This is a genomic window from Acinetobacter sp. NIPH1876 (genome assembly GCF_022808535.1).
In the GTDB taxonomy this organism is placed as follows: domain Bacteria; phylum Pseudomonadota; class Gammaproteobacteria; order Pseudomonadales; family Moraxellaceae; genus Acinetobacter; species Acinetobacter higginsii.
Genome location: NZ_JALGBR010000021.1, coordinates 1 through 56,217, shown reverse-complemented (window position 1 = coordinate 56,217; position 56,217 = coordinate 1). Strand labels below are relative to the sequence as shown.

Below are 56,217 nucleotides of genomic sequence, written 5' to 3'. Positions count from 1 at the left end.
TACCATTCAATCAATGAAATATTTTCGATTGATCAACCAGTAAAAATCCACACAAGTTGTTCTTCTATTCTCTTAATGATCTTTTTACCACCTCGTCAGTGGCAAATCAACGCAATAAACATTCAACAACTTAACCAGCAAAGCTAAGTTATTTTTGCTTCATCGCGTCGGGATGAGTGCATTATAGGAGATTTTTTTTAGTGTGCAAGTCTTTTTAAACCCTTGTTTTATCAAGTGTTCTTTTTTTACACACTAATATGTATAACAAAGCAGCGCAATTCCCGTAAGCATATAAAATTAAAGCAGAAATATTTTATAAATATTTCTGCTTTGTTTTTTACTTAGTGTTCTTTATCTGTACACTGATAATTTTAATGGGTTGTTTCGGTACATTTTGATGCATTCCGTAGTTTGCCGTTGGTACATTTACGATCTTATCGACAATATCCATACCTTTAGTTACTTTACCAAATACGGCGTAACCAGCATCCATCGGTGACTTATTTAAGAAGTTATTATCTGCGACATTAATAAAGAATTGGCTGCTTGCAGAATTCGGGTTACTGGTACGTGCCATTGCTAAAGTACCGCGTACGTTCTTCAAACCATTCCCAGACTCATTCACGATTGGTGCTTTAGTTGTCTTCTCAATCATATTGGCATCTAAACCACCGCCCTGCACCATAAAGCCAGGAATCACACGATGAAAGATCGTACCTGTATAGAAGTTGCTTTTTACATAGCTTTCAAAGTTTTTTGCCGACACAGGTGCTTTATCATCAAAAAGTTCAATTTCGATGTTGCCCATACTGGTTTTCATATCAACCATGGTATTTGCAAATAAATGGCTGCTTGCCAAAATTAAACCTGTTGTCATGAACAACTTTTTCATCATTGCTTTTCTCGGCTTGATCATTGATTTGTTGTGAACGCTCATCTTAGTTTTGCTGATTCTATTTTGCTATTTCTATTTGTTATCTTTAAAACAAAAAACCGATGTTTCACGTGAAACATCGGCTCGGACTTTATTAACTATGTTTATCCCAAAATTTTCTAAAGTTCTTGGCAACTTCAATGGTATTGCGTTTGGCCTTACTTGAGACTGGCGTGAGGTTAATAAAGCCATGTGTCTGATCTGGGTAATCAACATATTGGACTTTAACCCCATTTTGTCTCAGCTTATGGCTATAGATTGCACCCTCATCATGAAGTAGGTCATGACCAGCAGTAATCACATAAGCAGGTGCTAACTTTCTAAGACTGCCATAGGTCGGTGAGATTAACGGATCATCTAACGCAACATCATGCTGTGTTGCATAATAGTCCGTCACATAATCCACATCTTTACTGGTCAACACCAAGCCCTCTCCATAGGCATAGAATGAAGGATGGCGGCTTTTGAAATCAACGGCAGGATAAATCAATAATTGTGCTTGCGGCGCATAGGCTTTACCCACGGAGTGCTGTGCAACTACAGTACTAATATTGCCCCCTGCACTATCACCGGCAACGGCAATACGATTCTTATAGATTTTCAATTGACGGCGATTTTGATATACCCACGCCAGTGCATCTTCACATGATTTGATCAACAGTTGTGGCGATGCTTCTGGTGCTAATGGATAATCAATACTTAAGACCTGTACTTTTGCATATTTGGCAATCAGACGACAAGCTTCGTCATGCGTATCCAGACCACCCACGACAAAACCACCACCGTGATAGAACACAATGATCGGCAATTTCTTATTCGGTGCAGGATGATAATGTCTGGCAAATACCGTACCACTTTGCAAAGGGAGACGAATATCCTCAACCGAGTCAATCGATGTTGGTTTATTGATGATTGCCAACATTTGCGCATCAAACTGACGGCGGGACTCAATTGGATCATCACCAATAAAGCCAATGTGCCCTTGTTTAATTTGGACAGCCATCAGACATTTAGTAAAAGAATCTAAATCTGGATATTGGTGTGGATAAGCGAGAAGCTTAGCGAGAGACTCTTGTACAATTTTGGGGAGCTTATCTAGCGCTCGTGCAGCAGGGCCTTGCCCTTTGTCTAAAATTGTTTGAATTTTTTGAGGTAATGCTGTCACTTCTGTCCCCTTCTTCGCTCTGTCCATAATTCTTGTTGTCTTCGACTATATGCTTTTCTAAAGTCTTAGATCAAGTTCAAGATTTGAAAAATATGTCGTACGCTAAAGGGCTACTATCAAAAAGTCATTATCCATAGTGCTTATTCACAGCTATTTTTTATGTCAATTAAATGCTGTTTTAACATGAGATTGTTAAAACGATAAAACTAGAACGAATAAATTCGTTCTAGTTTATAGCACTCTAAAAGTGTCAGTTTTATGAATTCAGTTAACTTCGCGCAATGTATAGCAGTACATAAGTAAGATTGCATGCGGCATCGTGTGTTCAATCTTATGCGAAACCAACTTCATCCTAAAAAATTATTGAGCAGTCGTACCTGCTGAACCAGAAACTGAACCTGATACATCCGCAGAAGCGCCACCAGATTGAACATCAACTGATGAACCACCTTGCACACCAACACCACCTTGTACGCCTGCTGGGCTTGCACCTGTTGTTTGAGCTGAGCCAGATGCATCTAAACCACCTTGAGTTGAGCAACCTACAGCTGTTAATGCAACACCGGCTACAACCGCAGAAATCAATGCTAACTTTTTCATTTCGTATTTCCTTTCATTATGACAAAAAGCAAAGTTGTCTTTGCGATGCCTATGATTCACAATTTTTTGCTCGGACGTGATGCGGATTAGTTGCAGTTTGTTATGTAAGCCGCTCTATTTTGCAATTTTTCTTAAATCAACTCTTTTCATATTTCACATATTAAAAAAAACATTCAAAATCGCTAAGGCATTAGAGTTAAAGTAATTTCACGGTTTTTAGTTTTATTTTTTCAGTTAAAAAGCGATTATCTTATTTTTTTATAATTCATAGAAACACCGTACAATCTGCTTAAAAGATTACAATTGCGTAATTTTAATTAAAAATAAATGTAGCAGACATAAAAAACCGTGACTTCTGATCACGGTTTTTCCATTTATTTAGCTTGGTTTAAGGCCATTGCATCTCACCTTTCACCACTTTGGCACCCAACTCTAAACTGCTCGACTCACCTAAAGTTGGATACTGTTTTTGCATAATTCCAATTAATTCAGCTGAATTTTTGCTGGCTTTTACCGCTTTCTCATATTGCTTTAAATAGTCAATCGAGAAATTCACCGCATCAAGACCTTCCGCTGCACCTACTTTCATATGTGCAGGCACCACCACTTGTGGATTTAAGGCTTTAATACTCTCTAAAGTCTGTACCACTTCTGCACGATCTTTGGCTGTTGGGGTATCCGCAGTCCACAGATGAATCCCCGATGACACTGGAATACCACCGACAACAGCTTTGGCACTCGGAATCCATAAATAAGTGAGTTCTTTCTTACCTTTAATTTCGATATTTTCATTTTCTAATTTTAAAGTTTTAGCCGTATAAGCTTGTGGAACAATAATCTTGCTCGGGGCATTGGCACCCATTTTAGGTCCCCAATATGCAACTTTCAGTGCTTGGGTGTCCTGAATATGTTTCACTGTTTCAGGGGTCGCAATCACCTGTACATTCGGGAAGTACTGTTTAAATACATCTAGACCAAAATAGAAGTCTGGATCACCATAGCTGACAAAAATGGTTTTTAAGGTTTTACCGCTATCTAAGATATCGGCCGCAATACGCAATGCTTCTGATTTAGAAAATTGCGCATTCACCAATAGCACTTCTTTATCCCCTTCAATTAAGGTCGAAGTCACACCAAAGTGTTCAGGTTGAGCCAAAAAGTTTTGGATTTTTAAATCTTGTGCGAAAGCAGCAGATGTTGCTGCCAAAGTTGATAAAGCAATAATATAAGGTTTGGTATTCATCTTATCGTCTCCAATTTGATAAGGAACACTTTAAATTGCAATTATTGCTGAATAAACACTCTAAACTAAGATAAAATGTTGCATATCTTGCAACAATGATAATAACGATGGACACATTAAAAGCGATCCAAGTCTTTGTTTGTATTGCGCATCAAGGCAATCTCAGCAAAGCTGCTGAACATCTCGATTATTCTAAAGCGATGGTCTCCCGTTACTTAGACCATCTCGAACAAACTTTTTCGACACGTCTGTTTCAACGCAATACCCGTAAAGTATCGCTCACCCCTGCGGGTGAAAAAGCGTTGGTCTATTGCGAAAATATTTTACAACAGCAACAACTCTTAGAAGGCTTAGCCGCGCCAGAACAGCACAGCGGCACCATCCGCTTTACCTGTGGCTTATTTTTATTTCAGCTTGGCGTGAATGAATGTATTAAGCAATTTAAAAAACGCTACCCACAGATTCATTTTGATGTCTATTTAACAGAAAATACCGTCGACCTGATGGATGCTCATGTTGATCTGGCACTACGCATTACCCAGAAAGTCGCAGATGGACTGATTGCCCGCCCAGTCTGTCAAATTGAATCCACCTTTTGCGCACACCCACATTACTTACAAGACCACACTCCCCTGTTACATCCCAGTCAACTCATTCAACATGAATGCATAGCCCATCACACACATAACCAATACTGGACCTTATTTGATACAGATCAGCAACCCCAGAACTATCCATTAAATGTTACGTTTAAAAGCAATGATGTGATCGCGCTTTATCAGATGTGTCTTAAAGCACAAGGTATTGCGATGCTGCCAACATTGCTGGTGCGTAAAGATATAGCTCAACAACGTTTGCAACAGGTGTTTACCGATTTTTCGGCACCCGATCTCACCTTATCTTTGGTTTATGCATCCAGACAACATTTACCAAAAATCACCCAAGAATTTATTGCTTTTGTGATTGAAAACTTAAATTTTTACTTAAATCAGCAAAATTAAAAGATTTAAATCGACCTGAACGCTTGAATTTTGTCGTGTTGCCCATACTTCATCCCTATCTATGAATGACCAAGATGTGGCAGTTCGGGTTTAACCCTATGAGCATTAACGCCAGAAGGACTGTACATGTTTAAGAACTTTTTTCAACGGAGATCATCAATGGCTAATGAGCACAATGAGCAAGCTCAAGACATTCAAAATGAGCAACAAACTGAACAAACTCAAGCTGAAGGTGTAGAGCAAGCAAACGAGCTTAGCGTTGAAGATTTACAAGCTCAAATCACTAAACTCGAAGAAAGCTTAAAACTCGAAAAAGCACGTACAGCCAATGCTGTTTATGAAGCACAAAAGAGTGTTGAACGCATTCAACGTGAGTCAGAAAAACATAAAGAGACTGTGCTGGAAAAATTTGCGAAAGAATTATTGGATTCTGTCGATAACCTAGAACGTGCTATTCAAGCTGCGGGTGAAGAACAAACGCCTGTACTTGAAGGAATTAAGCTTACTTTGAAATCACTCCTCACCACACTAGAAAAATTTGGTGTTGTTGAAGCAGATACCCAAAATGGTTTCAATGCTGATTTACACCAAGCGGTGGGAATCGACCCGAATGCCAAAGCCAATCAAATTGGCACTGTTTTACAGAAAGGCTATACCTTAAATGGTCGTTTACTTCGCCCAGCGATGGTGATGGTGGGTCAATAATTTACGTGAGCAAAGCGTTTATTTGCTCAAAAGTGTACAAATCTGAGAGTTTTTTGATTTTTTTTCATAAAAATGCTTGAAAAATACCAATTGACTCTCATATCGAATAACAAGCAAATCCCCTTTTAACTCCCCTTTACCAAAGGGGAAATTAGGGGATTCAAAAAATTTTAGAGGAACACAAACAATGGCAAAAATTATTGGTATTGACTTAGGTACTACCAACTCATGTGTTGCTGTACTTGAAGGCGATAAAGTAAAAGTAATCGAAAATGCAGAAGGTACGCGTACAACTCCATCGATCATTGCATATAAAGATGGCGAGATCCTTGTTGGTCAAAGCGCGAAACGTCAAGCGGTAACCAACCCGAAAAATACATTATTCGCAATCAAGCGTTTAATCGGTCGTCGCTACGAAGATCAAGCGGTACAAAAGGACATCGGTCTTGTGCCTTATAAAATCATCAAGGCAGACAATGGCGATGCTTGGGTTGAAGTAAACGATAAAAAATTAGCACCGCAACAGATCTCTGCTGAAATCTTGAAAAAGATGAAGAAAACTGCAGAAGACTATTTAGGTGAAACCGTTACTGAAGCAGTGATTACTGTTCCGGCTTACTTTAACGATGCACAACGTCAAGCAACTAAAGATGCAGGTAAAATTGCAGGTCTTGATGTTAAACGTATCATCAACGAACCAACTGCTGCGGCACTTGCGTTCGGTATGGACAAAAAAGAAGGCGATCGTAAAATCGCGGTTTACGACTTAGGTGGTGGTACATTCGACGTATCAATCATTGAAATTGCTGACCTTGATGGCGACCAACAAATCGAAGTGTTATCAACCAATGGTGATACTTTCCTTGGTGGTGAAGACTTTGATAATGCATTAATTGAATTCTTGGTTGAAGAATTCAAGAAAGAACAAAGTGTGAACTTGAAAAATGATCCACTTGCGTTACAGCGTTTGAAAGAAGCTGCTGAAAAAGCAAAAATCGAGCTTTCTTCTTCAAATGCAACTGAAATCAACCTTCCATACATCACTGCTGATGCGACTGGTCCTAAACACTTAGTGATCAACGTAACTCGTGCAAAACTTGAAGGTTTGGTTGCTGACTTAGTTGCTCGTACGATTGAGCCTTGCCGTATTGCACTTAAAGATGCGGGTCTTTCGACGTCTGACATCTCTGATGTGATCTTGGTGGGCGGTCAGTCTCGTATGCCACTTGTACAACAAAAAGTACAAGAATTCTTCGGTAAAGAGCCACGTAAAGACGTGAACCCGGATGAAGCGGTTGCGATTGGTGCTGCGATTCAAGGTGCGGTATTGTCTGGTGACAAAACTGACGTACTTTTATTAGACGTAACCCCGTTAACACTTGGTATCGAAACCATGGGTGGCGTATTAACAGCGATTATTGAGAAAAACACCACGATTCCTGCGAAGAAATCTCAAGTATTCTCTACTGCTGCTGATAACCAACCTGCTGTAGACATTTCAGTGTTCCAAGGCGAACGTAAAATGGCTCAGCAAAACAAATTGTTGGGTAACTTCCAGTTAGGCGATATCCCACCTGCTCCACGTGGTGTACCGCAAATTGAAGTATCGTTCGACATCAACGCTGATGGTATCTTGAAAGTATCGGCTAAAGATAAGAGCACGGGTAAAGAGCAATCGATCCAGATTAAAGCAAACTCAGGTTTGTCTGATGCTGAAATCGAAGCAATGATTAAAGATGCTGAAGCGAATGCTGAAGAAGATCGTAAGTTTGAAGAGTTAGCAAAAGCACGTAACGAAGCAGATGCGCTCGTTTCTAGCTCGACGAAAGCAGTCAAAGATCTTGGTGACAAAGTTACTGAAGATGAAAAAACTGCGATCACAACTGCGGTTTCTGAGCTTGAAGCAGCAACGAAAGAAAATGATGTTGAAGACATCAAAGCGAAAACTGAAGCTTTACAAAACATCTTGATGCCAATCACTCAACGTGCTTATGAACAAGCACAAGGTGCTGGCGGCGCAGAAGGTTTTGATCCAAATGCATTCCAAGGTGATGCTGCGGGTCAACAACAAAAAGCGGACGATGGCGTTGTAGATGCTGAGTTCACTGAAGTAAAAGACGACAAAAAATAATTTGTCTCTTTAAAAAAACCGCGCGAAAGCGCGGTTTTTTTTGCATTAAATTTTTATAATCAATCTTAAACTCAAATTAGTTTTTGCTAGTGTAGAGGTGGCATGGAAACCACCCTGTCGGGCTACGATAACGATGAATTAAAACCAATGTATAGAAAGTGGCGATTAGATAGATTTAGATTGATCAAAATACAGCTCACCTAGAATCGGCATAAACAAAGGTATTACACCACACGCTTTTATTTCTTCAATAAACTCAGGAATATTCACCCCTGGCAACAACTGAGGAACGTCACCAATCGGCGTCACCATGCTATCCCAATGACATGGAATAATGTATTTCGGTTTCAGTAGTCGCACCACATCTTTGACATAGTTTGGACGATATTTGCGTCCGATTGCACATAAACACACAATATCAGCTTGTTTGCCCTGTAACTCTTGCTCGATAAAATCGGCGGAATCAATGTGAACAACGCGCAGTTGTCCTGTATCAATCCACCAATTCAAGACCAAACCATGTCGCAACTGATGAAACTTCGGTGGATATGGTGGTGGTGCAGTCATATCTCCTGGCAATGGAACACGACCAAACAAGGCCTTGCCATGAATTGAAGGTAAACCAATCACTTGCCAATTCCCGCAGCAAATCACTTCCCTACCCTTTGTCTCATACATCTGTTGCTCAGCTAAACCTGCTGAGCGTCCATACATCACACTGGCTTGTGAACCAATCAAGCGAGCACCTGTTTGTTTACACACTTCTGCAGCATCCAGAATATGGTCATAATGTGCATGGCCAATCAGTACCTCATCCGCATCAGGGATATAGTATTTGACCAATACTGGATCGCTAGATAAAGGTTGAGTAAAGGTCTGCCAAAGACTTGGGCGGCTAATAAAAGGATCAAGCACCAAGGTTCGATTATTATCAGACAGGATAAACCCTGCGGTCCCCAGATATTTAATTTTTAGATTTTCTGCCTTTGCTGTTGCAGGCGAAGCCACTGCCCATGCAGCCTCAGGCGCTTTGAGTAGATATTTCAGCATGCATGTTCCTTTGCATTTTATTGTAATTGCCAGAATCGATCATTTTGTCTTCAATATGGCAGTTATATGCGTCAATCTCAAGCTGAATCCCAAAACTGAGATTGGCAGTATCATGCCTAATACTGCAGGATTAGTTTGATATACATGAAATTATATTTCGGTATAATCCCAAGTATTAAAAAAATGATACCTAGATTAAAGATGAAAACAGATACTGTCATTAGCAAAACTAGATTTAGATTAGTTCTTATATTTTCACTACTTAGTTTTCTCATAAGCTCAATATTTGATGCTTACAATCAAACATCCATTGCGATTAGCGAACTCATATCAAGAGATCCTCAGAACTGGGAACTTGTCATCTCAGGCATACTTATGCTTGGTTTTGTTATTGTATTCATCGGCTTACTTTTATTTAAACAATGGGCGAGAAAGCTTTACGTCTATAGTTTTTTCCCACTGTTACTTATTTATCTTTTACCAAGCTATTCTTCGACATTCATATCTGGTTTTGGCGCCATTTTTTATGAGCTAGGCAATATTCTATCTACACTGATCTGGGGAATTTTAGTGCTACCCAGCCTCTACCAACCTCTATTTTCCAAAAATAACGAATGAAATTCTTCCTCCTTCTTGTATTGGTACTCTTTTTACTTTGGTCAGGCTATCAAACCCGCCAACACCCTCAGCTTAAATTTAACTCGCTGACAGACCGTATCGCCAGTCCACTGGATACACGCCTACGCTATCGTATTGCCGAAGTTGACCCTCGTTTTAAACTCAGTATCGAGCAAGTCAAAACCATTAGCCAACAAGCGACACAAATCTGGAAAGATGGTACTGGGCAGGATTATTTTGTTTACGATCCTCATGCGCAGCTCGCGATTCACCTAATTTATGATGAGCGTCAAATGGAAAGCGAACAACGCCGAGAATATTTAAGCCAACTCGCGTCGAATCAACAACATTGGCAAGAGAAAAAGCAACAACTGGATCAGATTGAACAGGAAATTATACGGAGCAAGCAATTTCTGGATTTAAAACAACAACAACTGAATCAGCAAATCCAGCACTATAATCAAGAACAACAAAATGCACGACAGCATCCAAGCTCTTTTGCCAACCCAGAATATTTTCAGCAACGGCAGCGGGATTTAGAGCAGAATGTGCAAACATTGCAACAAGAAATTGCTCAGTATAATCAGAGAATCATTCAGTTAAATCAGCAAGTTGATGAACTCAATGCTTTAGACCAGCAGCTCAATGCCTCTGTCAGCCAATATAAGCAACGCTTTAAGCCCCATTTATTTCATAAGGGCTTATTTAATGGCAAACAAATATTTATTTACGAGTTTGAATCAGCAGATGACTTACGTTTAACCATCGCACATGAGTTCGGCCATGCATTGGGACTACAACATGCTGATGATCCACAAGCACTCATGCATCCCATTATGAAAGATCAAGATACCGCGCATTTCCGTTTGACTCCAGCAGACCTCTCTCTTTTATTAGCGAGATAGCCCCAACGAATTGTTATACTCTCATGTCTCTAAAAAGTGGCTCAAATTGCATGGACTATAAATGTCACAATCCAGCAATTTTTAACTAAAAAGTAAAAAACTTTTCAACTTTGCATAAATTTTACAAAAGTTAACAATTGACCATTTTTTCGCTCTCTGCTCAAGGATTTTTTGCCATGATCAATTTAATCCGTTGATATTTTTTAACTTACGATCAAAAAACAAACATGTTGTTCATTTTTTTATTGTGCAAATCACTCGATCCAATTTTTTATTTATTAGAACAAAATCACATTTTTTAGTTTTATTTATTAAATACATAGCATTTTGACGCCCACAAAATAATGATGAAAAATAAGTTTTATTTGGGGGGATTTCAGCATGCGAGTTCATTATCTAGCATTCTTTATTGCTTGTTTGAGTGTGAGCCTACCTCAGTTAAGCAGCGCTCAAGCAAATATCAATCATACAGATGGACACCAGCACCAAGCCACAAAAAAAATAGTGCACTATCGTATTGCCGACATTGATCCACGCTTTAATTTAAGTCAACAACAAGTCCTCGAACTCACCCAGCAAGCTGCCAAGCTTTGGGAACAAGAAACAGGACAACAAAACTTTATTTATGATCCACAAGCTGAATTCAGCATTAATTTAATCTTTGATGAACGTCAACAACGCAGCACGGATCGTTTACAAGGCCTAGATCAACTGAAGCAACAACAACAACAGTGGGAAATGCAGAATCAACAATTACAACAAGTTAAAGAGGAAATTCAAAGAACGACTGCTTTAATCGCCAGTAAGCAGGCACAACTCAACCTCCAATTCCAGCAATACAATACAGAGGTTTTGCGTTTCAACCAAACCCGTTCTAATTCTAAAGATTTAGCTCAACAATTTTCACAAAGGCAGAAGGCTTTAGAACAACAGTCTTTAGTATTGCAACGTGAAGTTCAAGAACATAATCAGCGTACACAGCAGCTCAATCAACGCATTCAGAATTTAAATCAAAACAATCAACAACTGGTTGCATCTGCAAGCCAATTTAATCAGGTCTTTCAACCACATTTATTCCATAAAGGACACTTCAACGGTAAACAAATTCTGATCTATGAATTCTCTTCTACTAATGATCTGCGTTTGACCTTAGCACATGAATTTGGTCATGCACTTGGTCTAGAGCATACCAATGATCCACGCTCACTGATGTACCCTGTCATTCAAAAACAAAACTTCCAGCAATTTGCGCTCACTGATTCTGATAAAGATTTGGTAAAAGCCATTTATTGATAGCAACAGCAGGTTTTTCTTTACAAGAATTAACATTGACTAGACTCTAAGTATAGTTTTTGTACAAATAAATAAATATTTTATGTGAAATAGAATGTATTTTTTTTAGATGTAAAAAATATTTTTGCAGCTTAATTTGATCAGCTATTAAAGATTTAATGCATTAGAAATAAAAAATAAACAGTTGTTCTCACATTGGTTTTAGATCATTTAATAAACAAACCCTGTTTTTTTTGCACGATTTTTTACCAATATGTCTACAAATGTATTTTTATTCATTTTCCGGAAATATCGTTAAAACTCATAGATTGAACTCTCTTCCATCAATTTGACTACTGATTTTTTTTGACTAAAATGTGACCTCTTTCAAGCTTTATCTCCTATTATGCGTCTTTTATCTCTCCTTATGGCTGCATGTTTTACCTTGCTAGCCCCAGTCTCGACTTTTGCTAAAATTAGCTCGACTGCTCCAGCACAGTCGCAAGTTCGCTATAACACAGAGCAACCTTTACGCTATCGTATTGCTGAACTTGACCCGCGTTTGAACATCGATCAACAACAAATGATCGACTTAAGTAAACAAGCTGCTGCAATTTGGGAAAAGAACACGGGTCAAAAATATTTTGTGTATGATCCTGAGGCAGATTTTGTGATTAATCTGGTTTTTGACCAACGTCAAATTCGTAGCATGAAACGTGCTGAAAGTTTGAGTCAACTTGAGCAAGAACAACAGAATTGGTTGAATAGAAATGAGAAATTGCAGAGAACCAATGCTGATTTAGCAGAAAGCAATGCTCAACTTGAACGACAAAAGAAAGCCTACGAAAATCAGGCCCAACAATATCAGCAAGGCTTAGCGCAATATAAGGCAGACAGCAGCAATAAAGCATTGTTCACTGCACTGCAAAAACAGCAACAACAGTTGCAGCAGCAAGCCCAGAAATTGCAGGCAAAAATTACTGAATACAATCATAAAGTCCAGCAAAGTCAGGAAAAGGCTGAAAAATCGAAACAAGTCCATCAACAGTTAAGTGCTTCTGTAAATGAGTTTAATGAGACTTTTAAGCCTGAAGTGCTACACAAAGGTCAATTTGATGGAAAACAGATTTTTATTTATGAATTTTCATCAACTGATGACTTACGTTTAACCTTAGCACACGAATTTGGTCATGCTTTGGGTCTAAAGCATACCCGTGATCCAAGGTCTTTGATGTATCCACGGATTAAAGATCAGGATGCAAAAGATTTTCAACTGACTGAGACTGATCTAAAGCTATTAGGTTTAGCAGATTAATCGAACATCATAGGTAGATATAAGATGATCTGCTAAGCAATAACAAGAATGGGTCGATTGTTTTGATTTATTCATGTTATTGTGATGATAAAACATCATCTTAGCCTTAATGGAGATCAGCATGAGTTATTATCATATCTTAATTGAAGTGAACAACCACATCAGTACGATTGAACAGACTCGTGATATCGAACTCTTGAATATTCAAGATATTAGCCCTTATCTCCATGCCATCTTAATTCCTTATTTCAATGAGCAAGAGTTAGAGCTTGAAGATGAAAATCTTGCTTATGATGAAGTATTGCATCTTGAAATCAAACAAACGCTATTGCCCATCGAGCACTTGATTGAAGAAGAACAAAAACAATTACCAAGTGATACCGATGTCACGATTACCGCTTATGAAATCTTTAATGATCGTGATTTAAGCCAAGATGTCACAGCGGTCATTTTTGATATTTTAGAAGCCGTTAAATTAGATGCTGCCCCTTAATTAAAAAAGGTCTGCCCAACGGCAGACCTTTTTTAATTATCGAGTTCAAATTTATTTCATCATTTGCTTGGCCTGCTCCTGACGGAACGCACGTAAAATCTGCTGCCCTGCACGTCCAGTCTGGTTTAAACCGAGACGGCTCTGTTCTTGGCGAATGGCCTGACGGCTTTTATCGCCAATCAACCCATCGACTGCACCAATATCATAGCCACGCTGTACTAAAAACTGTTGAATTTCACGACGTTCTGCACGGGAAGTCCCTGCATCATCGGTCGGCCAAGCGGTTAAAAATGGCGTGCCACCACGTAAACGATCAGATAAGTGTGCAATGGCTAAACCATAACTTTCAGCCGCGTTATAGCTATAAATTGCATCGAAGTTTTTAAATACCAGAAATAATGGACCATTGGCACCCGCCGGTGAAATCAGTCCCGCTGGCGTACTGCCCGATAAATTACCTTGAATCAACGCAGTGCCATCCGCTCGGGTGACCCCTTGCGCAATCCAGTTGTTCAGTGCTTTCTTATTCCGACGGCTTTCACCAGAAATTGACATGCCTTGCGGGATTTTAACCTCAAAGCCCCATGGCATACCGGTTTGCCATCCTGCTCGTTTTAGGAAATTAGCTGTTGAAGCTAAAGCATCCGTGGTACTTGAAACCAAATCACGGCGACCGTCTCCATCGAAATCTACGGCTAAGCGCTCATACGTTGATGGCATAAATTGAGTATGACCAAAAGCACCTGCCCATGAACCATACAATTGATCTTGGGTTAAATCACCACGTTGTAAAATACGCATAGTGGCAAAAAACTCACCACGGAAATAACTTTGACGACGACCTTCACAGCTCAAAGTACCCAATGCCTGTAATAAAGGATATTTACCCGAAATATCACCATAATTACTTTCGACACCCCAAACGGCAACTACTGTTTCTGCAGGTACACCATAGGCCTGCTCAACGCGGTTTAAGACTGCACGATGTTGAGTCAGTTTTTGCTGTCCTGCTTGTACTCGTTCGTTATCCACAAGGCCAGACAAATAATCCCAAATCGGGGTCGAAAATTCAGGTTGATAGTTTAATTTATCAATCACCGAATAATCAGGCGTTAAATTTTGCGTATAACGATCATAGGTTGCACCTGATACGCCTGATGCAATTGCCTGTGAACGCAAATTGGCAATACAGCCCTGAAAATTGGAATTTGGCGTATAATTACTACTGGCAACAGGCGCTGTTGTGGTGGGTGTCGAAACCGTTGCACCGTTAATCACAAGCTCGGCATGCGCCTGATTGAAAAAAGTAAATAAGGCAGTGCCTAGAAAAAAAGAAAAATGACGTTTCATGACTGAACCAAAACTTTTGAATTTAAATTTCCTCTCCACCTTAACACGCTATATGAAGATGTATAGTTTGGAAACGTAACTTTAAATTCATTTTGGCGAGTTTTAAATTTAAAACTCTGTTTTTAAATTCATAACTCAGGCTTTATTTTAAATTTAAAAGTTATCAACATGACTTATTTAAATTCAAAAGCACCTCCATTGGATAACACAGCCTTTTAAATTTAAAAACTTATCCACTTTTAAATTCATTTTCCCATATATAAACGAGCGATTGTTCCAAATAGAATCCTAAAAAGACCACAAACCTATATTTTTTTATAAAATAATTATAGATAAAACAGATATCCACAGCTCAATAATTTAAATTTAAAAGCCAACCACCACGCAACTTTAAATTTAAAACAATACGCTCATTTTGAATTTAAACCCTATAAATACTTATCCACCGCCATTTAAATTCAAACAACAGCCACTCTTTTAAATTCAAAATATCAAAAACAAGTTATCCACAACAAACCATTACTCTATTTTTAAATTTAAAAAGCATGTGAAATAAAAAAAGCGATCCAAAGATCGCTTTTTTTAGGTATTGTGGATAAGTTTAGATGCTCATATCATCAGTTAATGCCAATGGAACAGGTAATATTTTTGCCAATTGGCGGCATAAACCGGTTAAATCATCTGAATGATTTGGCATCAACGTAATGTGTCCCAGCTTACGGCCAGTACGCTCAGACTTATTATAGAGGTGTAAATGAGCGCCATTCAGTGCCAAAACATCTTCTGACTTGGGATGCTGACCAATAATATTGATCATCACACTTGGGCGAATCACTTCAGTTGCACCCAATGGTAAGCCTGCAACCGCACGGATATGGTTTTCAAATTGCGAGCAAATCGCACCTTCAATCGACCAGTGACCTGAATTATGCACACGACACGCCATTTCATTGGCGCATAAACCTTGTTCCGTCACAAATAGTTCAAGTGTGAGCACACCCACATAATCTAAGTGCTTCAGCAATCGGGTAATATAGTCTTGCGCAACAGGCTGTAAATCAGCGCTATTTGGAGCAGGTACGATTGAGTGTGACAAGATGCCATTATGATGGTGATTCTCAGCCAAAGCCCAAGTTTTCACATCACCATTTTGTCCACGTACCGCAATAATCGATACTTCGCGACTGAATTTGACAAAACTTTCTGCCACCAGACTTTTTGCAGGACCTAATTCAGCCCAAGCTGTCTCAATTTGATCTTCAGTACGTAAAACGAATTGACCTTTACCATCATAACCACCAGTTACGGTTTTCAATACGATGGGTAATCCCAGATCCGATACCGCTTGTTTTAAGCTCTCTAAACTATCCACAGCGCGATACGGCGCAACAGGAATGCTCAACTCATCAAACAAACGTTTTTCAGCCAAACGATTTTGTGCAGTCGCCAAAGCAAGGCGAGGAGGGTGCAAGGTTTTGCTTTGTGTCAAAACATCCACATCTGCAACAGGCGTATTTTCGAATTCAAGACTAAAGACATCCGCGCTTGCAATAAAATCCTGTAATCCCTGTGCCGCTTGGCTCGAAAAAACTGGACCCAAAATCGCAGCAGGGCAATCTGTTTCTGCTTCAAAGAAGGTGCATTGAATATTCAGTGGTAAGGCTGCTTGCGCCATCATACGGCCTAGCTGCCCACCACCAAAAATGCCAATCGTTTTATTCATATCTGTAACTCTTTTGCTCGGGCAAATCCTTAAAGCAACATTCTTACTCGTCTTCTTGCGGAGCTTACGCTCCTCAGGGCAAAGCGTTGCTTTGCGTATCCTCATTCATGACCAGGAATGTTATTACTCGATACTTTTTCTGTTTGTGCAGTACGGAAGTCAGCCACATTTTTAGCGATGTCTGGACGGGTTAAACCTAAAATCTGTGCCGCCAGAATTGCAGCATTGGTTGCACCAGCCTGACCAATTGCCAAAGTACCGACTGCGATACCTGCTGGCATTTGTACAATCGAAAGCAATGAATCAACACCATTTAAAATCGATGATTTAACCGGTACGCCTAATACTGGTAAATCAGTTTTAGCGGCGCACATTCCCGGTAAATGTGCAGCACCACCAGCACCCGCAATAATCACTTGGATACCGCGATCACGTGCTGTTTCAGCATATTCAAATAAACGATCTGGCGTACGATGCGCAGAAACCACTTCAGCTTCAAAAGGAACACCCAACTGTTTGAGCATGTTAGCGGTATGTTCAAGTGTTGCCCAATCTGATTGAGAACCCATGATAATTCCGACTAAAGGTTGGCTATCTGTTGCGACCGCATTCATTGGCTTTTCCAAAACATGATAAAAATAGACAAGTATCTCGACTTACGCCAAGCACGAGAGAATAAATTGGCACATATTATAGCGGTTTTTTCAGGCATCCCCAACAAAAGAACACGTTAACTGACGCTTCGGAAAATTAGCTTTGATTTCTAAAAACAAAGTAGACACAGCCCATTAAACATAGCATCGCCCAGATGTAATCGAGTTTGAAGGGTTGTTTAAACACAAAAATCATAAAGGGCACAAACACCATTAACGTCACCACTTCCTGAGTGATTTTCATTTCACCCAAACTCCAGCCATGCTGGTTCAGCAATTTGGTAGCAGGAATCATAAAACTATATTCCAACAGCGCAATACACCAGCTAAATAAGATTGCCTGCCAGAGTGGTGCATCATGCAAAACCTTCAGATGCCCATACCATGCCAAAGTCATAAAACAGTTAGAAATAATCAACAAACATAGGGCGAGAAGAGTAGGGCTCAACATTGTGTTCTTTTATCCAAATCAGGGTTGAACAATAGGGAGTAGCATGCCAGTAAAACTGTTGAAATATTAGCATCTATCCGCATCATTATAAGTAAAGAACAACAACGAATTTTGACTATCTTTTCCATGCAAGCCTTGCTATCGTTGCGTTTGATTTTTATTGATAACGACAATCATACATACGATACCGTGCTGTATGAAAAGCAGTGGAGAAGGCGCGTTATGCATCTGCATATTTTGGGTATTTGTGGCACATTTATGGGGTCTTTGGCTCTACTCGCACGAGATTTAGGACATAAAGTCACAGGTTCAGATGCCAATGTTTATCCACCGATGTCGACTCAACTGGAAAATGCAGGTATTGAATTGATGCAGGGCTATGACCGTAGCCACTTGCAACCACATCCTGATCTTGTCATCGTCGGCAATGCCATGAAACGTGGGATTGATGCGATTGAATACATGCTGAACGAAGGCCTGCCTTATATTTCTGGTCCACAATTCTTGGCAGACCATGTGCTCCAAGGTAAACATGTGCTCGGTGTCGCAGGCACACACGGTAAAACCACCACCACCACCATGTTGGCTTGGGTGCTTGATCAAGCAGGCTTAAATCCAGGTTTCTTGATTGGCGGCGTACCATTGGGTTTCAGTGAAAGTGCACGTCTAGGCGGCGGTCAATATTTCTGTGTCGAAGCGGATGAATATGACTCTGCCTTCTTCGATAAACGATCTAAGTTCGTTCATTATCATCCTAAAACCGCGATTTTAAACAACCTCGAATTTGATCACGCTGATATTTTTGATGATCTGGCTGCGATTCAAAAACAGTTCCATCATTTGGTGCGTACTATTCCAAGTGAAGGTCGTATTATTGCGCCAATTACTGAAACCAATATCGATGAAGTATTAGAGCAGGGCTGCTGGACCCCTGTAATTCGTACCAGTCTAGAACCAAATGACCAAGCCGCTTTATCTGCTGAGTTGATCAGTGCCGATGGCAGTCACTTTAAAGTACTGGAACACGGCCAAGTGGTCGGTGATGTGAAATGGAATATGACAGGGCAGCATAGTGTTGCCAATGCGTTGGCAACGATTGCAGCGGCACAGCACGTCGGTGTCAGCCTTGCGCAAGCTTGTGAAGCCTTGTCCAACTTCGGTGGTGTTAAACGCCGTATGGAGCTGTTAGGCACGGTGCGTGGTATCGAAGTCTATGATGACTTTGCCCATCACCCAACTGCGATTGAAACCACACTCGACGGCGCACGTAAACGTCTAGGCGAACGTAAGTTGTGGGCGATCATTGAACCACGTTCTAACACCATGCGTATGGGCAGCCACAAAGATGGTTTGGCACATTCTGCTCGTTTAGCGGATGAAGTGATTTGGTACCAGCCAGAAGGCTTGGATTGGGATCTACAACCTGTGATCTCAGCATCAGCAAACAAGGCTGAAGTCAGCCGCTCTTTAGATGAGATCATTGCCCGTGTGGTCAATGAAGCAGGTGAGGGTGATGCTGTGGTGATCATGTCCAATGGCGGCTTTGGTGGTTTACACCAAAAATTGATTACGGCTTTGTCTTAATCTAGCCAGTAGCTTATTTTCATCATCTAATTTTGTCACGGTATTCTCTATCGTGGCAGGCGGCATGGATGCCGCCCGTTGGACTGTGGTATAGGGATATACCATCAGTCCAACAAAAGATTTTTGTTACTTTTCATCTTTGAAAAGTAAGGAAACGCCTATACCCAAACAACTCGACTATTCAGCCTATATGAGGTTGTGAAATATTGCCGAATAAACATATTTGTCCATGCATTTAAAATGGCAATCAACTCAATTTATTCACAAGTTTCAACGGCAAAATTTTCATTGCAATCCCCATTGGCAACCACGGCCACTGTGGTACATAAGCCTTCACTGGTTCTTTCTCAATCGCTTTGACCAAAGCCTTACTTCCGGTTTTCTCATCCACCTCAAATGGTAATTTTTTCGCACCCTCATTTAACTCAGTGCGAATATAACCTGGGAAAATCGTTGAGACTTTAATTGGGGTATGCAGCAACTCGGCACGAATCCCTTCTGCCAAATGCGCTACAGCAGCCTTACTGGCGGCATAGGTCGATAAATGCTTCGGTAAACCACGCATCGCACTCATCGAAGAAATCACCACCAAATGGCCTTTATTTTGCGCTCTAAAGATTTCAACCGCTGCTTCACACTGTGCCAAGGCCGAGATAAAGTTGGTTTCCGCCGTAGCGCGGTTCACCTCAAAATGCCCTTTACCAATACGGCGACCATCGCCAACACCAGCATTGACAATAATTCGGTCAATCGTGCCAAATTCTTGCTGAAAAGCATGGAACACCGTAAACACATCGTCGTAATGGGTCACATCAAGGGTTTTAATCTTGACCTGAATCGAAAACTGACTTTGCAACTGTTGTTGTAAGGCTTCTAAACGCTCTAGGCGTCGTGCACAAAGCGCCAGATTGTAGCCTTTGGCGGCAAATTCACGCGCCATACCTGCGCCCAAGCCCGAACTTGCCCCTGTAATTAAAATCGTCTTTGCCATGCCTGCCACCTATTTTTTTAAATCCATGTTAAAAGTTCAGCATCACGCGCTTTCAAATAATGATGCTCATTAAAACTGAGTAATTGCAAACGACTCTCTGTCCAACGCAGTGTGGTGATACTGGCATTGGCAATCGACCAATTCAGTGCAAAAATCTGTTTGGCATTCAGTCCCAACACCTGACCGACCGCCACAGAAATCACACCGCCAGAACTAAATACCACGGCCTGACGAGGTTGCGTGGCATCAATGTGCTGACATAAACCGTGCAAAGCACTTTGTACACGCGATTGAAAGCCTAACCAAGTCTCATGATATTCATGGTCATATTGCTCACCAATCCAACGGTCAATGGCTCCATCGAAAATTTTGGCCAGATAAGCACGAGGATTGGCCACCAAATCGACATCCTGTTTCAGCAATTCAGGTTGATTAAAACGTGGTTCATATTGGGCAAAGACCTGTTGATGATCAAACTCATTCCAAGCCGATTCTGTTTGAATCGCTGCATCCTGAAAACTTTGTGATAAAGCCAGTTGCGCCGTCTGCTGATGACGTTGCATCGAACCTGCCACAATCAGCGGTGTTTGTTTCAGCGTCTGTTTAAAAAAATCACCGACAACCTGTGCCTGCTGTTCACCTTTGGCTGAAAGCTGGTCATAACTTGCTGCACCAAAAGACGCCTGCCCATGTCGTACCAAATAAATTGTGGTCATCGTTTTAAAATATCCTGTAGTTTTGCACCATATTCAGCAATCAATGGTCGTGCCTGCGGATTGTTTTGCGCGATCAGTTTTAAAGCCCGAATATGTAAGGCATGAATCATGATCCAGAAATCTTTAAAGGCTGGATTATCGGTTTGCTGATGGTAATAACGATAATAAATCTGTTGCGCAATCACAGCCAAACGGAACAAACCAAACACTTCATAAAAAGCCCAATTGGCAGGCTGTAAACCGGTCTTTTCCAGATAGTAATCCACCACCTGTTGACGTGTCAGCATGCCTTTTAGATTGGTCGGTTGACGGCGGCTGGATTTCATCAAAGCATCATCATCCTCTTGAATCCAGTAGGCGAGTGCGCTGCCTAAATCCATCAAAGGATCACCCAATGTTGCCATTTCCCAATCCAATACGCCAATCACTTGCGTCGGTTGTTGTAGAGCTAAAATGACATTATCAAAACGCCAGTCATTATGAATCACGCAGGTTTTCGCATCAGTTGGGATATGTTGCAGCAACCACTGACGCACAAAGGTAAAATCGGGCACATTCGGTGTCAACGCTTTGCTATAACGTGCATCCCAACCTTCAACTTGACGACGGCAGTAGCCTTCACCTTTACCCAGTTTTTCTAGCTCCGTGCCTTGATAAGGTACTTGATGCAGCTCAATCAATTTATCTAAGACATTCAGACAAAGTTGCTGCACCTGTGACTCATCCAACTGTAATTCTTTGGGTAAATTAGCACGTGGAATAATGCCTTCAATCCGCCTCATCACATAAAAATCGCAACCGATGACGCTGTCATCCTGACACAGCGCAATCATTTCAGGTAGCACAGGGTAGAACGGTGCCAGATGCTTTTGCACATTGTATTCACGCGCCATATCATGCGCTGATTTGGCTTTGGTGCCTTTCGGTGGACGACGCAAGATCAGGTCGGCATTGTCATACTGCAGCCGATAGGTCCAATTCGATGCGCCCCCTGAATATTGGGTCACTTGTACCTGTCCTTGCAGATCTACACCTTGGTTTTTTAACCAGTTTTCAACCGCTGCAATATCCAGCTCTTCACCATGGCGAACCTGTCCACCGATATCAATCATTGTCATTGTTGTATTTTCCTTATCAACGAGCATAGCCACGTTTTTTCAGTTCTAATTTGGCAATCATGCCTTTATGGACTTCATCAGGTCCATCGGCCAAACGTAAACTACGCGCTTGATTGAAAAATGCAGTCAGTGGGGTATCGCGTGAAACGCCTTCACCACCGTGTATCTGGATCGCCATATCGACCACATGTTGCAAGACGCTCGGCGCCACCACTTTAATCGCAGAGATTTCTGTCAATGCCGCCATATTGCCCAGCGTATCCATCTTATAAGCGGCGTACAGGGTCAATAAGCGCGCTTGATCGATCTGCACCCGCGCATCTGCAACACGCTCTAAATTACCACCGAGTTTGAGAATTTCTTTACCAAAGGCTTTACGTGACATACCTCGATCAATCATCAGCTCCAATGCTTTTTCAGCTGCGCCAATACAACGCATACAATGGTGAATCCGCCCAGGCCCTAAACGCCCTTGCGCAATTTCAAATCCTTGTCCTGCACCGCCAATAAAGTTGCTAAGGGGTACACGCACCTGTTCGAAATTGACTTGCCCATGTCCATGCGGGGCATCGTAATCACCAAAAACTGGCAACATCCGTTCAATCGTTACCCCTTGCGTGTCGATTGGCACCAATACCATCGAATGTTGATGATGACGGTCTTTGTTTGGGTCTGGAGTATAGGCCATGAAAATAATCACTTTGGCATTGGGATCGCCTAAACCCGATGACCACCATTTGCGTCCATTCAAAACAATCTCATCGCCCTCAATCACGGCCGTGGCTTGCATATTGGTGGCATCACTGGAGGCGACTGCAGGTTCAGTCATGCAGAATACGGAACGGATTTCGCCCGCGAGAAGAGGGTGCAGCCATTGTTGTTTTTGCTGCTCACTGCCATAGCGCCATAACACTTCCATATTACCGCTATCAGGCGCATTGCAGTTAAATACGGTTGGTGCAAGTAAGCTACGTCCAGTCAGTTCGGCAATATGCGCATATTCCTGTACCGACAGACCTGCACCCAGCTCTGTATCAGGCAAGAACATGTTCCATAAGCCAGCTGCTTTGGCTTTACTTTTCAGCTGTTCCAGTTGGTCAGGCCATTGCCATTGCGTCCAGTCGCCATCGACATTGAGATGATGGACTTCATCCCAGAAGGCTTTTTCAATCGGTTCTATTTCTTGTTGAATAAAGGCTTGCGTTCGTGCAATAAAATCCTGTGCGCGTTCAGATAATGCAAACATCCTCATTTCCCTCAATCTAAAATATGGCGAATATTGATTCGCTGCTTTACATCACCATAAGCGAAAATTTATTATGAATGAAATGATTTTATTTTATTCAAAACTATGAATCAGATTCATAATACTAGCCCACTGGAAGTGGCTCACTTTCATCGTATTGATATCAATTTATATCCGCTGTTTATTGCGATTTTTGAACAAAAGAGCATTTCCAAAGCTGCGCAATTGTTGTGTATCAGCCAATCAGCAGTCAGTCATGCCTTGCAGCGTTTGCGCACACAACTTGGAGACGAGTTATTTGTTCGAAGCGGGCAAAAAATGCTGCCAACGCCTTATGCCGAGCAAATTTATCAGCCGATTCAGACCGCATTGCTAAGCATTCAACAGATTGCCGTACCGCAGCATGATTTTGTACCCAGTATGCTGCACAGCCTAAAAATTGCCATTCATGATGAAATCGAACCGATTATTTTTCCACAATTGGTGCATCATTTTGCCCAATTGAATCTGAACATTCAGTTCTTGAGTTCTAAGCTGGATCGTAAAAATATGCTGGCCGATCTCTCAGCGCAACAAATCGATTTTGTGATTGATCTGGTACAACCCCAGCAGGCACATCTGCAGTTTGAAAATCTGATTGATGACCATTTTGTGGTGTGTACCCAGCAGTCTGAGATGAATTTATCTCAGTATTTATCCTCACCGCATATTGGTGTGTCATCACGGCGGACTGGCTTATTGCTGGAAGATATTTATCTAAATCGACAACAGCTGTCTCGGCAAATTTTCCTGCGTTGCCAACATTATTCAACCGCACTGCAAGTCTTGGCCCAATACCCCGATGCAGTGCTAACGATTCCACAAAGTATTCTGAAAAATCTGCATTATGCGAAGCATTTAAAGATCCACGCACTTCCGATTGAATTGCCTAAAATCAACATGGGCATGTATTGGCATGAACATGTCACACATAACCCACGCCACCAATTTTTGCGCACAGAAATTTTGAAAATTTTTAATTAGAACAGGCGAATGCATTGCTGATTCGCCTGTCTGCTCATCTTCATATTGGGAGGCTTTGATTATTTGTTTGATGCCAGCTGTTGCTGATCATGGCAATTGATCAAGTACACTTTGGAAAGCATGAGACGGAGGATATAAACCACCGCCATCGCAAAAATCATATAGCCAATATCGGCAAAGAAAAAAGGAATCGAGAAAAGGATCAAAATCGTCATTGGATAAAGCCAACGTCCCCATCCCGACAAATAGGATGTCTCATAAAATAGCCAAATATAGGTGTTATAAACCACCAAGCAGATCGCAATCATCCATCCCATCATTTGACTGGAAATGTGAGCATGATGTGTTGAAACATCGACCGAGGCCGCTAAAGCTGCACCTAAGACCGCAATACTGATAAAGATAAAAAAATGGCCGTACCCCCATAAAAAAGGCTGTACCCCATGACGTTGATGGTGATGATGACTGCGATCAAAGTAGACCCACCACATGGCAAACATCATCAATAAGCCGCCAATCACTAAAAAGATTTCTTTGAAGTTCACGTCATGATTGGCAAAGGCTTCCTGAGTGGCAGCAAAACTGCCAATAATCGACTCTCCCAACACAATGATGGTGAGTAGTGCATAACGCTCAACAATATGATGTGGATGCCAAGGTGTCACCGCATATTTTTCGGCATACAGCGGTACAGCTAACTCAGCCAATACCAAAATCAGGAATAACACAGGCGTCATATGAATAGCGCTGAAATTGCCAATCAACCATCCCAACTGCACCAAGACTATACCAATGGCATAGCGATAGGCAGTTATCCTTCGTTCAGGATCATGCTTGGCGACACGTATCCATTGGGTCACTAAAGCCAAACGCATAATCACATAACCAATGATAATGACATCAAAATCCTGCTGTTGAAAAACTGCGGGGATACCCGCCGCCATCACCAATGAGCCAACAATTTGCACAAAGGTCAAACAGCGATACAGCGTGTCATCATTGTCATAGGCGGAGGCAAACCACGTGAAATTCATCCATGCCCACCACAAGGCGAAAAACACCATAAAATAGGTCGGTAAAGCATGCCATAAATGACCTTCAATGATCGCGTGATGGAGTTGCTGTCCTGCTGTTGCAATCGCAACCACAAAAATCAGGTCAAATAAAAGTTCTAATGGCGTGGCCGCACGGTGGGCTTCTTCAGGGTCACGGGGGACAAATAATTTCCGCGGTTTATTTTGATTGTTTTCAGCACTCATCTCTTATTCTCTGAACAATATAGGCCTTCGCTTTTAACTTAATCTATCTTCCAGCATTTACCTAATACCGCAATCATAAAAAAATGCTTAAAATTTATGCATTGAAAGTTTGCTTAAATCGATTATTTATGTAATTCTATGCCTATCTTTGGATGTCATCATCCATAACAGAATTTGACAAGGGGAGTAGCCTCCTCCAAGCCTAGGTTGTGAAACTGAACAATTTAGGTGTCAGAGTTTCGTCATTACACTTTGCAAAAAGTCGGACTCTGAGCATCACAAGCGATCGTGATGTAGGCAAGACCTTGATCATGTTGAAACAGATGTTTTATTTAATTCATCTGGCAACTGGTCAAGGTTTTTTTATGTCCATTTGCCAGATAGGGAGTTGTGATGGAAACTATCGGTAATTTATGGCTGTACGTTGCGTTCTTCGGAATCGTAACCGTCATGCTCATAGTCGACTTTTTAGGCTTTAAACAAAAACAAAACCAAGATGTACCCATCAGGCAAGCGGCTTACTGGAGTATTGCTTGGGTCACCGTTGCCATGATTTTTGGTGGTGGTTTGTGGCTATACCTGCAACAAACCGTAGGCGCAACCATCGCCAACCAAAAAACCATGGAATACTTTGCGGGTTATTTACTGGAAAAATCGCTGGCAATAGATAACGTCTTTGTCTGGCTGATGATTTTTGCAGCTTTTGCGATTCCTCCTGCATTCCAGCGTAAAATCCTGCTTTACGGCGTACTTGGCGCAATCATTTTAAGAACCATCTTTATCTTTATTGGCGCTTGGTTTGTACAAGAGTTCTCTTGGGTGCTGTATATCTTCGGTGCGTTCCTTGTCTACACAGGCTTTAAGTTCCTAAAAGGGCAGGATGAAGAAGAAACCAATATTGAAGATATCAAAATGCTGAAGTGGTTACGCAAACACATGCGGATTACCCCACAGTTAGAAGGCAATAAGTTCTTCGTTCGCCAGAACGGTGTATTATGGGCAACGCCTTTGTTCTTGGTGTTAATCTTGGTAGAAGCGTCTGATGTGATTTTTGCGGTGGATTCTATTCCTGCGATTTTCGCTGTGACCAGTGACCCGTTCATTGTATTAACCGCAAACTTAATGGCGATTTTGGGCTTACGTGCGATGTTCTTCTTATTGGCAGGCGCTGCAAGCAAAATGCATTACTTACCATATGGTTTGGGCATCATCTTATTATTCATTGGTGCAAAAATGTTATTGCTCGATGTATTCCACATGCCAATCTGGATATCATTAGGCTTTATCGTACTGGTCTTGAGCATCACCGCTTATCTCTCGTTACGCCATAACAAACACCAAGCGCAATAAGCGCAATAAGCGCAATAAGCGCAAAGCATCTCAAAAGGGTCTTCAATGAAGGCCCTTTTTTATTTAAGCATCATCCACTAATTGCAATTTAGTCCATTGCTGTAACCACTGTTTGGATTCAACCCGTTGTTTAAAGGTATCATTGCTGACCAATGCAGGATTCCAACGCAATCTGAGTTCAAATAAATCATGCAGACCAAAGGGTGCGATCAGTTCCAATTCTCCTGAGCGGTTTAAGCGGACTGCAAGCGCCGTTGCTGTGTCTGGCCATAGTGACAAAGCCTGCTCAATCGAGACTAGAGGCTGAATTTTTTCGGCCTTATCCTGACCATACCACGTGTGCACCAAGGCCTGATTCACCACATCCCATTGTTGTTCTGGAAAGATTCGCGCTAGTGCTTGCTGCAATTGCTTTTCTCTGCTGTGATCACGCTCAGTTGCGTCATGATAGATCACATCGACATCACTATTTTGCAAGTCAAAGCTTTGACCATGTAAATGTGCCCATACGGTATTCCGAAGCACACCTGCACTTAAATAAGCCGTAGGATGTAATTGAGCCAATTGCTGCAACATCTCATACAAAGCAGGGGACTGCATAATCAGATCAAATAGTCTGCTTCGATTGCTTTGCTCTGTCTCTGTGTTTCCCCTAGATAAGACATACATTTCGATCTCCCCAAACTGAGTTTCTTTAAATTATGAGTCACATTTATATACCTTTTCAGCCTACGAATTAGACGAATAATCCAGTAACTTTGGCAAAATCAGGTACAATCAACCGAAAAAAGTAAAATTGTAGGTTGTTATGACTTTGGCTACTCCAATCACGGTGATTCGTGGTCACTTCTTAGATATTCAAAAAACCGTTTCCCAAGCTGCTGAAATTGCCGATCAAGTGCGCTATCTCGAAGATGGTGTCATGATCACTGAACAAGGCAAAATTCGCTGGTTTGGCACGTGGAACGACGCTCAAGCCCATCTTCCTGCAAACGTTGAAATTCAGCATTATCCAGAACAATTAATTATTCCGGGCATGATCGATACCCATATTCATTTCCCACAAACCGAAATGGTCGGTGCCTACGGCGAACAATTACTCAGTTGGTTGAATACCTATACCTTCCCAACCGAAATCCAGTTTAAAGACCAAGCCTATGCGCAAGACATTGCCAAGTTTTTTGTCAATGAACTACTCAAAAATGGCACCACTACAGCCTTGGTGTTCTGTACGGTACATCCTGAATCGGTGGATGCTTTATTTGAGGCCGCAGAACAGCACCAAATGCGTTTAATCGCAGGTAAGGTGATGATGGATCGTCATGCACCAGAAGCACTGTCTGACACCGCAGACAGCGGCTATAACGATTCTAAAGCATTAATTGAGAAGTGGCATGGCCAAGGTCGTGCGCTGTATGCAATTACGCCACGTTTCGCGCCAACATCAACGCCTGAGCAACTCGAAAAAGCGGGGCAACTCAAAGCTCAATTTCCGGATGTCTATGTACATACCCATTTGAGTGAAAACAAAGATGAGATTGCTTGGGTCAAAGATTTGTTCCCTGAGCAAAAGGGCTATCTGGATGTCTATCATCACTATGGCTTAACTGGTCAACGTTCGGTATTTGCACACTGCGTGCATTTAGAAGATGCTGAATGGAAATGTATGCATGAGACTGATTCTGCAATTGCCTTCTGCCCAACCTCAAACCTATTCTTGGGTAGCGGTTTATTCCCATTGAACAAAACTTGGCAACAACAGGTTAAAGTCGGCCTTGGCACCGACGTTGGGGCAGGGACCTCGTTTAGCCTATTGCAAACCGTCAATGAAGCGTACAAGGTACAACAGCTACAAGGTGATAAACTCTCTGCATTTGAGTCGCTATATCATGCAACCTTAGGCGGAGCAAAAGCCTTGCATCTGGATGACAAGCTCGGTAACTTCAATGTCGGTAAAGAAGCTGATTTTGTGGTATTGAACTTGAAACCGACCGCCTTACAACAATTACGTCAGTCTCGTTCAAAATCGGTTGATGATAGCTTATTTGCCTTATTCACCATGGGCGATGACCGAAATATTGAGGCAACCTATATCTATGGACAAAAAGCCTATAGCCAAAGTGAAACGCTTAAATAAACAAAAACTTGGGTGGATCATATTGGCCGTCGGATGTGCTGTTCTGTTAAAACGTGACCGTGCATCTGCTCAAAATGAAACATATTCTTCATCATCAAAAGGTGCATGAACGGTAATTTTGTTTTAAAATTGGCGGATTAGCTCAAGATTTCGAGGTGTTGCAGGTCAACACCTTTTTTATTTTCCCGTTTTTAAGTTTTAGGAATCTACCGATGACCATTGCAATGCGCATTATGATTTCAAGTGAAGAGATTCAAGCCAAAGTCAAAGAACTGGGCGAAAAGATCAATGCACACTATGCTCAAAGTGATAAAGAACTGGTATTGATTGGCCTGTTACGTGGTTCAGTTATTTTTATGGCCGACCTATGCCGTGCCATTGAAAAGCCACACGAACTCGATTTTATGACTGTTTCTAGCTACGTCAATGGCACCACGGTTTCATCAAGAGACGTCAAGATTCTGAAAGATCTGGATGGTGAAATTCACGGTAAAGATGTGCTGGTGGTGGAAGACATTATCGACTCCGGCAACACCTTAAGCAAAGTGGTTGAAATGCTGCAAACACGTAACCCGAACTCGATTGAACTGTGTACCCTGGTGAGTAAGCCATCACGCCGTGAAATTCCGTTAGAAGTTAAATTCTTAGGTTTTGAAGTCGAAGATCGCTTTATTGTCGGTTATGGTTTGGATTTCGATCAAAAGTATCGCCACTTACCATTTATTGGTGAAATCGGTCTTTAATGAGTAGACAGTGACTGGCATTTTATCCATGTTCATGAACTTTACTCAGGTGCCTTAGGGCACCTTTTTTATGGCCTGATATAAACAAACATTGCTCAAGAATGCACAAAAATACGACATAAATAGGCAATCCACTACAGACAAAGCACGCTCCGATCAAGCAGGATAATAAGAAATACCGCTTTTAAAACAAGGAGAAAAGATAATGTGGACTCTGATTGTAGCCATTGTTGTTGGTTTTTTTGCTGGTTTAATTGCACGCGCAATACATCCAGGTGATGACAAAGCTGGCTTTATTGTCACGACCTTATTGGGTATCGCAGGTTCATTACTCGCCACTTATGGTGGACGTTTACTTGGCTTATATGCTGAAAATTCGGCAGCAGGTTTTATTGCGTCTGTGCTGGGTGCGGTGATTATTTTATTCCTTTATAAACTCGTCACCAAAAAAAGTTAAATCCCTTCAAGGTTCCCCATTCATTTTAATCAATGATTGGGGAGCTTTTCATTAAAGTCCGAGCTCTTTCCAAATCATCTGAATTTCTTCAGCACTGCGTCCACCGACCATTTTCAAACCATTTGAGAAAATCAAGGTTGGCGTGGCATCCACAGCAAGTTTACGACCGAGTTCGAGGTTACGCTCAATCGGGTTAGCACAACTTTTTTCTTTCGGTTGCACATTCTTTTGTAGCAAGTTTTTCCACGCATAGGCTGGATTAGCATCACACCACACCGATTTTGACACCGCGATCGATTGTGGCTTTAGGGCATAGATAAAGGTATAAATCGTCACATCGGTCAGCTTGTCTAATTCAGCTTCTAATTTTTTACAATATGAACAATTCGGGTCCGAAAACACCGCTAACTCACGCTTACCGTTGCCTTTAACCGTTTTAATCGCATCTTTTAAAGGAAGTTGTTTCCAGTCAATCGAATTTTGTTGAATGACTAAATCTTTGGTCAGGTTCTTTTGATCTTTTAAGCGCACCATAGACCCCACAAACATGTGTTGGGCACTTTCATCCAAATAAATAATCTGATTATCTAGACTGGCACTATATAAACCCGTCATTTCTGTAGGTTGGATGTTGCTGACTTGGATATTGGGATATTGCTTATTTAAATTGCTTTTTAAGCTGTCTACATTGGCAAAACTCAGCGCTGAAATACAGCTCAATAATGAGAACATCCCAATTTTTTTTAACATGTCTGACACTCAATTCAAAAATCAGCGGCTATTGTAATCAGTCTCAAGCCGCTCAACAGCCAAGCTTACTCAGTAACAACCAAAACTCAACCAATTCATGCGATGTTTCACGTGGAACGTCCATTTATCCTGTTCACATCCCCCCATACGCATGCTGCAAGCGATCTATTCAGTAAAAAACTGACAATTTAGGTCCATCACATTGATAATTCTTTAATAATTTTAAAAAGTGCATAGATCAATACCTCGCTTTTTGGAATAATTCGCATCATTCACCAGCACAGTGAAGATGATGGAATAAAATGGTCCAAATCGAGTCACATTGATCTATCATTATTCATTTTCAAGAAACAAAAAAATGTTTCCCTATCGGGATGGATGTCATCGTATTACAGCAATGAACTTCGCTTCATTGTAAAAATTTAGGTAGCTCAATGTATAACGCGGAACTATTAGAAGAAGCCAAAACCTTTATGTTTCACATGCTCAGCAAAGTGGTCGAATATGGGGGGTCTGATTTATTTATCACCGCTGATTTTCCACCGAGCATTAAATTGCAAGGCCTGATGCGTCCATTGGGGCAACAGGCACTTACCGCAGATAAAACCAAGCTATTTGCCTATAGTTTGATGAATGAAAAACAGCGCCAAGAATTTGAAACAGAATGGGAATGTAATTTCGCCATCAATGTGCCGAATGTTTCCCGTTTCCGTGTCAACGTGTTTAAACAACAGCTGCAAATCGGCATGGTGATTCGTACCATTACCTCTGAAATTCCAACCTTTCAAAAGCTGAAACTGCCAGAATCTCTGAAAAATGTGATTATGGAAAAACGTGGTTTAGTGCTGGTTGTTGGCGGTACAGGTTCAGGAAAATCAACCTCTTTAGCGGCCATGATTGACCATCGTAATGAAAACTCAGCGGGACATATCATTACCGTTGAAGACCCAGTGGAATATGTACATAAACACAAAAAATCGATGATTACCCATCGTGAAGTCGGGGTCGATTGTCATTCATGGCAACATGCCTTGAAAAACACACTACGTCAGGCGCCTGATGTGATTCTGATTGGTGAAATCCGTGATACTGAAACCATGGAACATGCAATTTCCTTTGCGGAAACAGGTCATCTTTGCTTAGGTACCTTACACGCCAATAATGCCAACCAAGCACTGGATCGAATTATTAACTTTTTCCCAGAAGAGCGTCGCAATCAATTGCTGATGGATCTTTCATCCAATATGAAAGGGATTATTTCGCAACGCTTGGTACGTACCCAAGATGGCAAAGGTCGTCGTGCTGCAATTGAAATTTTATTGAATACCCCATTGATTGCAGACAATATTCTCAAAGGACAGTTCCACGCACTGAAAGAGATTATGAGCAAATCGCGTGAGCTGGGTATGCAAACCTTCGACCAAGCCTTATTTGAGCTGTATAACGAAGGCGCGATTAGCTATGATGAAGCCTTACGCAATGCCGATTCAGTCAATGAATTGCGTTTACAGATCAAGCTGAAAAGTACTCGCCAAGAAGGCGCGCCCGTTGCAATGATGACTGCGTTAAATGTGGTACAAGAAGAAAAGCCGGAAGAAGAGCAACAAACTGAAGATCAGTGATAAAAAATGGCTTGGATTGAAACACAATCCAAGCCATTAGTAATTGATTTAATTCATTATTTACCAATACAGAACGAACCAAAAATCTTACCAAGCAAATCATCGGCACTGAAATCACCGGTGATTTCACCCAATGCATTCTGTGCCAAACGCAATGACTCGGCCACCAGCTCACCAGCGTTAAACACCACCAACTGCTCACGCGCCTCAGACAAGTAACGCTGAGTACGCTTCATTGCGTCTAAATGACGTGTTCGGGCGATAAAGGTGTCTTCCTCGGGTTGGAAGCCTGCATGCGCTGTAATCGCATCTATGAGCGCCTGAACCCCCATATCCTGTTTGGCTGAGACACGGATATGACGGAAGCCCTGATAATCGGTCATTTCCGCCTGTTGTCCGGTTAAATCGCATTTATTCCCAATCAACAATAAACGCTTTGGCTCCAGATGATCAGCAAAATATTCATGTGCCAGCTGTAAAGGTTCATCGCCTTGATTCAAGTCATATACCAACAGCAATAAATCGGCCTGTTCAATTTCCTTGATCGCACGACGAATCCCTTCCTGCTCGACGATATCGCCCGTTTCACGTAAACCAGCAGTGTCAGTTAAGGTGATCGGCAAGCCATTTAAACTGATCTTTTCATGCAACACATCACGGGTGGTGCCTGCAATATCGGTCACAATGGCACGTTCATGGCCTGCAAGTGCATTTAACAGGCTCGATTTACCCGCATTCGGCTTACCCGCAATCACGACTTGTAAGCCTTCTCGTAGCAATTGGCCTTGCCGCGCAGACTGCTGTACCGCTTGAACCGAGTCTTGTACATCGTCCAACAAGGCCAAAATCTTGCCGTCAGCCAAGAAATCAATTTCTTCTTCTGGAAAATCAATCGCGGCTTCAACATGCAAACGTAAGTGAATCAGCTTTTCTAAAACCGTATTAATTTTGGTTGAAAATGCACCTTGTAAAGAACGAACCGCCGAACGTGCTGCAGCTTGTGATGTCGCATCAATCAAATCGGCAATCGCTTCCGCTTGCACTAAATCCATTTTGCCATTTTCAAAGGCACGCATGGAAAATTCACCCGCCTTTGCGGCTATCGCCCCCAAATCAAGTAAACGTGCTAACAGGGCATTTTGAATGACTGGACCACCATGACCTTGCAGTTCCACTACATCTTCCCCGGTAAAGGAATGCGGGTTTGGAAAACACAATACAATGCCTTCGTCCATTACCGAGCCATCGGCATCACAAAACTGACGGAAACCTGCCATGCGTGCCGCAGGGAGCTTTTTCTGGGTCAGTTGCTCTGCTATTGCATAAGCTTTTGGTCCAGAGAGTCGAATCACCCCCACACCACCACGACCTAATGGGGTAGCAATCGCAGCAATTGTGGTTTGATGTTGCATGTTAAATTCACCTAAAAAACGCAAGGGTTGTTGGGTTCAACCGCTAAATACAAACAAAGAAAAATCCGCCTAAGATTACCATCTTAAGCGGATTTATTCAGTAAAAGTTCGAACTTAAGCGCTCGGCTCAACCTTGTTGAGACGGTCTTTTTCGACACCTTTGTTAATAAACCATTGTTGCAAAATGGTAATACTGTTGTTGACGATCCAGTAAAGCACTAAGCCCGCAGGGAAGAACAACATGAATACCGTAAACATGATAGGCATGATACGGAACACTTTCGCCTGCATTGGATCAGTCGGTTGTGGGTTCAGCATTTGCTGAACGAACATAGTCACACCCATGATCAACGGCAAGATAAACCATGGATCCATTGCAGATAAATCTTGAATCCAGCCTAACCACGGTGCATGACGGAGTTCAACTGATTCCATCAATACCCAATACAAAGCTAAGAAAATCGGCATTTGTAACAGCAATGGCAAGCAACCAGACAATGGGTTGACTTGTTCACGCTTGTATAACGCCATCATTTCTTGCGAGAAACGCATGCGGTCTTCACCAAATTCTTCTTTCATGCGTTGCATTTCGGGTGCAATCACACGCATTTTCGCCATCGAACGATAACTTTTTGAAGAAAGTGGCCATAAAATCAACTTCACCAAGATCGTCAATAAGATAATTGACCAGCCCCAGTTCCCAATAATGTTATGGAAGAATTGCAAGCCCAAGAACAATAATTTCGCAATTGGCCATAACCAACCATAATCTACAGTTTGGTTTAAACCATCAGCCAAATCTTTCAGCTCAGACTGAACTTTCGGACCAGAATAAAGCTTAGCATCCACTTCCATTGAGGTACCTGCAGGTACATTGATCACTGGAGAGGTGAAGCCCATGATATTCATGCCGTCCGTAGACTGACGTGACTCTAATTTTGCATTATATGGCTGACCATCGGCCTGAGTGAGTTTTAAGTTCCCAGGAATCCATGCGCTCACAAAATAATGCTGAACCATGGCAACCCAGCCGCCTTTGGCTTCAACATTTAATTTTTCGTCATTAAAGTTGGTAAATTTTAACTTGTTATAATGCGCATCTGGTGTACCCCAAGCGCCACCAAGATAAGTACCCAAGGTGAAAATACCTTGTGAAGACTTACCTGGGTCATCCGAATTATCACGCTTTAATTGACCAAACATTTGACCTTGCCAGCTTTGCTGACTGCGGTTAATGACTTGATGTTTAACGGTAATTGGGTAATCGCCTTGCGTGAAGGTGAACGATTTGATCACTTCCACACCTTCAGGTGTTTTAAATACCAACGGCACAGTCAACACTTGCTGTGTTTTACCATCTTTCGACGCAACGCTTTTCGCATCTGCCAAAGTGTATGCTGTTTTTTCAACATCATACATTGGACGACCGCCACGGCTGCTATCTGGTCCATTTAAACCAATTAAACCAGATTGAGCGACGTAAGTACGTTTCGCATCGCTTTCCAGCATGACAAACGGTTTGTCGCTGTCTTTGCTTTCATCATGGCTTAACAATTCAATACGGACGATATCACCACCTTTTGGATTGATCCACAGATGATAAAGATCAGTTTGTACTGAAATCAGTTGCTGACTCACAGATGTATTATGTTCTGTGGCTTGTGATGCAGTCACATTTGCTTGTGGCAAGTCTGAAGCCGCTGTTGCATTTTGAGCATTTGGCAAATCTGCAGATACTTCATGTGCAGTCACAGCAGCCGCTTGTTGTTGCGGTGCTGGTGCAGCATGACCATAATCTTTTTGCCAAGCCAAAATAAGCAAATATGCGGTAACAAACATGGCTCCAAGAATTGCAAATCTGGCCCATTGTTGCATATCTATAATCCCAAATGGTTAGAGAGATTTTGCTTGAATAAACGATCACGAAAGGGTACAGCAACGTGATGCATTTGAGAATCTATTTGATGAAACGAAATAAAACGAAGTGCTTTACGAGGCACTGGATCATAGCCTGACCCACCCCAAGGATGACAACGGCAAATTCGCTTAGTCGATAACCATACACCTTTGACCGCGCCATGTGTCTGCAAGGCTTCGATTGCATATTGCGAACAAGTGGGAATATAGCGACAACGAGGACCCAATAATGGACTAATTGCGATTTGGTAACATCTTATCAACCAATGCAGTAAACGTACCATTGGAGATCTCTAATTTTGGAGGGATGTCACAACGACTTTGGAATGCTTCTTTGCTAAGCGTTGTAATTTTTGCCAAGCAAAATCTAATTGTTGATGTAATTCTTGATTTGCGATTGCTTCTATACCTACTTTAGGCATCACCACAATATCGATATCAGCATTAAATTGCGCTTGATGTAAACGAAAGCTCTCCCGAGCAAGACGTTTTATTCGATTTCGTTCATGTGCACGACGCACCTTTTTTTTAGCAACGACAATACCCAAACGGCTTTTCGGCTGTTCGGTTAATTTTGCTAAAAAAAGGAAATGGGGCTGATGCACTTTAAAAAGCGCACCATCAAATACACTTTTATAATCAGCGGCACAACGAATACGAGATTCAGTGCCGAAACTGTAAAGTGTCATCACCCAAGTCTGGTCAGCTTAACAGTATTAAACAGTTAAGCTATGACGACCTTTTGCACGACGACGAGCTAAAACTTGACGACCTGCTTTAGTAGCCATACGAGCGCGGAAACCATGAACGCGTTTACGCTTTAATTCAGATGGTTGGAAAGTACGTTTCATTTCGAAACTCCAAAATGATCTTTCTATAAAGGTCCGCGATTTTATTGCGCAATGTTTACGCTGTCAATGAAAAATCAAAAACTTTACATTTTCTTTGTTCTGTTTTGAAGCAATAAAACTGCTCGAAGTTATATGCTTTTATTGAAAACAAAAAATATACACAAGCTATCTATTTAAATAATATCAGTATTCGTCTATATTCACAGCTTACAAACAAGCTTATCAACAATCCATCTTCTGATTTAAATTTAATTCTTGGATTTTGAATTTAAATTTCGATATGCTCAGTTATCCACAATTTGAGTAAACCCTATAAGTAAATTCAAATTTTAAAATTTAAATTTATTCTTATTAGGGCGCATTTATTCTGTGGAAAGTGATGTTTTTTCATGAATAAACATAAAGTTATGCTGTGGATAAGCATGTTTTTATCAATTTTATAGTTTGTGGATAACTTTGAGCTTAAAACTATCCACAGCTTGTGCAAAAAGTTATGCACATGTGGTTTTGAATTTAAATTTATAAACGAATGCTGTCTTTTTCAGCAAAAGTCCCATAAATTGTCCTGACAGATGTGGATAACTTGGTTAGAATGGCGACCCCTTTGAAAGATGAGGGGTGACGGTTTTTTATTTTTGAATTTAAAAAATGGATATATAGGGGATGCACATGCTCTGGACAGACTGCTTAACTCGCTTGCGACAAGAGCTATCTGATAACGTCTTTGCGATGTGGATTCGTCCTTTGGTTGCTGAAGAGGTTGATGGTGTGATGCGTTTATACGCACCGAACCCCTATTGGACGCGTTATATTCAAGATAACCATTTAGAACTGATTTCTATTCTTGCGGAACAATTGTCGGAAGGCCGAGTTCGTCAGGTTGAAATTCTGGTTGATTCACGTCCTGGGACAATTTTGTCTTCTAATGAGCAACCTGCAACCACAACAGCAGCGTTGAGTAGCGCACCTGTTGCTGTTCCAACAAAAGTAAAAAAAGAATCTGATTTGGTTCAACCCAGTCAAAATGTCACTAAAATACCGAAGAAAAGACAACTCAATCCATTATTTACCTTCTCTTTGTTTGTTGAAGGTCGTTCTAACCAAATGGCTGCTGAAACCTGCCGTAAAGTTTTAACCCAGTTAGGCGCTTCACAACACAACCCTTTATTTTTGTATGGCCCGACAGGTCTAGGTAAAACCCATTTAATGCAGGCCGTGGGTAATGCGTTGTTACAAGCCAAGCCAAATGCACGTGTGATGTATATGACTTCGGAAAGTTTTGTACAGGACTTTGTCAGTTCATTGCAAAAAGGTAAGGTTGAAGAGTTTAAGAAAAACTGTCGTTCTTTAGATTTATTGTTGGTCGATGATATTCATTTACTCGCAGGAAAAGAAGCAAGCCTTGTTGAATTTTTCTATACATTCAATGCCTTATTGGATGAGTCTAAACAAATTATTTTAACCTCAGATCGTTATCCAAAAGAACTCACTGAACTTGATCCACGTTTAGTTTCTCGCTTTTCATGGGGTTTATCTGTGGGGGTTGAACCGCCAGATATCGAAACCCGTATCGAGATCTTGCTGAAAAAAGCTGAAAATAGTGGTGTTGATTTACCGCGGAACTGTGCTTTGTTTATTGCACAACAAGTGGTTGCAAACGTACGTGAGCTTGAAGGTGCGCTGAATAAAGTGGTCGCGATTTCACGTTTCAAGGGGACCGTCATTGACCTAGATGTCGTACGAGAGTCGTTAAAAGATGTTTTGGCGATTCGTGCACGGACCATTAGTGTGGAAAACATCCAGCGGGTGGTGAGTGAATACTTCCGAATTCCACTCAAAGAATTGATTGGTCCAAAACGTACCCGTATTTATGCACGCCCACGTCAATTGGCCATGGGTTTGGCACGTGAATTAACTGGGGATAGTTTTCCGGAAATTGGTATGGCTTTTGGTGGCCGTGACCACAGTACCGTGATGCATGCCTGTGAAAAAGTGGTCAGCTTGCGTGAAGAAGACCCTATTTTTAATGAAGACTATAAAAATTTACTGCGCTTGTTACAAAGTTAATCTATTTTTCAGAGTTGCAAACACTTTTTAAGTGCAGCATAGTACACTGCTAACATTCATATCGGCTTCTGTTGTAAGAGGAATAAAATCGTGCGTTTGAAAATCGCTAAAGAAAGTTTAGTCAATGTTTTATCCCATGTGGTGGGGGCTGTTGAACGCCGTCATACCTTGAATATTCTTTCAAACGTTAAAATTCAAACCACACAACAGGCTTTAACCATTACAGGTTCTGACTTAGAAGTTGAATTGGTTGCCAGCACCACGTTAGCAGAAGGTGCTTGCTTGGAAGCGGGTGAAACCACGGTTCCTGCACGTAAACTGGTCGAAATTTGTAAATCTCTTCCGACAGCAGCTTTGATTGATCTGCAAATTACTGAAGATCAACGTTGTATTTTAAAGTCGGGCAATAGCCGTTTCGTTTTGGGTACACTTCCTGCGGAAGATTATCCATTGTTAACTACTGAAAATAGCCAAGGGACACAAGTTCAGGTAACGCAGCGCGAATTGAAGCGTTTATTTGAAAAAACGGCCTTTGCCATGGCTGTACAAGATGTCCGTTTTTACCTGACTGGTACTTTGCTGGAAATTGATCAAAATCAATTACGTACAGTAACCACTGATGGACACCGTCTAGCCTTGTGTGAAGTTTTGGCTTCTTCAACAGCAGCAGCGCCGATGCAGGCCATTGTTCCGCGTAAAGCCGTAGGTGAATTACAACGTTTACTGAGTCTTGAAGATGAGCAATTGACCCTATTGATTGGGCGTGAATTGTTGAATGTCACCATTAATACGCCAAGCCGTGATAAAGAGCAGGGTGATATTACCGTTCGTTTCACGACGAAATTAATTGATGGGAAATTCCCAGATTATCGCCGTGTCATTCCAAAAAATGGTGATAAACATGTGTTTATTGCACATGATGTGTTTAAACAGTCGTTGCAGCGTGTTGCCATTTTAAGTAATGAAAAACTGCGTGGTGTTTTCTTGAATTTTAATCAAGATTCATTACAGTTACGCGCCAATAACCCAGAACAAGATGAAGCAGTAGAAGATATTGCAATTCAATATCAAGATGCACCCTTAGAAATGTCATTTAATGCACAATATATTCTTGAAGTACTCGGTGTACTGGATGGTGATGATGTGAAAATGAGCATGAGCGAAGCCAATCAATCGGTGCTTGTCCAAGATCCAGCCCACCCTGATCAAACCTATGTTGTGATGCCAATGCGAGTTTAATGGCGAGATTTGAGTTTTAAAGCATGCAAATCACGCGTTTAAATATCGAACGTGTACGTAATTTAAAAACGGTTGCGCTCCATGAGTTGCAACCGTTTAATATTTTTTACGGCGCAAATGGTTCTGGCAAAACTTCAGTTCTCGAGTCCATTCATTTACTGGCAACTGGTCGTTCATTTCGTACCCATATTCCCAAACATTACATTCAATATGAAGCTGGAGATGCGATTGTATTTGCGCAATCTGCCAGTGAACGTATTGGTATGCAAAAGTTGGCTTCGGGCGAACAGGTGATTAAGGTCAATGGCGATACCATTGCGACACAAGGTCAACTGGCAAAATTATTGCCTTTACAGCATATCGATCCACAGAGTACCGATATTATTGACCATGGTGCAAAGCCTCGGCGACAGTTATTAGATTGGTTAATGTTCCACGTGGAACCTGAGTTTTATTTTGCATGGCAGTATTATTCTCGGGCACTCAAACAACGCAATAGTTTGCTCAAGACACGGCGCAATCTGACTTTGGCTGATTTGGAGCCTTGGAATAAAATGCTCAGTGATTATGGTGAAATGCTGCATTCACAACGGGTCAGTATTGTTGAGCAATGGAATCAATTTTTCCATGAGGATTTAAAGCAACTTCTACCTAATCTTGAGATTGAACTGGAATACAATCCGGGTTTTCATACTGAGCAAGGTCTATTGCAGGACTTGGTTCAGCAGCATCAAAAAGACCTCGATCGACGTTATACTGAGTACGGTCCGCATCGCGCTGATTTACGTTTAAAAACGCCTTTTGGCAATGCCGATGATGTGCTCTCTCGCGGGCAAAAAAAGTTGTTAATCATGGCATTAAAACTGTCACAAATTGCAATGCTACATGCGAGTAATAAGGAAACTGTGGTATTATTAGATGATCTGACAGCAGAGTTAGATGAGACTGCACAACAACGTTTAATTGAGCGATTGAGTCAGTTAGGAAGTCAAGTTTTTATGACCACCTTAGACCATGCGTCGGTATTAAAACACTTACAGGATTTGTCGATTTCTTTTCAATTATTCCACGTTGTTCACGGTCAAGTCAGTCTTGCTGCGCCATAATTTTATTTTTCATCTTTAAATAGATCAATATTACTAGGGAGTAACCATGAGTTCAGAGTCTCAATCAGTCTCTCAAACAGAACAAACAAATGAAAAGGCTTATGATTCCTCTAGTATTAAAGTATTACGTGGATTAGATGCGGTTCGTAAACGTCCTGGCATGTATATCGGTGACACCGATGATGGGACAGGTCTACACCATATGGTGTTTGAGGTGGTGGATAACGCCATCGATGAAGCTTTAGCAGGACACTGTGACGAGATTATCGTGACGATTCATGAAGATGAATCTGTTAGTGTCTCGGATAATGGTCGTGGAATTCCAACCGATATTCACCCAGAAGAAGGGGTGTCGGCGGCAGAGGTGATTCTGACTATCCTGCATGCAGGTGGTAAATTTGATGACAACAGTTATAAGGTGTCGGGTGGTTTACACGGTGTAGGTGTCTCAGTTGTAAATGCCCTATCTAAAAAATTGCATTTGACCATTCACCGTGCTGGTCAAATCCATGAACAAGAATACGCGCATGGCGATCCGCAATATTCATTAAAAGTTGTTGGTGAAACCGATACATCGGGTACAACAGTTCGTTTCTGGCCGAGTGAACTCACCTTTAGCCAAACGATTTTTAATGTCGATATTTTGGCTCGCCGTTTAAGAGAACTCTCTTTTCTAAACGCCGGCGTGCGAATTGTATTGCGTGATGAGCGTGTAAACTTCGAACATGTTTATGATTATGAAGGTGGTTTATCTGAGTTTGTTAAATACATTAACGAAGGTAAAACCCATTTAAATGAGATTTTCCATTTCACCGCTGATACGGATAGTGGTATTGCCGTTGAAGTTGCATTGCAATGGAATGAGAGTTATCAAGAAAACGTTCGTTGCTTTACCAACAATATTCCACAAAAAGATGGTGGTACACACCTTGCAGGTTTCCGTGCTGCGTTAACCCGTGGTTTAAACCAGTATCTTGAAAGTGAAAATATTCTTAAGAAAGAAAAAGTTGCTGTCACAGGTGATGATGCGCGTGAAGGCTTGACTGCAATTATTTCAGTGAAAGTTCCTGATCCAAAATTCTCTTCACAAACCAAAGAAAAACTGGTGTCGAGTGAAGTGAAACCTGCGGTAGAGCAGGCCATGAATAAAGAGTTTTCTGCATACTTGCTCGAAAACCCTCAAGCGGCGAAATCAATTGCAGGCAAAATTATTGATGCAGCGCGTGCGCGTGATGCAGCACGTAAAGCACGTGAAATGACCCGACGTAAGAGTGCTTTGGATATTGCTGGCTTACCGGGTAAATTGGCAGACTGTCAGGAAAAAGATCCTGCATTGTCTGAACTGTATCTGGTCGAGGGTGACTCTGCGGGCGGTAGTGCCAAACAAGGTCGTAACCGTAAAATGCAGGCAATTTTACCGCTAAAAGGTAAAATCCTGAACGTAGAACGTGCACGTTTTGACAAGATGATTTCAAGCCAAGAAGTCGGTACTTTAATTACCGCTTTGGGCTGTGGTATTGGTCGGGAAGAATATAATCCAGACAAATTACGTTATCACAAAATCATCATCATGACCGATGCGGACGTGGATGGTTCACATATTCGTACTTTGTTATTGACCTTCTTCTTCCGTCAAATGCCAGAATTGGTTGAGCGTGGCTATATCTATATTGCGCAGCCACCTTTGTATAAGCTGAAGAAAGGTAAGCATGAGCAGTACATGAAAGACAATGATGCACTGGAAACCTTCTTGATTTCCAATGCGATTGATGAACTTGCATTACATGTCAGCGCTGAGGCACCTGCGATTAATGGGGCTGCATTAGCCAGTGTTATTGCTGACTATCAAGTGTCACAAAAAAGCTTACAACGCCTCACTCAACGTTATCCTGCAAGTTTGTTGGATGGTTTACTTGAGCTGGATGCATTTAAAACAGATCACAACCATGAACGCGACTATGTTGAAACATGGGCAGAGCAATTACGTGTTGCAATTGAAAAATTACAACCAAGCTTACGTCCCGAGATTACATTAGAAGCATTTGAGCGTGAAAATGCGCAGGGCGAGAAATCAGCACATTATTGGCCACGCGTCACCGTGTATGTGCATAACTTACCGCATTCATATCTATTAGATGCTGGTCTGTTAAATTCTGCTGAATATGCGCGTTTACTGAAGAACTCGAAGAGCTGGTTCAAGTTGCTTGAAGAAGGGGCTTATCTACAAAAAGGTGATCGCCGTATTCAGGTGAGCAATTTCCATCAAGTCTGGCAGCACATTTTACAAGACTCACGTCGCGGTATGATGATCCAACGCTATAAAGGTTTGGGTGAGATGAACGCAGAGCAACTTTGGGAAACCACGATGGATCCTGAAAACCGTAATATGTTGCAAGTGACCATTGATGATGCGATTGAAGCTGATCGTATGTTCTCATGCTTGATGGGTGATGACGTAGAACCGCGTCGTGCTTTTATTGAAGAAAATGCGTTAAATGCAGATATTGATGCTTAATTAGTTTAGGCATCAATATCAAACAAAAGAGCTTATCTTTTGCGCTGTAAAAGATAAGCTCTCCATCCTGCAACCAATAGAGGGAGTAGGGTAATGATCAAAAAAATAACATCTGCAATACCATCCATCAGCAGCATGCCAACAATTCCTAAAATACTGCATAAAGCCAACAGCCATAAGACACTTAACTTATTCCATAGTTGCATTGTTGACTCCTTTTAAGCCTTTTTGTTGGCGTTTTGCCCACCATAACCATGCGCCATTTAAAGTGATAAATAAGGTGAGTAAGGTACATAGACTCCATAAGATCTTGAGGGGCATGCCGCCGTAATTGCCAAAATGCAGTGGTTGTGACAGTAAGATGGCTTTTAGATAGGTGGGTAATTCCTCAATAGTATCGACTTGTCCTGTTTCTGCATTGACCAAGGCGACTTTTAGCATCTTCTCTTTTAAGCCCTCATTGCCTTGTAGTAATACCATATAGTGACCTTGGGTGGCGTATTCTGTTTTAGGGTAGAACACACTGGTGGGGTGCCAATCTGTTTGACCTTTCTGGGCGGCGGCATAGACCTGATCAATGCTTAAATTTGGATGAATCACACTGGCATGCTGATATTTGTCTTGGAGGGCTTTCAGTTCAGTCATTTGCCAAACTCCAATCGCAACCGTACCAAAACCCAGTAGAAATCCAGTTAAGGTCACGACCAAGGCCCAACCGAGGATTGCAGAGCCAATTAAATTATGTAGGTCGAGCTGTAATAGTCGCTGACCCTTTCTAAAACGAAGAATGCCCAAAAAGAATTTTTTCACATAAGGGGCATAGACCACCAAGCCAGAAACCAAAGATAAGAACACTAATAAAGCAATCAGTGCCCCAATCAATTGTCCAATAAAACCTAGAAACCAGTTGGCATGTAGTTCCAGTAAGAAGCCAGTCAAAGTATCTCGTTCATTTGGTCGATCAATCAGCGTTGCAGAACCAATATCTGCAAACAACCAACGCGCTTGTTCAAAGCTTTGTTCAGGTTTCGCCATCCCGATGAGGAGTACACCAGGATGATGCTCAGGGTCATAGCCTGTGCTGATAATCTGCTCAGTAGGGTAGGTTCTCTGTGCAGTCGTGATTGAGTCGGCTAGCGGTCGTTGTTGTTGTAAAGAAGAATGTAGAGCCGTGGGCTCGACACCAAGTGCATGATCAATCTCTTCATGGAAAATCAGAATGACCCCAGTGATGGATAAAATCGCAAAGGGCACTACAATCACCAAACTGACCCAGCGATGAATCCATAAGTTAATGCGAAACCAGCGCGAGTTGGTTTTTTTAATGGCAGTTGCTGTTTGCTTCATAACTGATTTTCCAATGAGGATGAGTGCATTGGGCTTCCTTAAGATTTGTGGTTTTATGAAGTGATTTTATTTTTATTGATAATTATTTTCATTATTATTTACTATTGTTTTTTACGTTCCACGTGAAACCTTACACTGAATAAAATGATTAAAAAAAGGTAGTCTATGAAATCGCCTACCTATCAATGATCTATTTAAGCTTGAAATGAATGAATAATCAGATTGCTGTTAGCAAAAGTGTTTATTAACTTTCGACAAAGTCACTCACTTGAATCAAAGCATGGCCGAACAGGTATCCAGCAGTGACCAAGACGCTGATCCACAGTAATGCACCCAAGATGTTATAAATAACGAAATGGCTATAGTTCATGTTGCTTGAACCTGCTGCTAACGGCGCAAATGAACGGGCAAAAGGAATAAAACGAGCCAGCAAAATGGTTTTTCCGCCGTGTTTTAGAAAGAACACATTGGTTTTTTGTAGATATTCTTGCTTAATAAATCGTGATTTCATATTGAAAATACGGTCGCCAAAATGACGACCAATATGGTAGTTCACCATATAGCCCAGTGCTGCTGCAAAGAACAGTAAGCTGATCATATAACCAAGATGCATGATTTCAACCACAGAGCATAATGCACCCACAGTGAGTAACAGACTGTCTCCGGGTAAGAAGAACATAAAAACAAAAGCGGTTTCTGAAAAAATAATCAGAAAAAGGATGAAATAAATCCATAAGCCATATTCTTGAACCAAGACCGGTAGAATATGTTCAAAATTAAAAATAAAATCTAAAGAATTCATTCAGTTTGTATGATCCAAAATAGAGTACTCACCAAATTAAAGTACAAAAAATGTGAAATGAATTTAACCCTCAGGATTCATTCGTCACTTATAAATTTACAACAGAGGGGGCTGAGTATATCGAGCCTGAGCCTAAAGCTCAATTTTCTCAGAAAATTCCAATTTTACCTTATCTTAAATTCTCGACAAATTCATGACATTTTTAATGATATTCATAGTGTTTTTAAGTATCCAAAGCATCTTTTAAGGCCATAAATGGGATGCTTCTGTTTAAACAAATGACCTTAAACGTTGGGATTCATACACACTCAAACAGAGATGTGTATGAATCAGCTGGCAGCTTAATCTGCAAAAGAGCTTTCCAACTCTTCCAGTTCCATCATCAGCTCTAATAGCTGTTCTTCATGCTGTTCCAACTTGGCTTTGAGCTCATTTTGTTCATTCATCAGCTTGATCAAATCATTTTTACGGTCGGCCTCATATAGGGCACTATCCGCTAAAGCATGTTCAATCTCAGCTAAGCGTGGCTGAACCTTTTCAATTTGAGCTTCGACTTTTTCGATGTTTTTACGAATTGGCCGCGTCATTTCACGGCGACGAGCTGCTTCTTTACGTTGCGCTTCCTTATCTACTTTTGCGACAGGGGCTTGGGTCGTTGTAGTTTGCTGTTGTGAGGCATTTTGTGCATTGATCTGTTGTTGGCGTGCTTCACGTAACCACTTGGCGTAGTCTTGTAGATCACCTGCAAATTCTGTGCATTGACCTGCATGTACTAATAACAAGTCATCACAGACACTGGCAATCAACTGACGTTCATGCGACACCAGCACCACCGCACCATCAAAGTCCTGTAGCGCCATGGTCAGTGCCAGACGCATATCCAAGTCCAAATGGTTGGTTGGTTCGTCCAGAATCAAGACATTGGGACGTTGCCATACAATCAATGCCAGCGCCAGACGCGCACGTTCGCCGCCTGAGAAGCTTTCACATGGGGTGTCCATACGCTCGCCACTGAAGCCAAAACTACCTAAAAAGGCACGCAAAGCCGCTTCACTGATGTGCTTGTCGGCAATACGTGCCAATTGCAGCATTGGGCTGGCATGGGCATCCAAGGCATCCATTTGATGTTGAGCAAAGTACCCAATATTGAGCAGTTCAGAGGCTTTGCGCTCCCCTGCGAGCAGTGGTAAATCACCGACAAGGGTCTTGATCAAGGTTGATTTACCTGCACCATTCATCCCGAGTAAACCAATACGTGAACTTGGGGTGATTTGCAGACGAATTTTTTCAGCAATGATTTTATCGCCGTAGCCAATTGTAGCGGCATCCAAACTCAGTAGAGGTGAACTCATTTTGGTCGGTTCACGGAAGCTAAAAGTAAATGGCGTATCAATATGCGCAGGCGCCAATTGTTGCATACGCTCAAGCTGCTTAATTCGACTTTGTGCCTGACGTGCTTTGGTGGCCTTGGCTTTAAAGCGGTCAATAAACTTTTGTAGATGTGCACGCGTTTCTTGCTGCTTCTCAAAGGCTTGTTGTTGCTGGGCTAAGCGTTCGCTACGGGTGGTTTCAAAAGTGGAATAATTTCCGGTATATAAGGTCAGTTCTTGATTTTCGATATGTAGAATATGATCGGTAATGGCGTCGAGGAAATCACGATCATGTGAAATCAGGACCAATGTACCTTCATAAGCTTTGAGCCAGTCTTCTAACCACAAGATCGCATCCAAGTCCAAATGGTTAGTCGGTTCATCCAATAACAGCAGGTCTGAACGGCTCATGAGGGTACGCGCCAAGTTCAAACGCATGCGCCACCCGCCCGAGAAGCTCGCGACATTTAATTTTAATTGATGATCGAGAAAGCCGAGACCTGCCATCAATTGTGCTGCTTTGGCAGGCGCTGCATAGCCATGGATCTCATCGAAACGGCCATGTAGTCGAGCCAAATCATCATTACTGAGTTGATCTGGATGCGCTAATTTTTCTTGAATGTCCCAATATTCTTCATCACCAGACAAAACAAAATCAATTGCTGGCATTTCCAAGGCTTTAATTTCTTGTGCCATGTGAGCCACAGTCCACACCGCAGGGCGAGTCAAATTGCCCTCATCTGCGACCAAGTCTCCTAAAAATGCAGCAAATAAGGTCGATTTACCTGCACCATTCACCCCAGTAAGACCAATTTTCCAGCCTGGATGAAGCTGCATTGAAGCTTTTTGGAATAAAACTCGCCCACCACGGCGTAATGAAACTTGGTCAAATTGGATCATGAGCATGCAAAATAGCGAATAGATAGCTGCATTTTAAGGTGATCGCCCATGAATGCAAATTTTTATATTGAAGATCAAATTGTTCGAATTGAGCTGATCAACCAATGATAAAATAGAGTAAAAGCTCTATTTTTGTGATGCGAATCAGATTATTATTTAAATTATATGAAAAATAAGCAACAAGATTAAAAGTAGCAGCATAGGATTTAAGGATGAACAAGGGAATTCTTGCATTGGGGGCAATGCTGGTGTTGGGGACCTATACAGAAACACATGCAGCGATCAAAATTTGTGTTTTTGATTTGTTGGGGAAATCAGGAGAAGCCTATAAGGCCATGGAAGAGTGGGCCTTGGCTGCTAAAGCATGGCGTGGTGATACCTTTCTGATCAGCTATCAGAATGAAGCGTTGGCAGAAAATGATTTTGAACAAGGCAAATGCGATGGCGTCTATATGACCTCGATGCGTGCGCGCCGTTATAACAAATTTGCAGGTTCAATTGATGCCATTGGAGCGGTGCCTAGCTATGCGATTGCACAGAAAGCGATTAGTTTTGCTTTGGACAAGCGTAATCAACGCCGTTTGATCAGCACCGTTGATAATGAAAATTATGAGGTTGCAGGAATTTCACAAATTGGCTTGGCCTATATCTTTGTCAAAGACAAGAAGATGAATACCATTGAGCAAATCAAAGGCAAAAAATTTGCAGTGCTGGGCTATGACGAAGCTCAAAAGATCGTGGTGAAAAACCTAGGTGGACAAGCGGTACTTGCGGATATCTCTGATATCGCCAAAAAGTTTAATACGGGTCAGGCCGATATTATGGCGGCACCTGCTTATGCCTATAAGCCTTTAGAATTATCAAAGGGATTGGGAAGTGAGGGTGCGATTATTACGTTCCCTGCGGTGAATATGACTATGGACTTGATCATCCGTCCTGAAAAATTCTCCGGTAATTTTGGTCAAAACTCTCGGGCTTGGTTTCTGAGTCGTCTGAATACCAATTTCGCACTGATCCAGCGTCTTGAATCAGAACTGCCAGCCAAATACAAAATCAACCTCAGTAACGAGGATAAAACCCGTTATCAGCAAATCTTGCGTGAGGCACGTATGGGATTGACCAAGCGTGGTATTTACGATGCCAGCATGATGAGTGTACTGAAACGCGCGCGTTGTACGGTAGACCGAACCAATTTTGAATGTAGCTTGGGCGGTGAGTAAATCGGGATTACAGGACACGTTTTATCGCCTACCCATCTTCAGATCTGATTCTGTGATACAGATGGGTAAAACAGATGAAAACCCGACATATGTATATAAAAGCGCTATTCTTTTGGTCAAAATCTGACTATATTGAATAAGCGCTGATGGAAAATTGTGCAAAATAGCAAAGTAAGGGAAAAACAAGATGAAAAAAGGACTTTGGGCATTGAGTGCTACAGCTCTATTTGTCATGAGCACTCCTGTACAGGCAAAACAACAAATTTGTGTTTTTGATTTATTGGGTAAGGCTGGGGAGTCTTATAAACTGATTGAAGAATGGAAGCTTGCCTCTAAAACATGGCAGGGTGATGTAGAATTAATTCCTTATCAAGACGAAGAAAAAGCGGAAAAAGATTTTGATGCAGGCAAGTGTGATGGGGTCTATATGACTTCGATGCGTGCACGTAAATATAATAAGTTTGCAGGTTCAGTCGATGCTGTCGGCGCAGTCACCAGTAATGCTATTGCACAAAAGGCGATTACGTATGTACTGGATAAACGCAATCAACATCGTTTAACCGCAACGGTCAATGGTGATAAATTCGAAGTCGTAGGGATTATCCAAGTGGGGTTAGCGTATATCTTTGTTCGCGACAAAAAGATCGATACCATTGAAAAAGCCAAAGGTCGAAAATTTGCATATTTACACTATGATCAAGCGCAAAAGGCCATTGTTGAAAGTATCGATCTGGTTGCTGTGCCATCGGATATTTCTGATTTTGTGAAAAAATTTAATAGTGGTCAGGTGGATGTGATTGCGGCACCCGCATATGCCTATAAGCCTTTAGAAATTAGTAAAGGCTTGGTCAATGGTGCATTATTTAACTTTCCTGTGGTGAATATTACGGGGGATTTAATTATTCGCCCTGCGCAATTCCCAAGTGGTTTTGGTCCACAATCTCGACAATGGTTCGTGAATAAACTGCCAAGTAACTTTGCCATGGTGCAACGTTTGGAAGCGGGAATGAATGCAAAAAAGATTACCTTGACCAATGAAGATAAAACCCGTTACCAAAAAATGTTACGGGATGGACGTATGAATTTAACCAAGCAAGGCGTATATGATGCGAGTATGATGAATGTGCTGAAGCGTGCCCGTTGTACGGTTGAACGAACCAACTTTGAGTGTACTTTGAGTGGTGAATAAAAAAGGAGAATAACTGAGTAGATCTAAATCTATACATAAAATTAGGTATATATAACAAAATTGCCTATGAAAATAATAGAAATAGATAAAAGAGGGTAAAAAGTAAACAATCTAGTCATAAAAATAGAGTATAAGCTCTATTTTTTTTCAAAAAACATGATTAATATTTGCTTCGAACAAGGAGACAAACATAAAGTTTGTGAAAGGATGAAAAATATGAAAAAAATTGCACTTGCTCTTGCAGCAACTTCGATCTTTGGTGTATCTGCTTCTACTCAAGCAGCAATAGATGTGTGTGTATTCGACTTATTAGGAAAGTCAGGTGAATCATACAAAATGATGCAAGACTGGGCACTCGCAGCAAAAGGCTGGGGCGCTGATGTCAACTTACTTGCAATCACGGATGAACAGGTTGCAGACAATAACTTTAAAGCGGGTAAATGTGCTGCTGTTGCGATGACAGCAATGCGTGCTCGTCCTTATAACAAATTTGCGGGTTCAGTCGATTCATTGGGCGGTGCGCCAAGCAATGAAGTTGCACAACGTGCGATTACTTATGTATTGGATGCACGTAATGCAGCCAAAATGACCACCAATTTGGGTGGTAACAAATATGAAGTTGCAGGTATCGCTCCAATGGGTGCTGCTTACATTTTCGTACGTGACAAGAGCATTAACTCAATTGAAAAAGCAGCGGGTAAAAAATTCGCCGTATTGGGTTATGACGATGCGCAAAAAATCATGGTTCAACGTGTAGGCGCGCAAGCGGTACTTTCTGATATTTCTAACTTTGCCGCTAAATTTAATAACGGCCAAGTAGATATGGTCGGTGCACCTGCTTATGCTTACAAACCATTAGAATTAAGCAAAGGCTTAGGTTCAAATGGTGCGATGTTTAACTTCCCAGTACTACAAGTGACTGCGGATCTTGTGATTCGTCCAGAGAAATTCCCTGCGGGTTTCGGTCAAAAATCTCGTGATTACTTTGTGAAGCAGCTTCCAAAAGCATTCGCTATGATCAAACGTTATGAAGCTGAAATTCCAGCGAAGTACAAAATGAACTTAACAGCTGAAGACACATTGAAATATCAAAAATTAATGCGTGATGGCCGTTTAGAAATGACCAAGCGTGGTATTTACGATGCGGGTATGATGTCAGTTTTGAAGAAAGCGCGTTGTTCAGTAGACAAAGCAAACTTTGAATGTGCATTACCGGGTGAATAATTCATAATTGTCAAAATCAAGACTTAAAGCCTAGATTTATCTAGGCTTTTTGTTTTTCAATGCTTGTCATTTGAGTCATTGTCTTTATTTTCAAAGATCGTAATCATAGCAACATACAGGAAACCAAATGAAATCCTAAAGATTTAAAATGTGGTTTAATCAGGATGATTGAACCAAATGGAATTAAAAATACAGATTCATTTGAAAACCCAGAGCAGGATGTCAGCTAATTTTTTAATGTTTGGGTGTGATGCAACAACAATCAGCATAGATGCAAAGGAAAAATAAAATGCAATGGTTTAAAACTTTATTACTTACGACTGGGATCGCCGCGGTATCTGCGGGCACTCAGGCAAAACAAACAATTTGTGTATTTGATATCGTGGGAAAGAGTGGCGATGTTTATGCATTAATGAAGGATTATCAACTCGCGGCAAAAACTTGGGGCGCTGATATTGAGCTTAAAGTTGGAACGAATGAAGCGGTAATTGCAGAAGACTTTAAAGCAGGAAAATGTGATGGCGTGAGTATCACAGGAATGCGTGGTCGTCAGTTTAACCAATTTACGGGTTCATTGGATGCAATCGGGGCGATTACCGACCTTAAATTGGCCGTTAAAGTGATGCAGGGTTTAGCCAGCCCGACCTTTGCTAAAGCGATGGTGAATGGAAAATATGAGGTGGTTGGTGTTATTCCTGTGGGTGATGCCTATTTATTGGTGAATGACCGTAATATCAATACAGTTGCCAAGGCAGCAGGTAAGAAAATCGCCGTTTTAGATTATGACGAAGCACAAAAAATTATGGCTTCACAAGTCGGTGCACAGGCTGTAAGTTCCGATATCACCAATTTTGGTGCTAAGTTTAACAATGGTCAGGTGGATATTATTGGTGCACCGGCCGCTGCCTTTAAACCTTTGGAACTGTATAAGGGCTTGGGAACCAAAGGGGCGATTGTGAATTACCCAATTCTACAAGTAACTGGTAATTTAATCATTCATCCAGATAAATTCCCTGCTGGTTTTGGTCAAAAATCTCGAGAGTGGGTGAAGGCACAATTGCCACGTGCATTTACCATTCTTGGAAAAATGAAAGCAGACATTCCACAAAAATATTGGATGGAAGTTCCAGCTTCTGATAAACCCGGCTATCAAAAATTAATGCGTGAAGCGCGTATTAATCTGACCGCTAAAGGAATCTATGACAAGCGTATGATGAAATTGCTATGGCAATTCCGTTGTCGTGAAGATGCCAAGAATTTTGAATGTGGCCTACAAGACGAGAACTACAAATAATCGTATAAAAAGTCTTTAACAGCACTTTAAACTTCAAATACAGACCCGATATTGAGTATGCTATACTGAATATCGGGTCTTTTATTTATTAAAGACGAAGTGAAGTCGAGGAAAGTCCATCATGAACGCCCAAGCTCTAGAATTGTCAGATAATGCTGCCAAAAAAGTTCGCCAACTACGCGAAAGTGAAGGCAATAACGACCTTATGTTACGTGTTTATGTAACGGGTGGTGGTTGTTCAGGCTTCTCTTATGGCTTTAATTTTGCTGAAAGCGTCAATGAAGATGATGCTGAGTTTATGAATGGCGATGTAAAAATGTTGGTAGATTCTTTAAGCTACCAGTATTTGATCGGCTCAGTTGTTGATTATCTTGAAGGACTGGAAGGTTCACGCTTTGTGATTCAGAACCCGAATGCGACCACAACGTGTGGCTGTGGTTCATCATTCTCGATCTAACAGATTCTAGATATATAAAAAAAAGCTTCTCCGATTGAGAAGCTTTTTTGTTTTATACCGTGGTGATTGTTCCGAGGATACGATCACCTGCTGCACCCGTCACCGCAGGTAAATTGCCACTCAGTTGTTGTACAAAGCGCATAGCCAACCATGCAAAAGCAGTTGCCTCAACCCAAGTTGGCGCTAGACCAAGCGCATCCGTGGTTTGCACTGACCAATTATGTTTACGTAGACGCCAACGCAGTTGCTCAAGTAAATGTGAGTTATAGGCACCGCCACCACAGACATAGATTTCACCTGTCGGCATCCATTCCTTGCTACGATAAATTGCTTTTTTAATCGCACGTGTGGTGAGTTTCATTAAGGTCGCTTGAACATTCTCTGGCGTATCTTCTAATTCCTCGTACTCTAGCCCATTGCGCCAATCGCTGAGCTGTTCATCCAGCCACTCCAGATTAAAGTCTTCGCGACCTGTGCTCTTTGGTGGTTCTTTGGCAAAAAATTCATGATTCTGTAGACGATCCAATAAAGAACGAATTGGATTACCATAGGCAGCCCAGTCGCCATTTTCATCATAAGGATGTCCCGTGTGGCGATGACACCAAGCATCCATCAAAATGTTGGCAGGCCCTGTATCAAAGCCATATACGCCGTTTAAATCATTTGCAGGCAGCATGCTGACATTGGCAATACCGCCTAAATTTAAAATGACACGGTGAATACTGTCATGTAGGAATAAGGCTTGATGGAAGGCGGGTACCAACGGTGCACCTTGGCCACCTGCTGCCATATCACGACGACGGAAATCAGACACCACAGGCAGTTGCGTGATTTCGGTAATGATATTGGGATCACCAATTTGTAAGGTAAAACCATGTTCAGGACGATGGCGAATGGTTTGCCCATGTGAACCGATGGCTTTAATTTGAGTGCGATCTAAATTATTCTTTTCAATCAGTTCATTAATGCCATGCCCAATCATTTGCGCTAAAGCAACATCAGCTTTACCCATACGATCAATTTCGTTGTCATCTGGAAGGGTCAACGCCATTAACTCATCACGTAGCTCAGGCTCAAAAGACACGGTTAGCGTGGCATGCAGCGTTAAAGGGTCGAATGAAGTTGCAACAATATCAACACCATCCATGCTCGTGCCTGTCATTACACCAATATAGATTGCGCTCATATACAACTTATCCTGCAAGATGCTGAAAAAATGTTAGTATATCGCACAAATTGAATAACTGATGTGTTTAGGTTTTGTGATGTCAAATTTCTTGCCAGCCGAAGAACAGCTTGCTCTCATTCAACGAGGCACGCACGAGATTATCTCTGAAGAAGATTTATTGAAAAAACTCAAAGAGAATCGTCCACTCCGTGTAAAAGCAGGCTTTGACCCAACGGCTCCTGATTTACACTTAGGACATACGGTTCTAATTAATAAATTAAAAACTTTTCAAGATTTGGGACATGAAGTCACCTTCTTGATTGGTGACTATACTGCCATGATTGGTGACCCGTCTGGGAAAAGCGCAACACGTCCGCCGTTGTCTCGTGAGCAAGTTGAAGCCAACGCGAAAACCTATCAAGAACAAGTTTTTAAAATTTTAGATCCGAATAAAACCAAAGTTCGTTTTAACTCGGAATGGTTTAATCAAAGAACAGCAGCTGATTTAATTCAATTGGCTAGCCAGCAAACCGTATCACGTATGTTAGAACGTGATGACTTTACTAAACGCTATAACAACCATCAACCGATTGCGATTCATGAATTTTTGTATCCCTTGGTACAAGGCTATGATTCGATTGCGCTTGAAGCAGATGTCGAGTTAGGTGGTACAGACCAGACCTTTAACTTGTTAATGGGGCGTACCCTACAAGGTCGTTACGGTCAAGAATCGCAAGTGTGTATTACTGTGCCGATTCTTGAAGGTTTGGATGGTGTCAATAAGATGTCTAAATCTTTAGGTAACTATATTGGTGTATTTGATACCCCAGGTGCGATGTATCAAAAAATCCTGTCGATGCCAGATAGCTTGATTGAACGTTACTTCGATCTATTGAGCTTTAAGTCACTTGACGAAATCAAAGTACTGCTTGATGAAATGGCTGCAGGTCGTAACCCGCAAGAAATCAAACGTATCTTGGCACTGGAGTTGGTTGAACGTTTCCATGATGCAGAAGCGGCTGAAAATGCACATAAGAGTGCCGGTAACCGTGTAACTGAAGGCGAAGTACCAGAAGATACCCCAGAAGTGACCATTTCTCGTGGCGAGTTTGGTGGTGAGTTATTTATTGCAACCATTCTGCGTGTTGCAGGTTTAAACCCGAATGCAGCAGCAGCGAAAGACGCCGTGGGTCGTGGTGCAGTTAAAGTTGACTGGAATGTGGTTGATATGAGCTATTCTGTAAAAGAGAATGTCACTTTAATCATCCAATCTGGTAAAAAAGCCATTGCACGTGTGACTTTCACTGACTAAACCGAAAAGAAAATAATAAAAAGCAGGCCATGAGCCTGCTTTTTATACATAAATAGCTGATAAAAACAACGAAAACACTGATTTTGTAGAAAAAAGAAACATGCAAAAGAAAATAATAAAAAAGGGGGTTGCACCTAGTCTGAAATACTGTAGAATGCACATCCATCGGCGGTGATGCAGATAAAAACTTGTTGAGAAACAAGGATTTGGCTAGAAAGGTTA

51 protein-coding genes are annotated in these 56,217 nt (G+C 41.5%); 25 read left to right on the top strand and 26 right to left on the bottom strand.

Annotated elements, in window-relative coordinates; translation table 11 throughout:
- Nucleotides 1-337: 337 nt before the first annotated feature.
- The 4 genes from MN869_RS18535 to MN869_RS18520 all read right to left on the bottom strand — a co-directional run bounded on the left by MN869_RS18535 (nt 338) and on the right by MN869_RS18520 (nt 3,942).
- Nucleotides 338-895 carry a peptidylprolyl isomerase gene (locus MN869_RS18535; protein WP_243309031.1) on the bottom strand — a complete coding sequence of 186 codons (558 nt, stop codon included), beginning with the start codon at nt 893-895 and terminating at the stop codon, nt 338-340.
- A 133-nt stretch (nt 896-1,028) separates the two neighbouring features.
- A complete protein-coding gene (locus tag MN869_RS18530) occupies nt 1,029-2,099 on the bottom strand; it encodes an alpha/beta hydrolase (protein WP_243309029.1) in 1,071 nt (356 codons plus the stop codon).
- Between the two features lie 360 nt (nt 2,100-2,459).
- The gene (locus MN869_RS18525; protein WP_005201819.1) at nt 2,460-2,699 is read right to left on the bottom strand and encodes a hypothetical protein; all 240 of its coding nucleotides are present in this window, start codon (nt 2,697-2,699) and stop codon (nt 2,460-2,462) included.
- A gap of 388 nt (nt 2,700-3,087) precedes the next feature.
- Nucleotides 3,088-3,942, bottom strand: coding sequence for an MBL fold metallo-hydrolase (locus tag MN869_RS18520; protein ID WP_243309027.1), 855 nt, complete (start codon nt 3,940-3,942; stop codon nt 3,088-3,090).
- A 107-nt stretch (nt 3,943-4,049) separates the two neighbouring features.
- On the opposite strand from MN869_RS18520, the gene MN869_RS18515 reads away from it, so the two are divergent.
- The 3 genes from MN869_RS18515 to dnaK all read left to right on the top strand — a co-directional run bounded on the left by MN869_RS18515 (nt 4,050) and on the right by dnaK (nt 7,779).
- Entirely contained in the window at nt 4,050-4,943 is an 894-nt protein-coding gene (locus MN869_RS18515) for a LysR family transcriptional regulator (protein WP_033134259.1), read from the top strand.
- 159 nt (nt 4,944-5,102) lie between these two features.
- Nucleotides 5,103-5,648 carry a nucleotide exchange factor GrpE gene (grpE, locus tag MN869_RS18510; RefSeq protein ID WP_005186322.1) on the top strand — a complete coding sequence of 182 codons (546 nt, stop codon included), beginning with the start codon at nt 5,103-5,105 and terminating at the stop codon, nt 5,646-5,648.
- A gap of 187 nt (nt 5,649-5,835) precedes the next feature.
- Nucleotides 5,836-7,779 carry a molecular chaperone DnaK gene (gene dnaK / locus MN869_RS18505; RefSeq protein ID WP_171552299.1) on the top strand — a complete coding sequence of 648 codons (1,944 nt, stop codon included), beginning with the start codon at nt 5,836-5,838 and terminating at the stop codon, nt 7,777-7,779.
- A gap of 165 nt (nt 7,780-7,944) precedes the next feature.
- On the opposite strand, the gene MN869_RS18500 is transcribed toward dnaK, so the two are convergent.
- Nucleotides 7,945-8,829, bottom strand: coding sequence for an MBL fold metallo-hydrolase (locus tag MN869_RS18500; protein WP_243309024.1), 885 nt, complete (start codon nt 8,827-8,829; stop codon nt 7,945-7,947).
- Nucleotides 8,830-9,030: 201 nt separating this feature from the next.
- Between MN869_RS18500 and MN869_RS18495 the strand changes: the two genes are divergently transcribed.
- The 5 genes from MN869_RS18495 to MN869_RS18475 all read left to right on the top strand — a co-directional run bounded on the left by MN869_RS18495 (nt 9,031) and on the right by MN869_RS18475 (nt 13,432).
- Nucleotides 9,031-9,447: a hypothetical protein gene (locus MN869_RS18495; protein WP_243309016.1), complete on the top strand. Its 417-nt coding sequence runs from the start codon at nt 9,031-9,033 to the stop codon at nt 9,445-9,447.
- Nucleotides 9,444-10,352 carry a matrixin family metalloprotease gene (locus tag MN869_RS18490; RefSeq protein ID WP_243309014.1) on the top strand — a complete coding sequence of 303 codons (909 nt, stop codon included), beginning with the start codon at nt 9,444-9,446 and terminating at the stop codon, nt 10,350-10,352. The genes MN869_RS18495 and MN869_RS18490 overlap by 4 nt, the downstream gene beginning before the upstream one ends.
- Nucleotides 10,353-10,733: 381 nt before the next feature.
- Nucleotides 10,734-11,645 carry a matrixin family metalloprotease gene (locus MN869_RS18485; protein WP_243309012.1) on the top strand — a complete coding sequence of 304 codons (912 nt, stop codon included), beginning with the start codon at nt 10,734-10,736 and terminating at the stop codon, nt 11,643-11,645.
- A 385-nt stretch (nt 11,646-12,030) separates the two neighbouring features.
- Entirely contained in the window at nt 12,031-12,939 is a 909-nt protein-coding gene (locus MN869_RS18480) for a matrixin family metalloprotease (RefSeq protein ID WP_243309010.1), read from the top strand.
- Between the two features lie 109 nt (nt 12,940-13,048).
- Nucleotides 13,049-13,432, top strand: a complete 384-nt coding sequence (locus MN869_RS18475; protein WP_243309008.1) for a hypothetical protein — start codon at nt 13,049-13,051, stop codon at nt 13,430-13,432.
- A 51-nt stretch (nt 13,433-13,483) separates the two neighbouring features.
- Here the strand turns inward: MN869_RS18475 and MN869_RS18470 are convergent, their stop codons facing one another.
- The 4 genes from MN869_RS18470 to MN869_RS18455 all read right to left on the bottom strand — a co-directional run bounded on the left by MN869_RS18470 (nt 13,484) and on the right by MN869_RS18455 (nt 17,609).
- Nucleotides 13,484-14,782 carry a lytic murein transglycosylase gene (locus MN869_RS18470; RefSeq protein WP_243309006.1) on the bottom strand — a complete coding sequence of 433 codons (1,299 nt, stop codon included), beginning with the start codon at nt 14,780-14,782 and terminating at the stop codon, nt 13,484-13,486.
- A 601-nt stretch (nt 14,783-15,383) separates the two neighbouring features.
- Complete coding sequence (locus tag MN869_RS18465) at nt 15,384-16,505, bottom strand: 5-(carboxyamino)imidazole ribonucleotide synthase (RefSeq protein WP_171552293.1); 1,122 nt, start codon at nt 16,503-16,505, stop codon at nt 15,384-15,386.
- Nucleotides 16,506-16,606: 101 nt separating this feature from the next.
- Entirely contained in the window at nt 16,607-17,119 is a 513-nt protein-coding gene (gene purE / locus MN869_RS18460) for a 5-(carboxyamino)imidazole ribonucleotide mutase (RefSeq protein WP_005290665.1), read from the bottom strand.
- A 136-nt stretch (nt 17,120-17,255) separates the two neighbouring features.
- Nucleotides 17,256-17,609 carry a DMT family protein gene (locus MN869_RS18455; protein WP_171552292.1) on the bottom strand — a complete coding sequence of 118 codons (354 nt, stop codon included), beginning with the start codon at nt 17,607-17,609 and terminating at the stop codon, nt 17,256-17,258.
- A 222-nt stretch (nt 17,610-17,831) separates the two neighbouring features.
- On the opposite strand from MN869_RS18455, the gene mpl reads away from it, so the two are divergent.
- A complete protein-coding gene (mpl, locus tag MN869_RS18450; RefSeq protein ID WP_243309005.1) occupies nt 17,832-19,193 on the top strand; it encodes a UDP-N-acetylmuramate:L-alanyl-gamma-D-glutamyl-meso-diaminopimelate ligase in 1,362 nt (453 codons plus the stop codon).
- Nucleotides 19,194-19,440: 247 nt separating this feature from the next.
- Here mpl and MN869_RS18445 read toward each other — a convergent pair whose 3' ends face one another.
- Genes MN869_RS18445 through MN869_RS18430 form a run of 4 tightly spaced genes read right to left on the bottom strand, consistent with a single transcriptional unit; the run spans nt 19,441 to nt 23,264 of the window.
- Nucleotides 19,441-20,184, bottom strand: a complete 744-nt coding sequence (locus MN869_RS18445; protein WP_243309003.1) for an SDR family oxidoreductase — start codon at nt 20,182-20,184, stop codon at nt 19,441-19,443.
- 17 nt (nt 20,185-20,201) lie between these two features.
- Nucleotides 20,202-20,900, bottom strand: coding sequence for a histidine phosphatase family protein (locus MN869_RS18440; RefSeq protein WP_243309002.1), 699 nt, complete (start codon nt 20,898-20,900; stop codon nt 20,202-20,204).
- On the bottom strand, nt 20,897-22,018 hold the full coding sequence (locus MN869_RS18435) for a phosphotransferase family protein (protein ID WP_243309000.1): 1,122 nt from the start codon (nt 22,016-22,018) through the stop codon (nt 20,897-20,899). Before MN869_RS18435 ends, MN869_RS18440 begins: the two co-directional genes overlap by 4 nt.
- A gap of 16 nt (nt 22,019-22,034) precedes the next feature.
- On the bottom strand, nt 22,035-23,264 hold the full coding sequence (locus MN869_RS18430; protein ID WP_243308997.1) for an acyl-CoA dehydrogenase family protein: 1,230 nt from the start codon (nt 23,262-23,264) through the stop codon (nt 22,035-22,037).
- A 105-nt stretch (nt 23,265-23,369) separates the two neighbouring features.
- Here MN869_RS18430 and MN869_RS18425 point away from each other — a divergent pair, with 105 nt between their 5' ends.
- Nucleotides 23,370-24,287 carry a LysR family transcriptional regulator gene (locus tag MN869_RS18425; protein WP_243308996.1) on the top strand — a complete coding sequence of 306 codons (918 nt, stop codon included), beginning with the start codon at nt 23,370-23,372 and terminating at the stop codon, nt 24,285-24,287.
- A gap of 59 nt (nt 24,288-24,346) precedes the next feature.
- Here MN869_RS18425 and MN869_RS18420 read toward each other — a convergent pair whose 3' ends face one another.
- On the bottom strand, nt 24,347-25,546 hold the full coding sequence (locus MN869_RS18420) for a low temperature requirement protein A (RefSeq protein WP_243308994.1): 1,200 nt from the start codon (nt 25,544-25,546) through the stop codon (nt 24,347-24,349).
- A 393-nt stretch (nt 25,547-25,939) separates the two neighbouring features.
- On the opposite strand from MN869_RS18420, the gene MN869_RS18415 reads away from it, so the two are divergent.
- Nucleotides 25,940-26,896 carry a TerC family protein gene (locus tag MN869_RS18415; protein ID WP_243308992.1) on the top strand — a complete coding sequence of 319 codons (957 nt, stop codon included), beginning with the start codon at nt 25,940-25,942 and terminating at the stop codon, nt 26,894-26,896.
- A gap of 63 nt (nt 26,897-26,959) precedes the next feature.
- Here MN869_RS18415 and MN869_RS18410 read toward each other — a convergent pair whose 3' ends face one another.
- Nucleotides 26,960-27,565 carry a nucleotidyltransferase family protein gene (locus MN869_RS18410; protein ID WP_243308990.1) on the bottom strand — a complete coding sequence of 202 codons (606 nt, stop codon included), beginning with the start codon at nt 27,563-27,565 and terminating at the stop codon, nt 26,960-26,962.
- A gap of 139 nt (nt 27,566-27,704) precedes the next feature.
- Between MN869_RS18410 and guaD the strand changes: the two genes are divergently transcribed.
- From guaD to MN869_RS18395, 3 genes are all read left to right on the top strand, one after another.
- Complete coding sequence (gene guaD / locus MN869_RS18405; protein ID WP_243308988.1) at nt 27,705-29,033, top strand: guanine deaminase; 1,329 nt, start codon at nt 27,705-27,707, stop codon at nt 29,031-29,033.
- Between the two features lie 212 nt (nt 29,034-29,245).
- Nucleotides 29,246-29,776, top strand: coding sequence for a hypoxanthine phosphoribosyltransferase (hpt, locus tag MN869_RS18400; RefSeq protein ID WP_016162105.1), 531 nt, complete (start codon nt 29,246-29,248; stop codon nt 29,774-29,776).
- A 205-nt stretch (nt 29,777-29,981) separates the two neighbouring features.
- A complete protein-coding gene (locus tag MN869_RS18395) occupies nt 29,982-30,233 on the top strand; it encodes a GlsB/YeaQ/YmgE family stress response membrane protein (protein WP_243308987.1) in 252 nt (83 codons plus the stop codon).
- A 51-nt stretch (nt 30,234-30,284) separates the two neighbouring features.
- Here the strand turns inward: MN869_RS18395 and MN869_RS18390 are convergent, their stop codons facing one another.
- A complete protein-coding gene (locus MN869_RS18390; protein WP_243308984.1) occupies nt 30,285-30,983 on the bottom strand; it encodes a DsbC family protein in 699 nt (232 codons plus the stop codon).
- 434 nt (nt 30,984-31,417) lie between these two features.
- Between MN869_RS18390 and MN869_RS18385 the strand changes: the two genes are divergently transcribed.
- The gene (locus tag MN869_RS18385) at nt 31,418-32,605 is read left to right on the top strand and encodes a PilT/PilU family type 4a pilus ATPase (RefSeq protein WP_243308983.1); all 1,188 of its coding nucleotides are present in this window, start codon (nt 31,418-31,420) and stop codon (nt 32,603-32,605) included.
- Nucleotides 32,606-32,661: 56 nt separating this feature from the next.
- Here the strand turns inward: MN869_RS18385 and mnmE are convergent, their stop codons facing one another.
- From mnmE to rpmH, 5 genes are all read right to left on the bottom strand, one after another.
- Entirely contained in the window at nt 32,662-34,017 is a 1,356-nt protein-coding gene (mnmE, locus tag MN869_RS18380; protein ID WP_243308981.1) for a tRNA uridine-5-carboxymethylaminomethyl(34) synthesis GTPase MnmE, read from the bottom strand.
- A gap of 114 nt (nt 34,018-34,131) precedes the next feature.
- On the bottom strand, nt 34,132-35,892 hold the full coding sequence (gene yidC / locus MN869_RS18375) for a membrane protein insertase YidC (protein ID WP_171552279.1): 1,761 nt from the start codon (nt 35,890-35,892) through the stop codon (nt 34,132-34,134).
- A gap of 2 nt (nt 35,893-35,894) precedes the next feature.
- Nucleotides 35,895-36,218: a membrane protein insertion efficiency factor YidD gene (gene yidD / locus MN869_RS18370; protein ID WP_004803336.1), complete on the bottom strand. Its 324-nt coding sequence runs from the start codon at nt 36,216-36,218 to the stop codon at nt 35,895-35,897.
- Nucleotides 36,219-36,227: 9 nt separating this feature from the next.
- Nucleotides 36,228-36,623: a ribonuclease P protein component gene (gene rnpA, locus MN869_RS18365; protein ID WP_004656857.1), complete on the bottom strand. Its 396-nt coding sequence runs from the start codon at nt 36,621-36,623 to the stop codon at nt 36,228-36,230.
- A 27-nt stretch (nt 36,624-36,650) separates the two neighbouring features.
- The gene (gene rpmH, locus MN869_RS18360; RefSeq protein WP_000831329.1) at nt 36,651-36,785 is read right to left on the bottom strand and encodes a 50S ribosomal protein L34; all 135 of its coding nucleotides are present in this window, start codon (nt 36,783-36,785) and stop codon (nt 36,651-36,653) included.
- A gap of 669 nt (nt 36,786-37,454) precedes the next feature.
- Between rpmH and dnaA the strand changes: the two genes are divergently transcribed.
- The 4 genes from dnaA to gyrB all read left to right on the top strand — a co-directional run bounded on the left by dnaA (nt 37,455) and on the right by gyrB (nt 43,712).
- The gene (gene dnaA, locus MN869_RS18355) at nt 37,455-38,852 is read left to right on the top strand and encodes a chromosomal replication initiator protein DnaA (RefSeq protein ID WP_004803339.1); all 1,398 of its coding nucleotides are present in this window, start codon (nt 37,455-37,457) and stop codon (nt 38,850-38,852) included.
- 90 nt (nt 38,853-38,942) lie between these two features.
- Nucleotides 38,943-40,091, top strand: coding sequence for a DNA polymerase III subunit beta (gene dnaN / locus MN869_RS18350; protein WP_005201768.1), 1,149 nt, complete (start codon nt 38,943-38,945; stop codon nt 40,089-40,091).
- 23 nt (nt 40,092-40,114) lie between these two features.
- Complete coding sequence (gene recF, locus MN869_RS18345; RefSeq protein WP_243308979.1) at nt 40,115-41,197, top strand: DNA replication/repair protein RecF; 1,083 nt, start codon at nt 40,115-40,117, stop codon at nt 41,195-41,197.
- 46 nt (nt 41,198-41,243) lie between these two features.
- Entirely contained in the window at nt 41,244-43,712 is a 2,469-nt protein-coding gene (gyrB, locus tag MN869_RS18340; protein ID WP_243308977.1) for a DNA topoisomerase (ATP-hydrolyzing) subunit B, read from the top strand.
- 32 nt (nt 43,713-43,744) lie between these two features.
- Here the strand turns inward: gyrB and MN869_RS18335 are convergent, their stop codons facing one another.
- From MN869_RS18335 to MN869_RS18320, 4 genes are all read right to left on the bottom strand, one after another.
- Nucleotides 43,745-43,918, bottom strand: a complete 174-nt coding sequence (locus MN869_RS18335) for a hypothetical protein (protein WP_241313308.1) — start codon at nt 43,916-43,918, stop codon at nt 43,745-43,747.
- On the bottom strand, nt 43,902-45,059 hold the full coding sequence (locus MN869_RS18330; RefSeq protein ID WP_243308975.1) for a PepSY-associated TM helix domain-containing protein: 1,158 nt from the start codon (nt 45,057-45,059) through the stop codon (nt 43,902-43,904). Before MN869_RS18330 ends, MN869_RS18335 begins: the two co-directional genes overlap by 17 nt.
- Nucleotides 45,060-45,303: 244 nt before the next feature.
- A complete protein-coding gene (locus tag MN869_RS18325) occupies nt 45,304-45,861 on the bottom strand; it encodes a VTT domain-containing protein (protein ID WP_243308973.1) in 558 nt (185 codons plus the stop codon).
- A 341-nt stretch (nt 45,862-46,202) separates the two neighbouring features.
- Complete coding sequence (locus tag MN869_RS18320) at nt 46,203-48,131, bottom strand: ATP-binding cassette domain-containing protein (protein ID WP_243308972.1); 1,929 nt, start codon at nt 48,129-48,131, stop codon at nt 46,203-46,205.
- A 212-nt stretch (nt 48,132-48,343) separates the two neighbouring features.
- Between MN869_RS18320 and MN869_RS18315 the strand changes: the two genes are divergently transcribed.
- The 5 genes from MN869_RS18315 to erpA all read left to right on the top strand — a co-directional run bounded on the left by MN869_RS18315 (nt 48,344) and on the right by erpA (nt 53,515).
- Complete coding sequence (locus tag MN869_RS18315; RefSeq protein ID WP_243308969.1) at nt 48,344-49,351, top strand: putative solute-binding protein; 1,008 nt, start codon at nt 48,344-48,346, stop codon at nt 49,349-49,351.
- Nucleotides 49,352-49,538: 187 nt separating this feature from the next.
- The gene (locus tag MN869_RS18310; protein WP_243308967.1) at nt 49,539-50,540 is read left to right on the top strand and encodes a putative solute-binding protein; all 1,002 of its coding nucleotides are present in this window, start codon (nt 49,539-49,541) and stop codon (nt 50,538-50,540) included.
- A 216-nt stretch (nt 50,541-50,756) separates the two neighbouring features.
- Nucleotides 50,757-51,764 (top strand): putative solute-binding protein, encoded by a 1,008-nt coding sequence (locus tag MN869_RS18305; protein WP_243308965.1) that lies wholly within the window; start codon nt 50,757-50,759, stop codon nt 51,762-51,764.
- Between the two features lie 289 nt (nt 51,765-52,053).
- The gene (locus MN869_RS18300; RefSeq protein WP_243308963.1) at nt 52,054-53,058 is read left to right on the top strand and encodes a putative solute-binding protein; all 1,005 of its coding nucleotides are present in this window, start codon (nt 52,054-52,056) and stop codon (nt 53,056-53,058) included.
- Nucleotides 53,059-53,179: 121 nt separating this feature from the next.
- Nucleotides 53,180-53,515: an iron-sulfur cluster insertion protein ErpA gene (gene erpA, locus MN869_RS18295; RefSeq protein ID WP_005186235.1), complete on the top strand. Its 336-nt coding sequence runs from the start codon at nt 53,180-53,182 to the stop codon at nt 53,513-53,515.
- A gap of 52 nt (nt 53,516-53,567) precedes the next feature.
- Here erpA and MN869_RS18290 read toward each other — a convergent pair whose 3' ends face one another.
- Complete coding sequence (locus MN869_RS18290; RefSeq protein ID WP_243308960.1) at nt 53,568-54,701, bottom strand: anhydro-N-acetylmuramic acid kinase; 1,134 nt, start codon at nt 54,699-54,701, stop codon at nt 53,568-53,570.
- A 61-nt stretch (nt 54,702-54,762) separates the two neighbouring features.
- On the opposite strand from MN869_RS18290, the gene tyrS reads away from it, so the two are divergent.
- Nucleotides 54,763-55,995 carry a tyrosine--tRNA ligase gene (gene tyrS, locus MN869_RS18285; protein ID WP_016543200.1) on the top strand — a complete coding sequence of 411 codons (1,233 nt, stop codon included), beginning with the start codon at nt 54,763-54,765 and terminating at the stop codon, nt 55,993-55,995.
- Nucleotides 55,996-56,217: the final 222 nt, after the last annotated feature.

Coding starts and splice junctions, on each gene's coding strand:
- MN869_RS18535 (WP_243309031.1), bottom strand. CDS start 895: ATGATGAAAAAGTTGTTCATGACAACAGGTTTAATTTTGGCAAGCAGC.
- MN869_RS18525 (WP_005201819.1), bottom strand. CDS start 2,699: ATGAAAAAGTTAGCATTGATTTCTGCGGTTGTAGCCGGTGTTGCATTA.
- MN869_RS18520 (WP_243309027.1), bottom strand. CDS start 3,942: ATGAATACCAAACCTTATATTATTGCTTTATCAACTTTGGCAGCAACA.
- MN869_RS18515 (WP_033134259.1), top strand. CDS start 4,050: ATGGACACATTAAAAGCGATCCAAGTCTTTGTTTGTATTGCGCATCAA.
- grpE (WP_005186322.1), top strand. CDS start 5,103: ATGGCTAATGAGCACAATGAGCAAGCTCAAGACATTCAAAATGAGCAA.
- dnaK (WP_171552299.1), top strand. CDS start 5,836: ATGGCAAAAATTATTGGTATTGACTTAGGTACTACCAACTCATGTGTT.
- MN869_RS18500 (WP_243309024.1), bottom strand. CDS start 8,829: ATGCTGAAATATCTACTCAAAGCGCCTGAGGCTGCATGGGCAGTGGCT.
- MN869_RS18495 (WP_243309016.1), top strand. CDS start 9,031: ATGAAAACAGATACTGTCATTAGCAAAACTAGATTTAGATTAGTTCTT.
- MN869_RS18490 (WP_243309014.1), top strand. CDS start 9,444: ATGAAATTCTTCCTCCTTCTTGTATTGGTACTCTTTTTACTTTGGTCA.
- MN869_RS18485 (WP_243309012.1), top strand. CDS start 10,734: ATGCGAGTTCATTATCTAGCATTCTTTATTGCTTGTTTGAGTGTGAGC.
- MN869_RS18480 (WP_243309010.1), top strand. CDS start 12,031: ATGCGTCTTTTATCTCTCCTTATGGCTGCATGTTTTACCTTGCTAGCC.
- MN869_RS18475 (WP_243309008.1), top strand. CDS start 13,049: ATGGAGATCAGCATGAGTTATTATCATATCTTAATTGAAGTGAACAAC.
- MN869_RS18470 (WP_243309006.1), bottom strand. CDS start 14,782: ATGAAACGTCATTTTTCTTTTTTTCTAGGCACTGCCTTATTTACTTTT.
- MN869_RS18465 (WP_171552293.1), bottom strand. CDS start 16,505: ATGAATAAAACGATTGGCATTTTTGGTGGTGGGCAGCTAGGCCGTATG.
- purE (WP_005290665.1), bottom strand. CDS start 17,119: ATGAATGCGGTCGCAACAGATAGCCAACCTTTAGTCGGAATTATCATG.
- MN869_RS18455 (WP_171552292.1), bottom strand. CDS start 17,609: ATGTTGAGCCCTACTCTTCTCGCCCTATGTTTGTTGATTATTTCTAAC.
- mpl (WP_243309005.1), top strand. CDS start 17,832: ATGCATCTGCATATTTTGGGTATTTGTGGCACATTTATGGGGTCTTTG.
- MN869_RS18445 (WP_243309003.1), bottom strand. CDS start 20,184: ATGGCAAAGACGATTTTAATTACAGGGGCAAGTTCGGGCTTGGGCGCA.
- MN869_RS18440 (WP_243309002.1), bottom strand. CDS start 20,900: ATGACCACAATTTATTTGGTACGACATGGGCAGGCGTCTTTTGGTGCA.
- MN869_RS18435 (WP_243309000.1), bottom strand. CDS start 22,018: ATGACAATGATTGATATCGGTGGACAGGTTCGCCATGGTGAAGAGCTG.
- MN869_RS18430 (WP_243308997.1), bottom strand. CDS start 23,264: ATGTTTGCATTATCTGAACGCGCACAGGATTTTATTGCACGAACGCAA.
- MN869_RS18425 (WP_243308996.1), top strand. CDS start 23,370: ATGAATCAGATTCATAATACTAGCCCACTGGAAGTGGCTCACTTTCAT.
- MN869_RS18420 (WP_243308994.1), bottom strand. CDS start 25,546: ATGAGTGCTGAAAACAATCAAAATAAACCGCGGAAATTATTTGTCCCC.
- MN869_RS18415 (WP_243308992.1), top strand. CDS start 25,940: ATGGAAACTATCGGTAATTTATGGCTGTACGTTGCGTTCTTCGGAATC.
- MN869_RS18410 (WP_243308990.1), bottom strand. CDS start 27,565: ATGTATGTCTTATCTAGGGGAAACACAGAGACAGAGCAAAGCAATCGA.
- guaD (WP_243308988.1), top strand. CDS start 27,705: ATGACTTTGGCTACTCCAATCACGGTGATTCGTGGTCACTTCTTAGAT.
- hpt (WP_016162105.1), top strand. CDS start 29,246: ATGACCATTGCAATGCGCATTATGATTTCAAGTGAAGAGATTCAAGCC.
- MN869_RS18395 (WP_243308987.1), top strand. CDS start 29,982: ATGTGGACTCTGATTGTAGCCATTGTTGTTGGTTTTTTTGCTGGTTTA.
- MN869_RS18390 (WP_243308984.1), bottom strand. CDS start 30,983: ATGTTAAAAAAAATTGGGATGTTCTCATTATTGAGCTGTATTTCAGCG.
- MN869_RS18385 (WP_243308983.1), top strand. CDS start 31,418: ATGTATAACGCGGAACTATTAGAAGAAGCCAAAACCTTTATGTTTCAC.
- mnmE (WP_243308981.1), bottom strand. CDS start 34,017: ATGCAACATCAAACCACAATTGCTGCGATTGCTACCCCATTAGGTCGT.
- yidC (WP_171552279.1), bottom strand. CDS start 35,892: ATGCAACAATGGGCCAGATTTGCAATTCTTGGAGCCATGTTTGTTACC.
- yidD (WP_004803336.1), bottom strand. CDS start 36,218: ATGGTACGTTTACTGCATTGGTTGATAAGATGTTACCAAATCGCAATT.
- rnpA (WP_004656857.1), bottom strand. CDS start 36,623: ATGACACTTTACAGTTTCGGCACTGAATCTCGTATTCGTTGTGCCGCT.
- rpmH (WP_000831329.1), bottom strand. CDS start 36,785: ATGAAACGTACTTTCCAACCATCTGAATTAAAGCGTAAACGCGTTCAT.
- dnaA (WP_004803339.1), top strand. CDS start 37,455: ATGCTCTGGACAGACTGCTTAACTCGCTTGCGACAAGAGCTATCTGAT.
- recF (WP_243308979.1), top strand. CDS start 40,115: ATGCAAATCACGCGTTTAAATATCGAACGTGTACGTAATTTAAAAACG.
- gyrB (WP_243308977.1), top strand. CDS start 41,244: ATGAGTTCAGAGTCTCAATCAGTCTCTCAAACAGAACAAACAAATGAA.
- MN869_RS18335 (WP_241313308.1), bottom strand. CDS start 43,918: ATGCAACTATGGAATAAGTTAAGTGTCTTATGGCTGTTGGCTTTATGC.
- MN869_RS18330 (WP_243308975.1), bottom strand. CDS start 45,059: ATGAAGCAAACAGCAACTGCCATTAAAAAAACCAACTCGCGCTGGTTT.
- MN869_RS18325 (WP_243308973.1), bottom strand. CDS start 45,861: ATGAATTCTTTAGATTTTATTTTTAATTTTGAACATATTCTACCGGTC.
- MN869_RS18320 (WP_243308972.1), bottom strand. CDS start 48,131: ATGATCCAATTTGACCAAGTTTCATTACGCCGTGGTGGGCGAGTTTTA.
- MN869_RS18315 (WP_243308969.1), top strand. CDS start 48,344: ATGAACAAGGGAATTCTTGCATTGGGGGCAATGCTGGTGTTGGGGACC.
- MN869_RS18310 (WP_243308967.1), top strand. CDS start 49,539: ATGAAAAAAGGACTTTGGGCATTGAGTGCTACAGCTCTATTTGTCATG.
- MN869_RS18305 (WP_243308965.1), top strand. CDS start 50,757: ATGAAAAAAATTGCACTTGCTCTTGCAGCAACTTCGATCTTTGGTGTA.
- MN869_RS18300 (WP_243308963.1), top strand. CDS start 52,054: ATGCAATGGTTTAAAACTTTATTACTTACGACTGGGATCGCCGCGGTA.
- erpA (WP_005186235.1), top strand. CDS start 53,180: ATGAACGCCCAAGCTCTAGAATTGTCAGATAATGCTGCCAAAAAAGTT.
- MN869_RS18290 (WP_243308960.1), bottom strand. CDS start 54,701: ATGAGCGCAATCTATATTGGTGTAATGACAGGCACGAGCATGGATGGT.
- tyrS (WP_016543200.1), top strand. CDS start 54,763: ATGTGTTTAGGTTTTGTGATGTCAAATTTCTTGCCAGCCGAAGAACAG.